The 57,671-nt window shown below is 45.8% G+C and carries 58 protein-coding genes and 1 riboswitch (2 of these 59 cut by a window edge); of the genes, 21 read left to right on the plus strand and 37 right to left on the minus strand.

The window, feature by feature from the left end; translation table 11 throughout:
• Window positions 1-302, plus strand: the final stretch of a protein-coding gene (locus ACFQU8_RS11875; RefSeq protein WP_382360363.1) for a lipoate--protein ligase family protein. Its footprint begins 550 nt before the window's first position; the window shows 302 of its 852 coding nt (coding positions 551-852); the start codon falls outside the window, past its left edge; its stop codon occupies window positions 300-302.
• A gap of 347 nt (window positions 303-649) precedes the next feature.
• Here the strand turns inward: ACFQU8_RS11875 and pta are convergent, their stop codons facing one another.
• The gene (pta, locus tag ACFQU8_RS11880) at window positions 650-1,618 is read right to left on the minus strand and encodes a phosphate acetyltransferase (RefSeq protein WP_382360366.1); all 969 of its coding nucleotides are present in this window, start codon (window positions 1,616-1,618) and stop codon (window positions 650-652) included.
• Window positions 1,619-1,870: 252 nt separating this feature from the next.
• Here pta and hemQ point away from each other — a divergent pair, with 252 nt between their 5' ends.
• From hemQ to ACFQU8_RS11895, 3 genes are all read left to right on the plus strand, one after another.
• Window positions 1,871-2,611: a hydrogen peroxide-dependent heme synthase gene (gene hemQ / locus ACFQU8_RS11885; protein WP_382360369.1), complete on the plus strand. Its 741-nt coding sequence runs from the start codon at window positions 1,871-1,873 to the stop codon at window positions 2,609-2,611.
• Between the two features lie 640 nt (window positions 2,612-3,251).
• The gene (gene gerQ, locus ACFQU8_RS11890; RefSeq protein WP_382360574.1) at window positions 3,252-3,743 is read left to right on the plus strand and encodes a spore coat protein GerQ; all 492 of its coding nucleotides are present in this window, start codon (window positions 3,252-3,254) and stop codon (window positions 3,741-3,743) included.
• Between the two features lie 147 nt (window positions 3,744-3,890).
• Window positions 3,891-4,142 carry a hypothetical protein gene (locus tag ACFQU8_RS11895; RefSeq protein ID WP_382360372.1) on the plus strand — a complete coding sequence of 84 codons (252 nt, stop codon included), beginning with the start codon at window positions 3,891-3,893 and terminating at the stop codon, window positions 4,140-4,142.
• 31 nt (window positions 4,143-4,173) lie between these two features.
• Here ACFQU8_RS11895 and ACFQU8_RS11900 read toward each other — a convergent pair whose 3' ends face one another.
• The 4 genes from ACFQU8_RS11900 to ACFQU8_RS11915 all read right to left on the minus strand — a co-directional run bounded on the left by ACFQU8_RS11900 (window position 4,174) and on the right by ACFQU8_RS11915 (window position 5,569).
• Window positions 4,174-4,542 carry a DUF423 domain-containing protein gene (locus ACFQU8_RS11900; protein WP_382360375.1) on the minus strand — a complete coding sequence of 123 codons (369 nt, stop codon included), beginning with the start codon at window positions 4,540-4,542 and terminating at the stop codon, window positions 4,174-4,176.
• A 29-nt stretch (window positions 4,543-4,571) separates the two neighbouring features.
• On the minus strand, window positions 4,572-4,877 hold the full coding sequence (locus ACFQU8_RS11905; protein ID WP_382360378.1) for a YwdI family protein: 306 nt from the start codon (window positions 4,875-4,877) through the stop codon (window positions 4,572-4,574).
• A gap of 129 nt (window positions 4,878-5,006) precedes the next feature.
• Window positions 5,007-5,135, minus strand: a complete 129-nt coding sequence (locus tag ACFQU8_RS11910; protein WP_382360381.1) for a hypothetical protein — start codon at window positions 5,133-5,135, stop codon at window positions 5,007-5,009.
• A gap of 125 nt (window positions 5,136-5,260) precedes the next feature.
• Entirely contained in the window at window positions 5,261-5,569 is a 309-nt protein-coding gene (locus ACFQU8_RS11915) for a phasin family protein (protein WP_382360384.1), read from the minus strand.
• A gap of 284 nt (window positions 5,570-5,853) precedes the next feature.
• Here ACFQU8_RS11915 and ACFQU8_RS11920 point away from each other — a divergent pair, with 284 nt between their 5' ends.
• Window positions 5,854-7,203 (plus strand): YjiH family protein, encoded by a 1,350-nt coding sequence (locus ACFQU8_RS11920; protein WP_382360387.1) that lies wholly within the window; start codon window positions 5,854-5,856, stop codon window positions 7,201-7,203.
• A gap of 123 nt (window positions 7,204-7,326) precedes the next feature.
• Here ACFQU8_RS11920 and ACFQU8_RS11925 read toward each other — a convergent pair whose 3' ends face one another.
• Entirely contained in the window at window positions 7,327-8,349 is a 1,023-nt protein-coding gene (locus ACFQU8_RS11925; RefSeq protein WP_382360390.1) for an acyltransferase family protein, read from the minus strand.
• 179 nt (window positions 8,350-8,528) lie between these two features.
• A complete protein-coding gene (gene ku / locus ACFQU8_RS11930; protein ID WP_382360393.1) occupies window positions 8,529-9,365 on the minus strand; it encodes a non-homologous end joining protein Ku in 837 nt (278 codons plus the stop codon).
• On the opposite strand from ku, the gene ACFQU8_RS11935 reads away from it, so the two are divergent.
• Both ACFQU8_RS11935 and ligD read left to right on the plus strand, forming a co-directional pair.
• Window positions 9,360-10,079, plus strand: coding sequence for an ATP-dependent DNA ligase (locus tag ACFQU8_RS11935; RefSeq protein ID WP_382360396.1), 720 nt, complete (start codon window positions 9,360-9,362; stop codon window positions 10,077-10,079). The genes ku and ACFQU8_RS11935 overlap by 6 nt on opposite strands.
• The gene (gene ligD / locus ACFQU8_RS11940) at window positions 10,076-11,254 is read left to right on the plus strand and encodes a DNA ligase D (protein ID WP_382360399.1); all 1,179 of its coding nucleotides are present in this window, start codon (window positions 10,076-10,078) and stop codon (window positions 11,252-11,254) included. Before ACFQU8_RS11935 ends, ligD begins: the two co-directional genes overlap by 4 nt.
• A 31-nt stretch (window positions 11,255-11,285) precedes the next feature.
• Here ligD and ACFQU8_RS11945 read toward each other — a convergent pair whose 3' ends face one another.
• The 5 genes from ACFQU8_RS11945 to ACFQU8_RS11965 all read right to left on the minus strand — a co-directional run bounded on the left by ACFQU8_RS11945 (window position 11,286) and on the right by ACFQU8_RS11965 (window position 13,740).
• Complete coding sequence (locus tag ACFQU8_RS11945; protein ID WP_382360402.1) at window positions 11,286-11,480, minus strand: hypothetical protein; 195 nt, start codon at window positions 11,478-11,480, stop codon at window positions 11,286-11,288.
• Between the two features lie 26 nt (window positions 11,481-11,506).
• Window positions 11,507-11,752 (minus strand): hypothetical protein, encoded by a 246-nt coding sequence (locus tag ACFQU8_RS11950; RefSeq protein WP_382360405.1) that lies wholly within the window; start codon window positions 11,750-11,752, stop codon window positions 11,507-11,509.
• Between the two features lie 327 nt (window positions 11,753-12,079).
• The gene (locus ACFQU8_RS11955; RefSeq protein WP_382360408.1) at window positions 12,080-12,520 is read right to left on the minus strand and encodes an OsmC family protein; all 441 of its coding nucleotides are present in this window, start codon (window positions 12,518-12,520) and stop codon (window positions 12,080-12,082) included.
• Window positions 12,521-12,582: 62 nt separating this feature from the next.
• Window positions 12,583-12,939 carry a DUF488 domain-containing protein gene (locus tag ACFQU8_RS11960; protein ID WP_382360411.1) on the minus strand — a complete coding sequence of 119 codons (357 nt, stop codon included), beginning with the start codon at window positions 12,937-12,939 and terminating at the stop codon, window positions 12,583-12,585.
• On the minus strand, window positions 12,940-13,740 hold the full coding sequence (locus ACFQU8_RS11965) for a TerC family protein (RefSeq protein WP_382360414.1): 801 nt from the start codon (window positions 13,738-13,740) through the stop codon (window positions 12,940-12,942).
• A 427-nt stretch (window positions 13,741-14,167) separates the two neighbouring features.
• Between ACFQU8_RS11965 and ACFQU8_RS11970 the strand changes: the two genes are divergently transcribed.
• Together ACFQU8_RS11970 and ACFQU8_RS11975 are read left to right on the plus strand one after the other, a co-directional pair.
• A complete protein-coding gene (locus ACFQU8_RS11970) occupies window positions 14,168-15,250 on the plus strand; it encodes an AI-2E family transporter (protein ID WP_382360577.1) in 1,083 nt (360 codons plus the stop codon).
• A gap of 81 nt (window positions 15,251-15,331) precedes the next feature.
• Complete coding sequence (locus ACFQU8_RS11975) at window positions 15,332-15,511, plus strand: SE1832 family protein (RefSeq protein WP_382360417.1); 180 nt, start codon at window positions 15,332-15,334, stop codon at window positions 15,509-15,511.
• A gap of 74 nt (window positions 15,512-15,585) precedes the next feature.
• Here ACFQU8_RS11975 and ACFQU8_RS11980 read toward each other — a convergent pair whose 3' ends face one another.
• Together ACFQU8_RS11980 and ACFQU8_RS11985 are read right to left on the minus strand one after the other, a co-directional pair.
• Complete coding sequence (locus tag ACFQU8_RS11980) at window positions 15,586-17,481, minus strand: cation:proton antiporter (protein WP_382360420.1); 1,896 nt, start codon at window positions 17,479-17,481, stop codon at window positions 15,586-15,588.
• 18 nt (window positions 17,482-17,499) lie between these two features.
• The gene (locus ACFQU8_RS11985; protein WP_382360423.1) at window positions 17,500-17,661 is read right to left on the minus strand and encodes a hypothetical protein; all 162 of its coding nucleotides are present in this window, start codon (window positions 17,659-17,661) and stop codon (window positions 17,500-17,502) included.
• 386 nt (window positions 17,662-18,047) lie between these two features.
• Here ACFQU8_RS11985 and brnQ point away from each other — a divergent pair, with 386 nt between their 5' ends.
• The 3 genes from brnQ to recQ all read left to right on the plus strand — a co-directional run bounded on the left by brnQ (window position 18,048) and on the right by recQ (window position 21,686).
• Window positions 18,048-19,346 carry a branched-chain amino acid transport system II carrier protein gene (gene brnQ / locus ACFQU8_RS11990; RefSeq protein ID WP_382360426.1) on the plus strand — a complete coding sequence of 433 codons (1,299 nt, stop codon included), beginning with the start codon at window positions 18,048-18,050 and terminating at the stop codon, window positions 19,344-19,346.
• 189 nt (window positions 19,347-19,535) lie between these two features.
• On the plus strand, window positions 19,536-19,682 hold the full coding sequence (locus tag ACFQU8_RS11995) for a hypothetical protein (protein WP_382360429.1): 147 nt from the start codon (window positions 19,536-19,538) through the stop codon (window positions 19,680-19,682).
• A gap of 12 nt (window positions 19,683-19,694) precedes the next feature.
• On the plus strand, window positions 19,695-21,686 hold the full coding sequence (gene recQ, locus ACFQU8_RS12000; protein ID WP_382360580.1) for a DNA helicase RecQ: 1,992 nt from the start codon (window positions 19,695-19,697) through the stop codon (window positions 21,684-21,686).
• A gap of 171 nt (window positions 21,687-21,857) precedes the next feature.
• Here recQ and ACFQU8_RS12005 read toward each other — a convergent pair whose 3' ends face one another.
• The 3 genes from ACFQU8_RS12005 to cls form a co-directional block, all read right to left on the minus strand.
• A complete protein-coding gene (locus ACFQU8_RS12005) occupies window positions 21,858-23,102 on the minus strand; it encodes an aminopeptidase (RefSeq protein ID WP_382360432.1) in 1,245 nt (414 codons plus the stop codon).
• A 144-nt stretch (window positions 23,103-23,246) separates the two neighbouring features.
• Complete coding sequence (locus tag ACFQU8_RS12010; RefSeq protein ID WP_382360435.1) at window positions 23,247-23,768, minus strand: acyl-CoA thioesterase; 522 nt, start codon at window positions 23,766-23,768, stop codon at window positions 23,247-23,249.
• 70 nt (window positions 23,769-23,838) lie between these two features.
• On the minus strand, window positions 23,839-25,281 hold the full coding sequence (gene cls, locus ACFQU8_RS12015) for a cardiolipin synthase (protein ID WP_382360438.1): 1,443 nt from the start codon (window positions 25,279-25,281) through the stop codon (window positions 23,839-23,841).
• Between the two features lie 320 nt (window positions 25,282-25,601).
• Window positions 25,602-25,721: riboswitch (SAM riboswitch) on the plus strand.
• Between the two features lie 120 nt (window positions 25,722-25,841).
• Between cls and ACFQU8_RS12020 the strand changes: the two genes are divergently transcribed.
• The 4 genes from ACFQU8_RS12020 (at window position 25,842) to ACFQU8_RS12035 (ending at window position 31,062) form a co-directional block, all read left to right on the plus strand.
• Entirely contained in the window at window positions 25,842-27,590 is a 1,749-nt protein-coding gene (locus ACFQU8_RS12020; RefSeq protein ID WP_382360441.1) for a PLP-dependent aspartate aminotransferase family protein, read from the plus strand.
• Window positions 27,591-27,810: 220 nt separating this feature from the next.
• Window positions 27,811-28,728, plus strand: coding sequence for a GDSL-type esterase/lipase family protein (locus ACFQU8_RS12025; RefSeq protein ID WP_382360444.1), 918 nt, complete (start codon window positions 27,811-27,813; stop codon window positions 28,726-28,728).
• A 12-nt stretch (window positions 28,729-28,740) separates the two neighbouring features.
• The gene (locus tag ACFQU8_RS12030) at window positions 28,741-29,370 is read left to right on the plus strand and encodes a YpmS family protein (protein ID WP_382360447.1); all 630 of its coding nucleotides are present in this window, start codon (window positions 28,741-28,743) and stop codon (window positions 29,368-29,370) included.
• Window positions 29,371-29,436: 66 nt separating this feature from the next.
• Window positions 29,437-31,062 carry an ABC-F family ATP-binding cassette domain-containing protein gene (locus ACFQU8_RS12035; protein ID WP_382360450.1) on the plus strand — a complete coding sequence of 542 codons (1,626 nt, stop codon included), beginning with the start codon at window positions 29,437-29,439 and terminating at the stop codon, window positions 31,060-31,062.
• A gap of 53 nt (window positions 31,063-31,115) precedes the next feature.
• On the opposite strand, the gene ACFQU8_RS12040 is transcribed toward ACFQU8_RS12035, so the two are convergent.
• Together ACFQU8_RS12040 and ACFQU8_RS12045 are read right to left on the minus strand one after the other, a co-directional pair.
• On the minus strand, window positions 31,116-32,054 hold the full coding sequence (locus tag ACFQU8_RS12040) for an NAD-dependent epimerase/dehydratase family protein (protein WP_382360453.1): 939 nt from the start codon (window positions 32,052-32,054) through the stop codon (window positions 31,116-31,118).
• 130 nt (window positions 32,055-32,184) lie between these two features.
• On the minus strand, window positions 32,185-33,375 hold the full coding sequence (locus tag ACFQU8_RS12045; protein ID WP_382360456.1) for a glycine C-acetyltransferase: 1,191 nt from the start codon (window positions 33,373-33,375) through the stop codon (window positions 32,185-32,187).
• Between the two features lie 222 nt (window positions 33,376-33,597).
• Between ACFQU8_RS12045 and ACFQU8_RS12050 the strand changes: the two genes are divergently transcribed.
• Complete coding sequence (locus ACFQU8_RS12050; protein ID WP_382360459.1) at window positions 33,598-33,753, plus strand: hypothetical protein; 156 nt, start codon at window positions 33,598-33,600, stop codon at window positions 33,751-33,753.
• A gap of 49 nt (window positions 33,754-33,802) precedes the next feature.
• Here the strand turns inward: ACFQU8_RS12050 and ACFQU8_RS12055 are convergent, their stop codons facing one another.
• From ACFQU8_RS12055 to ACFQU8_RS12105, 11 genes are all read right to left on the minus strand, one after another.
• The gene (locus tag ACFQU8_RS12055) at window positions 33,803-34,612 is read right to left on the minus strand and encodes a LysM peptidoglycan-binding and 3D domain-containing protein (RefSeq protein WP_382360462.1); all 810 of its coding nucleotides are present in this window, start codon (window positions 34,610-34,612) and stop codon (window positions 33,803-33,805) included.
• A 256-nt stretch (window positions 34,613-34,868) separates the two neighbouring features.
• Window positions 34,869-35,891 (minus strand): ABC transporter ATP-binding protein, encoded by a 1,023-nt coding sequence (locus tag ACFQU8_RS12060; protein ID WP_382360465.1) that lies wholly within the window; start codon window positions 35,889-35,891, stop codon window positions 34,869-34,871.
• On the minus strand, window positions 35,884-36,912 hold the full coding sequence (locus ACFQU8_RS12065; protein ID WP_382360468.1) for an ABC transporter ATP-binding protein: 1,029 nt from the start codon (window positions 36,910-36,912) through the stop codon (window positions 35,884-35,886). Before ACFQU8_RS12065 ends, ACFQU8_RS12060 begins: the two co-directional genes overlap by 8 nt.
• Window positions 36,913-36,926: 14 nt before the next feature.
• A complete protein-coding gene (locus ACFQU8_RS12070) occupies window positions 36,927-37,850 on the minus strand; it encodes an ABC transporter permease (protein WP_382360471.1) in 924 nt (307 codons plus the stop codon).
• On the minus strand, window positions 37,847-38,785 hold the full coding sequence (locus ACFQU8_RS12075; protein ID WP_382360474.1) for an ABC transporter permease: 939 nt from the start codon (window positions 38,783-38,785) through the stop codon (window positions 37,847-37,849). The genes ACFQU8_RS12070 and ACFQU8_RS12075 overlap by 4 nt, the downstream gene beginning before the upstream one ends.
• A gap of 86 nt (window positions 38,786-38,871) precedes the next feature.
• Window positions 38,872-40,578 (minus strand): peptide ABC transporter substrate-binding protein, encoded by a 1,707-nt coding sequence (locus tag ACFQU8_RS12080; protein ID WP_382360477.1) that lies wholly within the window; start codon window positions 40,576-40,578, stop codon window positions 38,872-38,874.
• Window positions 40,579-40,929: 351 nt separating this feature from the next.
• Window positions 40,930-41,865, minus strand: a complete 936-nt coding sequence (locus tag ACFQU8_RS12085; protein ID WP_382360480.1) for an ABC transporter ATP-binding protein — start codon at window positions 41,863-41,865, stop codon at window positions 40,930-40,932.
• A complete protein-coding gene (locus tag ACFQU8_RS12090) occupies window positions 41,865-42,905 on the minus strand; it encodes an ABC transporter ATP-binding protein (protein ID WP_382360483.1) in 1,041 nt (346 codons plus the stop codon). Before ACFQU8_RS12090 ends, ACFQU8_RS12085 begins: the two co-directional genes overlap by 1 nt.
• A gap of 20 nt (window positions 42,906-42,925) precedes the next feature.
• Window positions 42,926-44,083 carry an oligopeptide ABC transporter permease gene (opp3C, locus tag ACFQU8_RS12095; RefSeq protein ID WP_382360486.1) on the minus strand — a complete coding sequence of 386 codons (1,158 nt, stop codon included), beginning with the start codon at window positions 44,081-44,083 and terminating at the stop codon, window positions 42,926-42,928.
• Window positions 44,084-45,013, minus strand: coding sequence for an oligopeptide ABC transporter permease (gene opp3b / locus ACFQU8_RS12100; RefSeq protein WP_382360489.1), 930 nt, complete (start codon window positions 45,011-45,013; stop codon window positions 44,084-44,086).
• A gap of 138 nt (window positions 45,014-45,151) precedes the next feature.
• A complete protein-coding gene (locus ACFQU8_RS12105; protein WP_382360491.1) occupies window positions 45,152-46,828 on the minus strand; it encodes a peptide ABC transporter substrate-binding protein in 1,677 nt (558 codons plus the stop codon).
• A gap of 225 nt (window positions 46,829-47,053) precedes the next feature.
• Here ACFQU8_RS12105 and ACFQU8_RS12110 point away from each other — a divergent pair, with 225 nt between their 5' ends.
• Entirely contained in the window at window positions 47,054-47,419 is a 366-nt protein-coding gene (locus ACFQU8_RS12110; RefSeq protein ID WP_382360494.1) for a DUF3899 domain-containing protein, read from the plus strand.
• Between the two features lie 180 nt (window positions 47,420-47,599).
• Here the strand turns inward: ACFQU8_RS12110 and ACFQU8_RS12115 are convergent, their stop codons facing one another.
• Window positions 47,600-48,499 (minus strand): DUF1002 domain-containing protein, encoded by a 900-nt coding sequence (locus ACFQU8_RS12115; RefSeq protein WP_382360497.1) that lies wholly within the window; start codon window positions 48,497-48,499, stop codon window positions 47,600-47,602.
• Window positions 48,500-48,783: 284 nt separating this feature from the next.
• Between ACFQU8_RS12115 and ACFQU8_RS12120 the strand changes: the two genes are divergently transcribed.
• Together ACFQU8_RS12120 and ACFQU8_RS12125 are read left to right on the plus strand one after the other, a co-directional pair.
• Window positions 48,784-49,989 (plus strand): MFS transporter, encoded by a 1,206-nt coding sequence (locus ACFQU8_RS12120; protein WP_382360500.1) that lies wholly within the window; start codon window positions 48,784-48,786, stop codon window positions 49,987-49,989.
• A gap of 121 nt (window positions 49,990-50,110) precedes the next feature.
• The gene (locus tag ACFQU8_RS12125; RefSeq protein ID WP_382360503.1) at window positions 50,111-50,356 is read left to right on the plus strand and encodes a DUF1450 domain-containing protein; all 246 of its coding nucleotides are present in this window, start codon (window positions 50,111-50,113) and stop codon (window positions 50,354-50,356) included.
• A 24-nt stretch (window positions 50,357-50,380) separates the two neighbouring features.
• Here the strand turns inward: ACFQU8_RS12125 and ACFQU8_RS12130 are convergent, their stop codons facing one another.
• Window positions 50,381-50,761, minus strand: a complete 381-nt coding sequence (locus tag ACFQU8_RS12130; protein ID WP_382360506.1) for a RidA family protein — start codon at window positions 50,759-50,761, stop codon at window positions 50,381-50,383.
• Between the two features lie 55 nt (window positions 50,762-50,816).
• On the minus strand, window positions 50,817-51,434 hold the full coding sequence (locus tag ACFQU8_RS12135) for a lysozyme family protein (RefSeq protein WP_382360509.1): 618 nt from the start codon (window positions 51,432-51,434) through the stop codon (window positions 50,817-50,819).
• Window positions 51,435-51,623: 189 nt separating this feature from the next.
• Between ACFQU8_RS12135 and ACFQU8_RS12140 the strand changes: the two genes are divergently transcribed.
• Window positions 51,624-53,237, plus strand: a complete 1,614-nt coding sequence (locus ACFQU8_RS12140; RefSeq protein ID WP_382360512.1) for a long-chain fatty acid--CoA ligase — start codon at window positions 51,624-51,626, stop codon at window positions 53,235-53,237.
• A gap of 291 nt (window positions 53,238-53,528) precedes the next feature.
• On the opposite strand, the gene ACFQU8_RS12145 is transcribed toward ACFQU8_RS12140, so the two are convergent.
• From ACFQU8_RS12145 to ACFQU8_RS12160, 4 genes are all read right to left on the minus strand, one after another.
• Entirely contained in the window at window positions 53,529-54,563 is a 1,035-nt protein-coding gene (locus tag ACFQU8_RS12145; protein WP_382360515.1) for an NAD(P)H-dependent flavin oxidoreductase, read from the minus strand.
• Between the two features lie 72 nt (window positions 54,564-54,635).
• Window positions 54,636-56,822 (minus strand): TRAP transporter permease, encoded by a 2,187-nt coding sequence (locus ACFQU8_RS12150; RefSeq protein ID WP_382360518.1) that lies wholly within the window; start codon window positions 56,820-56,822, stop codon window positions 54,636-54,638.
• The gene (locus ACFQU8_RS12155; protein ID WP_382360521.1) at window positions 56,815-57,378 is read right to left on the minus strand and encodes a DUF1850 domain-containing protein; all 564 of its coding nucleotides are present in this window, start codon (window positions 57,376-57,378) and stop codon (window positions 56,815-56,817) included. The genes ACFQU8_RS12150 and ACFQU8_RS12155 overlap by 8 nt, the downstream gene beginning before the upstream one ends.
• A protein-coding gene (locus ACFQU8_RS12160) for a TAXI family TRAP transporter solute-binding subunit (protein WP_382360524.1) crosses the window boundary here: on the minus strand, window positions 57,378-57,671 show its 3' portion. The gene runs 741 nt beyond the window's last position; only the last 294 of its 1,035 coding nucleotides appear in the window; the start codon falls outside the window, past its right edge; its stop codon occupies window positions 57,378-57,380. Before ACFQU8_RS12160 ends, ACFQU8_RS12155 begins: the two co-directional genes overlap by 1 nt.

A 57,671-nucleotide genomic window follows, 5' to 3' on the forward strand; every position in this document is an offset into this window, starting at 1 on the left:
ATGTAGAAGGCAGCAGTCAGGAACGCGCGAAGCTTGTGCGGGATTTTTATGACGCGGCAGGAAAAGACGAAGCAACACGTTTTACCTACCCGGATATCGATCCTTCCGTGATGGCCTCATTGTCGCAGCTGCTCGGCAGGGATTTGCGCGTCGGCGACATTAAACGGCGCGTCCTGCATGTGTTAGACGAAGTGAGCGAACAGGTTGTAACAGATGATATTTCCGAAGAGGAGCTCACGCAGTTTGAGAAGCGGTATAAACAAATGATGAAGCGAAACGAAGACGTAGCGGCGATGCAGTGAGCCGCACTGATCCTTTGACTGAGCCGGATTGCTTCACCTCGCGCGATTCGGTGCTATGCTCGCGCGATATTTGCTGCTGCTCGCGCGATTTTCACCGCACCATGATCAATTCGATCCCCATTTAAAAGAGGCTGGGATAAAAGTACGAACCACTTGCGTGACTGAACCGCTCCGGAGAAAGACATCTTCTCCGCGGGCGGCTGGTGAGCCTCCGAAGCGCTGGCGCGCTCCGGGGTCTCACCTATCCTTTGCTCCCGCAGGAGTCTCCGTCTTTTCCTCCGCTGAATCGGAGCATCGTTCGACGCTTGAGGTATTCGCTTTCGTTTTGTCCCAGCCGCTCACCTTATTCATGCCTGGGCAGCCGTGATTAAAGCCAAATTGTAGACATCTTCGGCGCTGCAGCCGCGGGACAGATCATTAACGGGTTGATTCAGCCCCTGCAGAATCGGACCGACGGCATCGAATTCCCCAAGACGCTGCGCAATCTTGTAACCGATATTGCCGGCTTCGAGACTCGGAAAAACAAAGACATTGGCATCACCTTTGATCGTTGCATCAGGTGCTTTTTTGGAAGCCACACTCGGAACAAACGCGGCATCAAACTGGAATTCACCATCGATTACGAGCTCGGGGTCCTTAGCCTTAGCTGCCTCAAGTGCATCGACGACTTTTTCTGTTTCTTCGGATTGGGCAGAGCCTTTCGTAGAAAAGCTGAGCATAGCAACCCTTGGGTCAATTCCGAACAATTCGCCGGTCTTCGCACTTTCTACAGCAATTTCTGCTAAGTCCTGGCTGTCAAGACTTGTGTTAATCGCACAGTCGGCAAATACATATTTTTCATTCTGGCGCACCATGATAAATGCACCGGATGTCTTGTTCACGCCTGGTTTTGTTTTGATGATCTGCAGTGCTGGTCTGACCGTTTCAGCTGTCGAATGAACCGCACCGCTGACAAGGCCATCTGCTTTATTCAAATAAACGAGCATGGTACCGAAATAATTCGCGTCCAAAAGCATCTCCCGCGCTTCAGTATCGGTTACCTTACCCTTGCGGCGCTCGACAAACGCCTTAACCATCTCGTCAAATGCGGCATACGCACGCGGATTGATGATGCGGCATACAGACACATCGACATCAGCCGCCTGGGCCTTTTGCTGAATGGCCTGTTCGTCACCAAGCAAAACCGGTGTCACGATATTGGCAGCAGCGAGCTGGCTGGCGGCTGTCAGAATCCGTTCATCCTCACCCTCAGGAAAGACGATCGTTCGATCAGCATTCGTTAACTGGTCCGTTATCTGGTCAAAAAGCTGACTCATCTTACAACACCTCCATTTGCGATATTAAGTGACAAAGCGTGATCTGTAACTAGCTGTCACGTGATCGTCATCCATTATTGACAGAAGGATGACAAGCCTATCACGCCATGTTTATTACAGTCCAAATATGGTATAGTTAGCATATATCCAGACAGCCGGCTGCACGTCTTATCGTTGCTTGAACTTTGCGGCAGCTCGGCTGCACAAAGATTGAATCCCCTGCTATTTTAGCACAAAAAGGAGAGATTGTTTATGGCAGCTGAAGCAGTTACAACAATTGACGGCTGGTATGCACTTCACGACATGCGGACAATTGACTGGACGTCCTGGAAAAAGGCTTCTGCTGACGAGCGCCAGGAAGCTATCAATGAATTCAAAAGTCTGCTGACAAAATGGGAAGAAACAGAAGCTGCGGAAAAAGGCAGCCACGTGCTCTACCAGGTCGTTGGCCAAAAAGCGGACTTGATGTTCATGTTTCTGCGCCCAACAATGAATGAACTCACTGATCTTGAAACAGCGTTCAACAAATCTAAATTTGCTGAGTTCCTGCTCCCGGCCTATTCATACGTGTCCGTTATCGAAATGTCACAGTACAGCGGGACGAACTCACCTGAAGATCCCAAAGTACGGGAACGGCTCTATCCCATTTTGCCGAAATGGGAGCACATGTGCTTCTATCCGATGAATAAACGTCGATCAGGCAATGAAAACTGGTACGCGCTTGACTTCAAAGAGCGTGCACGACTGATGTATGAGCATTCGAAAACCGGTCGGCAGTATGCAGGTGTGATCAAACAGTTCATTACCGGTTCCATCGGATTCGATGACTGGGAGTGGGGCGTCACCCTGTTCGCTCATGACGCACTGCAGCTGAAAAAACTCGTTTATCAAATGCGCTTCGATGACGTAACCGCCCTTTATGGTGAATTCGGTGAATTTTTCGTCGGCAATCGTTTAACAAAAGATGCGATTGATACTTATTTAAGTGTTTAAAAAACCTGAATGTACCTTGTACGAGACCGGTGATAAGCTGGTCTCTTTTTTTGCTCAGAACTCCTCTTAGGATGCTGAACGCACGTCAGCCTACTTTTTCTGCACTTCTGTCATCATTTATGTCTGCCCCTCATATATATAGTTAGCGGAGCCGAACAAAAGCTGAAAGAAGTGGAGGGTTAGTTACTAAAACATTTGAAGTGCAGCAAACGCTTAAGGGTGATTCATTTAAAATAGAGGAGGTTTTTTGATGAGTGAGAAAGATAATAACAACAAGTATCAGACATCACAGTCCCATCAGACCTATCCGTCCAGCTCGAAGTCAACGCAGCCGGCACAGCCGAACTATTCCGCTCATTACCAGCAGCAAGCGCAGCAACCGCAATACCAGCAGCATTCTAAATATCAGCAGCATTCTAAATATCAGCAGCAGACGCCATCATACCAGCAATACCCGCAACACCAGCAACAAATGCCATCGTATCCGCAATATCCGCAGCAGATGACACCGTGCCAGCAATATCCTCAGTATCCGCAGCAAATGATGCCATACCAGCAGTATCCGCAATATCAGCAACAAATGCCGCAGTACCAGCAGTATTCTCAGTATCAGCAGCAAATGCCGCAGTACCAACAACAGATGCCTCAATATCAGCAGCAAATGCCGCAGTATCAGCAGTATTCTCAGTACCAGCAGCAAATGCCGCAGTACCAACAACAGATGCCTCAATATCAGCAGCAAATGCCGCAGTACCAACAACAGATGCCTCAATACCAGCAGCAATACCCACAGCAGCAGCAAACACCGGTGAGCCCGCCGCAGCAAAGTCAGGGTAATCAGATGCCAATGGAACAATCATACATCGAAAATATTTTACGTATGAACTATGGAAAAACAGCAACCGTATATATGACATTTGAAAACAATGAGGAATGGAACGCTAAAGTGTTCCGCGGACAGATTGAAGCGGCAGGACGTGACCATATCATTCTAAGTGACCAGGATACAGGGAAACGCTACTTACTGCTTATGGTCTATCTTGATTATGTCACATTTGATGAAGTGCTGAATTACCAATATCCTTACAGCAACCTTTCGCAAATGACGCCAGGCACCGCTAGGGAAACGTAACGAACGTATAGCAGCCGCGCCGGACTCAGCATGACGCCATAGAGCATAAGTCATTATAGCCGGTCTGGCGGTGATGGCCTGACATCAGGTGAAGCGCCCGCAGCTGAACGGGCGCTTTTAGATTTTGACCCGTAAAGGGGAATCAGTATGCGAAATCCATATGAAAATGACAGACGCATGGAAATGATAAGCTTGGCCCTTGCTGGGATCATTGGTCCCATTGCTATTTTCAAGGGCTACCCTGTTATGATCCTGTTCTGTTTATTTTTGCTGGCATTCAGCATCCTGAGTGAAGGCCTCTTCTACCTCCATATCAATAAAACCCCTGAAGGCATCAAACAATTCATTAAAGCCGGAGTGCTCGTGCTGCTGATAACGGCACTTTTCTTCCGGCTGTAAACATATCAACAATGGGGTGCCACTTCACCCTTTATAAATACTTCACGACCGCATACCCAAGCAGTGCCCAGGCGGCCAAAAAGGCGACACCGCCAATTGGTGTAACCATCGCAAACGTTTTGACCCCGGTGGTGGAATAAAGGTACAGGCTGCCGGAAAATAGAATGATACCTATTAAAAACAGCCAGCCAGCCCATAATAAGCCCATGCTTTGAATCTTAGCGAAAACGAGCCCTGTAACAAGCAGCGCCATCGTGTGAAACATTTGATAGTTTACCGCTTTTTCCCAAGTCGCCAGGGCCTTTTCCGATAAACGCCCTTCCAGCCCATGGGCGCCAAATGCACCGAGTGCCACAGCTATAAAGCCATTAATAGCACCAATAACAAGGAATAATTTCATCTTAACTCTCCTTTCGCGTCCGTTTTCATTTAAAAATCAAATAGAGAATCGCCATTCGCACCATCATGATCGTCGGGGGCAGTGGTACGCTGGGACTTGGATTCAGAGGATTGATTGCCCATCATCGCTTTCACCTCTGCCGTGTTCACATCGCGGCTGGATGCTGCAGGTGATGCGGATGAAGATGATTCAGGCGTCTCGTCCAGCAATAATTCCGAGAGCACCTGAATGCTTTCAAGGTGCTTTTTCATCGTTTTTTCATCAGCGATTGTCTGCTGAGCACTTGTTAACTCACGCTGGATTTTCTGCAGAATCGTTCTGGTTTCCACTGCCATGCTAACGTCTCCTTTTTGCCTTGATGACCACTTGTCCAATGCCATCCCAGTGTAACACACCTTTATTTACCACATACAAAAAGCCTTGGTTTGTGCCAAGACTTTCCGTTCACCCTCATCTATCACAGATTAATGCGACATCGTTTTTTCCGCTTTATAGCGTTTATAAACCCAGCACAGAAAAGCCGTTTCCTGATCATCGAGCCTTCGTCCAAGCTGCTCTTCCGTCTCTGTTCTAAACTGTGAAAAGCTTTCCATAACGCTTAGCACTCCCCCTGTGATGACGCTTAATTATTTACATTATACGTCCCGTCATCCAAGGAATCAAGAAAATCGTGCAAATTAGCAAAATCTGCGGATTATCGCCAAAATCCTCAGCCGCTTCAGTGTTCCTTATCAGTCTGCGTCTGCCGCTCTAAGTCAGCAAGGCGTGTCCGCAGTTCATTGACTTCTTCTTGCGTTGCGATCCCGAGATCTTTCGCCATATGCTGCGTCTGCTCAAACTGCTTGCTGCTCCATTCATCCGTTTTCGTTTCACCTTTATCAATAATGTCACGCATAAAACTTCTTGCCTGCTCCTGAGTCAGCTCATTTTTTTCCACCATTTCGTCCAGTTTATTAGTCACTTTTTCTTTGCCGGAGACAGCTGCTCCTAATCCAAGTAAAAAGCCCTTTTTTAAGAAATCGCTCATCGTCACCACTCCTTAGGCGTATTGATTTTAAACAAGCATACGATTGCAATGAATAAATCACCAGGCATCCGATCAGTACTCAGTGACGGATAATCCTTTACAGGTATTTTCCCGCTATTGTCTCCATTTAAACGTATGCTGTTAAACTTTCTACAAGAACCATACAGTCTGGGCTTTATGCTTCACAATTCAAAAAATGCCGAAAATCGTGTCATGTTTTGTCTAGTCAAGGGTCTTGTATTCGTTTATAATAGAAAAAAGACGAACATCGAGGAGGGGGAACAATGGGGAAGAACGCATATACGATAGGTGATCGCCTCCGATTTATTATTCCGTCATTACTTGGCGTGTTCATGTTTATAACACCGGTCAGCACTGAGGACGGGATGACTATTCCCATTGCTGTTCTCGCAAATTGGCTGCAGGATTGGCTGAGTGGCGAACTTTCGGCTATTATGATGGTGATTATTGTGCTGACGGCTGTTCTCACCGTTTTTGCAAGAATCATGGGGCCGAATGCCTTTGCGAGGACACCTTTCTTCCATAAACTGTTTTACGAAAGCCTGTTTTGGACAATCACACGGGTTGCTGCTGCTATCTTTGCGGTCATGGTGTATTTTCAGCTGGGGCCCGAAGCGATTTACGGTCCCGACACAGGTGGGAAATTGCTCGGTAGTTTGCTGCATACCCTGTTTGCCGTCTTTTTATTTGCCGGTTTGTTTTTACCGCTGCTGATGAATTACGGCCTTTTGGATTTCTTCGGCACCCTGATGACCAAGATTATGCGTCCACTGTTCAAACTGCCCGGCCGCTCCTCGATTGATGCGCTTGCATCATGGGTAGGCGACGGGACGATCGGCGTTTTGATGACAAGCAAGCAGTATGAAGATGGCCACTACACAAAACGCGAGGCAGCCGTTATCGGGACGACGTTTTCACTCGTATCGATTACATTTACACTGGTCGTCATCAGTGAAGTCGGCCTTGGTCACATGTTTGTGCCGTTTTATTTGACGGTCATTGCCGCCGGATTTGTCGCAGCCCTGATCATGCCGCGGATCCCGCCGCTGTCCTGGAAAGACGACACATATATTAATACGTCCTCAACAGGTATTAATGAACAAATTCCGGAAGGCTACAACAGCTTAACGTTTGGCTACAAAAAAGCGGTAGACAGAGCCCGTCAGGAAACAAGCATCTATCAGTTTTTTAAACAGGGCAGCCAGAATGTCCTGGATATGTGGATGGGGGTTGCCCCAATTGTCATGGCGTTCGGAATGATCGCTCTGGTTCTCGCGGAATATACACCTGTGTTCAGCTGGCTTGGCATGCCATTCATTCCGCTCTTGGAGTTAATGCAGGTGCCTTACGCCAAAGAAGCGTCCGAAACGATGTTAGTCGGGTTTACGGATATGTTCCTGCCCGCGGTTATCGGTGCCTCAATCAAAGCGGAAATCACCCGGTTTATTGTCGGCGCGCTGTCTGTCACACAATTAGTTTACTTGTCCGAAGTCGGCGGACTTTTGCTTGGCTCCAAAGTTCCGGTATCGATGAAGGATCTCGTAATTATCTTTTTGCTGCGGACCCTTATTACGCTGCCGATCATTACACTGATTGCACACATGATCTTTTAAATAACCCGCGGCCTCACAATGGTGGTAACCCAGCTTAGGTTATCGACTCTAAGGACTCCTGCGAGGAACAGAGACATAGATGAGACCCCAAGGCGGCTCACCAGTCCGCTGTTCCCCGTTGTCTCACGCACTGATACGTCTTCTTCGCCCATGGTGTTTTAATTTTTCTTTCAGGATGGAGACCTTTGCTTCAACAAACGGCTGCCAAATACTGCGCACCGGCCTGCTGGAGAGAGCGAAGACAATGAGCGCTGCCAGAACAGCCAGCCCCAGCACATCGACCAAATGATTCACAGCAAACAAATCCGCCTGCCGGAAAAACTGCACGAAAAAGCCATGCAATAAATAAACATAAATGGTTTGCGTCCCAAACACCGTCAGCGGATAGTGTTTCTGTGGCATCCACGCCAAAAAGCTTGCGGCCATCGCAAACGATGTGACATAGACAAGCAGTCTTGCGATAATACCATATTCCGGAAGTCCCAGACTGCTGTAGGACTTGGATGCGAGCAGCCAGCCTGTATTAAAATCCGGCGCATAGTAAATGCCAACTGCAACAGCAAGCATCACAATAACAGCAGCTGCTTTAAACTGGATATGTTTCAGCCATTCCAGCTGGTTTTGCGTCACCAAGTACCCCAGCAGGAAAAATGGGAAAAAGACAAACGTGCGTGAGAGGCTGAATGAATGTCCGATGTCGCCAAAGTAACCGACAATCAGCCCGATGCCAACCGTTATGGCCAGCCCCATAGCAGCAGGCACTCGTTTAAACGCGATCAAAAGCATATGCCAGCTGAATAAACTGAATAAAAACCATAAAGCCCAGTGCGGATAAAACATCTCAAATTCCCAGCCATCTTTGCCAATCAAAAAGTAATACCCTGTATAGATAACCTGGAAAATCAAGTAAGGCACCAGTAATTTTTTAGCTAATTTTATAATGTCACGGATGGATCCTGATCCTTTCGCAAAAAAACCGGCCAAAAATATGAATGCCGGCATGTGAAATGTATAAATCCAGAGATAAAGTGTGTTGACACCCGAGGATTCACTCGTGAATGGCTGAATAAGGTGGCCAAACACGACCAGAAAAATCAGGACCAGTCTGGCATTGTCAAAATACGGATTTCTTTCCCTTTTAGCCATTTTTCTCATCCCTTTACATGCAAAATTCCTATGATGTCACTCTCCACTATATCTCTTTTAACTTATTCTTACGACCGCTGAGCACTGATTTCATCAGGTTGTTAGCATTTGTAACTGGAATGATAAATTTGCTTTGATTTTGCCACGTCTGACATAAAAAAATCCGTTATAAACACAAGCTATTTCGCCATTTTTTTCTTTTCTTTAGGTGCAATTTTTCGTTTGGGCTGCGGCTCATCATCTTTTTGAGCACGTTCTACCGATTTCTCCAGAGCATCCATTAAGTTGGTGACATTATCCGGCTTGGCTTTATCTTCGGCTGTCGTGACCTCTTCCCCTTCTTTTTTCGCTTCGATCAGCTCCATGAGAGCCTCCCGATACGTATCATGATATTTGTCCGGATCAAATTCGGCCGAGAGCTCATCAACCAGCAACTTCGCTGTTTCCAATTCCTTAGCGTCATTATTGCTTTCAGCTGGCACGTTTGGCACATCCTTCACATCGCGGACTTCATCCGGATAATGGATCGTCTCCACCACAAGCGTGTTCTGATAAATCCGGATAACCGCCAGCTGTTCTTTGGAGCGGATCATGATCTTGGCAATGCCAATTTTACCGGAATCCTCGAGCGCTTCCCGCAGCAGACCATAGGATTTTGCCCCGCCCTCATTGGGCGACAGATAGTAGCTTTTCTCAAAATAGATCGGATCAATTTCTTCCATGTCAACAAAATCCATGATCTGCACAGCCTTATCGGCCTGCTCTTTCTTGAGTTCGGCCAGTTCGTCATCATCAAGCACGACAAATTTATTCTTGGCATATTCATAGGCTTTAACGATCTCATCATTGGTCACTTCACGATCACAATTCGGGCATACTTTCTCGTATTTAATCGGAGTTCGGCATTCTTTATGCAGATTACGCAGCCGAATATCTTTATTTTCCGTTGCCGCATGCATTTTCACCGGGATATTCACGAGTCCGAAACTGATGGTCCCTTTCCACATCGTATGCATAGCAAATCCTCCTTTGGGCGGTTAGTTTGGCTTCTGGAACGTGTATTTATCCAGCTTCAGGGCAAATTACCCATAGAGGTGTTTAACGTGACATTAATGCAGCCGATTATGTGTGAAACGATACCTTCCGGAGAGACCTGGGTTTACGAAGTGAAATATGATGGTTTCCGCTGTGTTTTGACCTGGACAAATGATTCAGTTCAGCTGACCAGCCGCAACGGAACTGATTTAAGTGGCAAATTCCCAGAGATTATTGACGCGTGCCGGTCCGAGCAATCGCACGTCCAATCGTATTTGCCTCTGGAACTGGACGGCGAACTAGCTATCTTAAATCACACATACCAGGCCAACTTTGCGCTAATACAGAAACGCAGCCGCTTGCAGGACACAGAAAAGATTAACGAACAGGCTGCCGCGCATCCAGCGAGCTTTATGGTGTTTGATCTTTTGGCGTCTGCCGGCAGTTCACGTCAAGGCCAGCCATTTGCCCAGCGTAAACACGAGCTGGCCCTGGTTTTTGGCAACACGAACCAGCTGGGAGAGCGTCTGCAATATATTGCTTGCACGACGGATGCGCATGCCCTGTGGCAGACTCTTGTGACGTCTAAGGGTGAGGGACTGGTCGCCAAACAGCGTGATAGCCTGTATCAGCCTGGGAAAAACATCATGATTGGTTTAAAATCAAAAATTGGCGAACCATTGCGGCATTTTTGACCCGTTTCAACCCGGAAAATGATTATGTCACCGCAGCTGTTTATAAAAATGGGGAAATTGTCGAACTGGGAAAAGTGAAACACGGACTGGATGAGGAAACATGGCGTACGCTAAAAGACGTATTCCGGACAAAGGGAAGACAGGTCGCTGAGGGCTATGAGCTCCCGCCGGCAGTCTGTGCGTCGATACATACATTGGATTTACTCAGCGGTGAGCTGCGAGAGCCGCATTTCCGCCGTCTCACACCGGAGAAATCAGCTTCCTCATGCACATGGCATCAGGCACAGCTCGATCTGGCTATGTTTCCAGAAGCAGTTGACGTCACGCATACCGCGAAAGCATTTTGGCCGCGTGCGGACCTGGCGAAAGGTGACTTGCTGGTGTATATGCGAAACATCGCGCCTTATATGCTGCCGTTTCTTCGTGAACGTCTGCTGACAATCATCCGTTGTCCGGACGGCGTTCAGGGTGAATCTTTTTTTCAAAAAAGCCGGCCTGACGACGCACCGGACTTTCTCAAAGGGATCACACACGATGGGGACAAACGTTTTGTCTGCAATACGACAGACGCGCTTATATGGCTCGCTAATCAGGGCGCGCTGGAATATCACATTCCATTTCAGACAGCGGATCAGGTTAAACCGCGTGAAATTGTATTTGATCTGGACCCGCCTGGACGTGAGCAATTTACCCTTGCCATCCAAGCAGCGCGTTTATTAAAGCAGGTATTGGATGATCTGCAGCTTGTGTCGTTTTTGAAAACATCGGGCGGGAAAGGCTTGCAGGTGCATATTCCTCTGCCGTCTGACAGTTTGACTTATGAGGAGACAGGTGTTCTGACGCAGGCGGTGGCCTGGACGCTGGAAAACAGCTATCCGGATTTATTTACAACAGAGCGGTTAAAGGCTAAGCGTGGCGGGCGGCTGTATATCGATTACCTGCAGCACGCGGAAGGCAAAACCATCGTTGCGCCCTACTCACCGAGAAAACGCGAAGATGCCACAGTTGCCGCGCCTCTTTTCTGGGAGGAGCTCACAGATGATTTGAGACCTGATGAGTTCCAGATTGATAATGCAGTTGAACGCGTACAAACCATTGGCTGTCCGTTTGCAGGATACTTTGCAGCAGGTGACGCACAGGTGCTGGCTAACGTTTTAAGTCTGATCAGGAAGTAGACGTTATCAGTGCGATTTTCCTGAATGGCAGCTAACGTCCCTTGGTCTGATCGTCTCCTGCAAACAATTTATCACCAATCATATAGCCGGCGCACGCTGCCAGCGCACCGATAATGATAGATATGAATTTACTCGTATCCGGAAAGAAAAACGCCATTATAAACGCAGCAATTCCAGCCGCAAGACCCGCTAATAAAGCCCGGTCAATCGTTTTGATATTCAGCATCATGCACCTCTCAATCAGAAGAAGATTTAAAAAGGAAGCTCCTCTTCATTAGATAATTCGACTAAATTGGGATAAACACCTAAATAAATCAGAATGAACAGAATAAGCAGCAGCAAGACAGGTGCTATAAAAGCATACAATGCGTTTTTCTTCCGGGAACGCTGTGTCACGTATTGCTTCTCACCACAATATGGACAAACCATACCCGTATCCAGTGTGAAAGACTTTTTAAATGTCTGCCCCCCACGTCCAGCTGGATCCGCAGTTGTCACAAACAGGCATGCTCAGCCCTCCTATCATTCCGATCCTTCAACTCCTTTCATCGTAACATAATAAGCACGGCCACATTAATATTTCAGACAAAAATACCACAGCACACTAAAAAAGCCTGAGACTGCCTCCCAAGCTAATTATCTGAATTTAGTCACTAAATAAAGCGAAGGGAAAATGCGAAGACTCCTGGGGGAGCAAAGGCATAGGCAAGACCCCGCAGGCCGACAGGCCGAGGAGGCTTGCCAGCTGCCCCCGGAAAGCCCAGCATTTTCCCGCAGCGGTCATGTGCTCATGTCTGCTAAACACTGTGAACGCTGCATTGAGTCTTATTGAATCGTCGGCTGCAGTTCGATAGCGACATTGCCCTTGATGGCACGGGAAATCATACAGCTTGATTCAGCTTTTTCAACCAGTTTATGCAGCTTCTGGTAATCCGCATCGCCGGCACCATCCTTGAGGGCTGCATAAGGTCTGTGAATAATTTTGTCATACGTCATGACACCATTGGTAACGTCGACAATGCCTTCTGAATCCAGCGACATCTCTTTAAGCGGGAGCTCCGCGCGTTCAATCATCGCTGCCAGTGTAATAACGTAACACGTCGCAGCAGCCCCCAAAAGCATCTCATCCGGATTCGTCCCGACGCCAGGTCCATCCATCTCCGGCGGAATCGAAATGGAGGTCTTCAGGTTGCCGGCATCAATCTGACCCGTACTGTCTCGCCCGCCCGGCCAGTCTGCCTGCAAATGAAAATGATGCTGTGCCATACAATCACCTCAGGTTAAAATATTGCGGCCAGTGCCGCAAGAGCTGCTCCGTTATCGTCCTGTTAAGACTTGTCCAACAGCTCCTTGAGCACTCTGGCCTGATTATGTTCCTCATCCTTGGAGGCAAACAGCAAAGTCAGCTGTTTCGTCCCATCAGCCAGGTCTTTCAGCTGCTCCCACGCTTCATGCTGACTTCCTTCCTTCAGTTCATTCTCATAGCGCTCTTTAAATGTCATGTATTTTTCCGGATCATGCCCGAACCATTGGCGCAATTCTTTGGACGGCCCAATACTTTTTAGCCAATGATCCAGCTGCGCTTTATCTTTGGCCACGCCTCTTGGCCAGACCCGGTCAACCAAAACACGAAGACCATCATCCTGCTCTGCCTGATCATAAATACGTTTTAGCCTTACAGCCATCTAGTCATCACCCCTTTGTTCAGAAAAGGTCTGCTGCGGCGGTTCTGACGTCTTCTGCCCCGAAGAGAACCAGCCGATAACGGCAGTCGCAACCAGCACCGTATAAAAGATAAGCTTCCAGACTGCTGACTGCGGAAATGCGTGCGGTATCAGCCCAATCTCCTCATGAGCCAGCACCAGCACCGATAACTTCACACCAACCCAGCCTACAATCACAAATGCGGCAATTTCCAGACCAGGCCGTTTGTTTAACAAATCCACAAACAGGTTCGCGGCAAACCGCATAATAATCAGACCAATCATCCCGCCGGCGAACACAACGGCAAATTGTGCCCCGTCAAGACTGCCGATCTGCGGCCATGAGGTCTCCGGCAAAGCCACCGCAAGAGCCACAGCAGCCAAAATCGAATCGACAGCAAATGCCAGATCCGCAAACTCAATTTTAACAACCGTCAGCCAAAAACCACTCCCATTTTTGGCCGGTTTGACGTCCGTTTCATCAGTACCTGCACGACCTGTCCATACATCATATAAATTTTTGCCGGAAATAACAAGCAGATAGATAGCACCCAAGGCTTGTATCTCCCAGACATCGACAAGAAACGAAATAATATACAAGGAACCAAACCGCAGGACAAATGCCCCGGCAAGTCCGTAGAACAAAGCCTTTTTCCGATCTTTTGGCGAAAGGTGCTTAACCATAATGGCCAGAACCAATGCGTTATCAGCAGCAAGCAGCCCTTCCAGACCAATCAGGACAACCAGGACCCATAAATACTCGATCACTAATGACGTTTCCACTGATTTTCCCCCTCGTGGTATGGTTGGGGGCGGGACCCATTGCCGGCTGCCAAAACCCATAAAAAATAGCCCCGCCCATAGGCAAGGACCAAAAAAAGACCCTTACCAGCATGGTAAAGGTCTCGCTAACAACGTTCGTTGCCAATCAAGCCGGAGATAGACGATCTCGTATTGACGACTTGTATTGTGCAGCTACTCCCCTTCAGAAACAATTCTTATTACATTCTATTAAACCGTCTATTGCACAATTTGTCAACCAGTCGCAGCCAGAAATTCTGCCCGCTTTTCCCGTATTATGTCTCGATAGACACTGGCAACAATGTTTAAATGAATCGTTTGTCGGCTAACCTGACAAAATACCTTTCTATTAAGTGCCCGAGCCGTTACAATAGACATTGACATAAATTAACAGAGAGATGTGATTATCATGATCAACAAACGCTGGTTCCAAGCATTAATCGTCCTGATTCTTGGTTTCCTGCTTTTATTATTAGTATCAGCCGCTGATTTTATTTTCGAACCCATTTTTACATATGTCGGCGCTGTCGCTCTGCCGGTGATCGGAGCAGGTCTCCTATTTTATATAACCCGGCCGGTCATGCATTTATTGGAAAAAATGAAACTAAACCGTATCGTTGCAATATTGCTTGTCTTTGTATTGCTGCTGCTCCTGCTGTATATCGTTGCACGCTATCTTATGCCTATTCTCCAAACCCAGTTCAATAATCTGGTCAATAACATACCAGCCATGGTTGCGGCCGTTCAGGATCTCGTCAATTATGTACAAGCAAACCAGAACGTCATTCCTCCGGGGATAAACGATACCATTGATAACGTGACATCAAACCTGCAAACCTATATCGAGTCAGCGATGTCATTCATTTTTGGCTTTATCAGTGAGTTTATCGGCATTCTATTTGCCGTTGTTCTGATTCCTTTTTTCCTGTTTTTCATGCTGAAAGACGGCGAGAAATTTGTCCCGTTTATCACACAGTTTCTTAAAAAGAAGAAGGCAGCTAATCTGCGTGCACTGTTGCATAAGATTGATGAAACATTAACGTCCTATATTATGGGGCAATTAGTTGTTGCCTTTTGTATAGGTGTTATGCTGTATATCGGCTATGTGCTGATCGGTCTTAAGTATGCTCTGACACTGGCTCTGTTCGGGATGATTCTCAGTGTCATCCCATTTCTCGGGGCCTATATCGGGGTTGTCCCTGGCATGCTTGTCGGGCTTTTTCAGGACCCGCTCATGCCAATTTGGGTAGCGCTTGTCATGCTTGTTGCCCAGCAAATTGAAAGCAACCTGATATCGCCGAATGTCATCGGCAAAGTGCTGCACCTGCACCCATTAACCGTTATTACACTCGTGCTGGCTGCAGGCAGTATTGCTGGACTGCTCGGGATGCTGTTTGTCATTCCTGTCTATACAGTGGCCAAGACAATCATCAGTCATTTCTACGAGACTTATCAGGATGAGCATGAGGATGAAGACGCTGCTCTCTTGTGATGCCGCAGCGACCATAAATCTTGAGGCATCCTTGTTTTCACACGCCATTTTCAGTAAACTAAAGAGCAGGGAGTGATCAGTGTGACCAAAGGACAAATCGAAGCGGAATTAGCCGAGCTGAAATCGGATTATGCAAGAATTCAGGGTGACGTGGAAAAAGCAACCTCATTTGGTGTGGACACATCAACCGGTGAGAACAAGTTGATTGAAATTGAGGAACGCGTCGCCAAGCTGAACCAGCAATTGGAGCAGCTGGATTAAAAAGAACCAGGGGAAGCCAATGAAGGCTCACCCTGGTTCTTTTTAATAGGTTCATTAAGATCCGGCCCTGCTAGCTAACTGCTTTGATCAACGCCACCACGCTCGCCGTTTGGCTGGCTTTTGCCGTTGCCATTGTTCCGCTGATTTTCCAGGCGTTTTTTAATTTTGTTGATCTCCTTAACCGGCGGTGTCAGGCTGACAAGAACGTCGCCGACTTCCGGTGTAATCCGTGTTTCCTCTGAAAAATAGCGCACCCGGCCTGATCGTTTGATCACGTACAGTCTTATGGTCTCTTCAGCTTTATCCTGCAAATATTGCTTATAGTTGTACCGGCTTGTAAGTGTCGTTTGCCGTAAAATATAATTTTCCCGGATTCTCTGGTTTAAGTCCTCCAGTGTCAGCTCCTGTTTAAACAGGAAGCGTCCGCCGACTTTTCTGACCATATCGCCTGTGTCGTTCATATTCCGGCGGTAAGGCCTGACTTTAAACACGTTCGTCCGCCCGTACTCCGGCATGAACGTTGTACAGAGAAGCGCATTATAAGCATCATACTCCGAAGCAGCAATCAGATAATCATAAGGGATTGTATCCAAATTGTATTCAGTCTGCTCCGATAACATCTCCCCGTGATAAAAGGGAACGCCTGCTTCACGGGCCTTTCGCAGATTTTTCCACGATGAATCGACCACCATAACGGGGGATTTTGCCTTCTGCAGTGATTTAGCCAGGTTCACTGTGAAACTGTTGCTGCCCACAATCAGTGTACCGGGTCTGCCTTCCTTCGACAGATTCAGCTTCTTGGCAAGCCAGCCAATTGAGAAACCATTGGCAACAACCGTCGAAAACACAAGCGCAAACGTGATCGTCGTAATCAGCGACGCATCAGCGTAGCCCGCCTGACTTAAAATCGACGCAAAGTAGCTGGAAACGGTCAGAGCCACAATCCCCCTCGGTGCAACCCACCCCAGCAATAGTTTTTCATTCAGGGAGAGGACTGTTCCAATCGTCGACAGAAAAATAGACAATGGCCTGACGATAAACATCATTAATAAAACATAACCCAAAATACTCGGATCAAATACTTCCAGCAGTGTATCCAGCTGCAGTGAAGCCGTCACCATAATAAAAATGGCCGAAATGAGCAGTAACGAAATATTTTCCTTAAAATGGCGCATGTCGTCAATTGAGCTGATGTTCATGTTGGCAAGTGTAACGCCCATGGCTGTCACCGCAAGCAGCCCTGTTTCGTGCGCGATTTCATCGGCAAATGTGAAACAGGCAATGACAATAATAAAGACAGCAGGTGATTTGAGAAATTCCGGGATATAGCCAACTTCAAACATCCAGCCTATCCCCAGACCACATGCCCAGCCCATTACAGCCGCAAATACAGACGCCGCTAAAAATATGAGCAAGGCTGAACCGTCGGGATTGCTGGCTGTTAAAAAGGCAATGATTTCAAATGCAAAAACGGCTAGAAGGGCGCCGAGCGGATCGACAATGATCCCTTCCCATTTCAGAATCTTCGCCGGACGCGGCTGCAATTTGGACTGACGCAGAAGCGGCATAATGACTGTCGGGCCTGTCACAATAAACAACGCGCCGATAACAAATGCGGCAGCCCAGCTTAAACCAATGACATAATGCGCCGTCAGTGATCCAAGGACCCAGCCCAGAAACACACCAATGGTGGCAATGCGAAAAACGGGACGGCCCAGACCCCGGATTTCCTTAAAACTTAAGTTCAAACTGCCTTCAAATAAAATGATCGCAACAGCTACGGATATAATCGGGTTATACAGTTCACCAAAATCTTTTTCCGGATTCATAAATCCCAGAATCGGTCCGGCAAGCAGCCCCACGATCGACATAACAACAATAGCCGGCATCCGGTACCGCCAGGCTATCCATTGCGAACCTACTCCTAAAAGACCGATCAGCATAACTTCAAATAAAAGAGATGGCAGCATACGCTTCCCCCCTTTAAATCATTTATCGTTCATATGCCACATATACCAATCCAGTGTTGTATATGCAGGTACAAGCATTTGGTACACAAAAGAGAAAAATTTTCGATGCCTGGACGTGTCTGGCACCGGTGCGGCAACTGGAAGCTGCTGCTCAGCCCGGCTTCTCTTGATAGAATACAAGTTGCATCGAAATTGTCAGAGGTGCGTAGCAACACCTGCATGACGGCATGGCAGAGGACTAAAAAAACACATAGTAATGGGCAGCCCGCTCCCCTTTATCGCTCACACTATAACGCAATACCATGAGCACAGGATTGTTGCTGCCCGTTCATTTCTAAGTGATAAGGTCATTCTAAATGTGCTGAATCTAATTGTAAACAATTTAATTTTAAAACCGGCATAACAATTATAACCCGAACAAACGTAAATGTTTAAAATAAATTGACATATTTCGTCACGTTTTGTTAAACTACGTTTGCTCTAATCCCATTTCTAAATATTTTAAACTTTAATTTTCTTACAATTTACCTTTTTTTGTTAATAACCAGCGAGAGGAGTACGCCTTTATGAAAAAAGATACACTCATCATCGGTTTTATGCTGTTTGCTTTATTTTTTGGTGCTGGCAATTTGATCTACCCGCCTACCTTAGGCATTGAAGCAGGGACATCTTTCTGGCCTGCCATCATCGGTTTTATTTTAACCGGAGTCGGCCTGCCGGTAGTGGCGGTTGCTGCGGTTTCCTTTGTCAGCAATGATGCCAGGGAACTGGCCGATCACGTACATCCGCTGTTCGGTCTGATCTTTACAACAGTCGTTTATCTGGCAATCGGCCCGTTTTTCGGAATTCCGCGTGCCTCAACTGTCGCATTTGAAATGACGGTTGAGCCATTTACGGCTGGGACAAGCGGTTTGCTGTTCATATTCACGACCATTTTCTTTATAGCAGTTCTTCTTGTCAGCATGAATCCGTCGAAACTTGTCGATCGGATTGGCCAATGGCTGACACCAATCTTGCTGCTTGCCCTGATCGTAATCTGCATTGGTGGATTTCTGCTTTTGGATCAGACAGCAGCAGGACCGCCGAGTGCAGACTATGCAACTGCTCCCTTTTTCAACGGATTTGCGGAAGGCTATCTGACGATGGATGCCATTGCGGCCCTTGCTTTTGGGATTATCGTTGTGAATGCATTTAAAGACCGCGGCATCTCCACCCGAAAAGGTCTGATGAAAGCGACTCTTAAGACTGGCTCTGTTGCAGGCATCGCCCTTGCAGTCGTTTACACATCCATTGGCTGGATCGGCACCAGAATGGGTGATGCGGGTGACTTCACCAATGGCGGGGACATTCTATCAAGTGCCGCAGAAGGCATCTTTGGCAGTTTCGGTGCTCTGATACTCGGTCTGATCGTCGCTCTTGCCTGTTTTTCGACATCAGTCGGTCTTGTCGTCGCCTGCGGGCAATTCTTTAATAAGCTGACAGGCATTTCGTACCGCTGGATTATCAGCGTTATCACCATTGGCAGCTATGTGATTGCCAATCAGGGCCTGAACACCATTGTCGGTGTATCGGTACCGGTGCTTACGTTTATTTATCCAATTGCCATCGTGCTGATTATCCTGACGTTTTTGCACAAGTTTTTCGGCGGCTACAGAACAGTTTATCGCGGTGCCATTCTGCTGACAGCGATTGCTGCTCTCTATGATGGGCTCAATGAATTTGGCGTTAACATGCCCGAGATTGCGGCCATTATGGAAAAACTGCCCTTCTCCTCCATTGGTCTTGGCTGGCTGTTCCCGGCCATTATTGGCGGCTTGATTGGCTATATCTTTAAAAATAAAACGAAAGCGTCCCACGCACGTTAAGGCTGGTGACTGACAGCCCGCAATACAGCTTGTGACGGTGCTGGATCAGCTGAGTGCGGTGTTTTTCTAATAGGCACTGCCATAAACGGTATGTTAAGCTGGAGAACAGATTATGTGTGGGCTTTCGGCAGACTGAATTGCGCCCGGATCAGTCTGCCGGGCAAACCTCCCAGAGGGGGCATTGACGTTTTGACAAAACAACCTGACTATCTATTAAAAACCTACTTTGGCTATGATACATTCCGAAACGGCCAAAAACAGACAATTGATTCCATTATCACTAACCACAACACATTAGCCGTGATGCCGACGGGCGGAGGCAAATCTCTCTGCTAACAAATCCCTGGACTGGCACATGAGGGCACCGCCATTATTATATCGCCGCTCATTTCCCTAATGAAGGACCAGGTCGATGCATTACAGGCTCAGGGCATCGCGGCAACCTATATAAACAGCTCCCTGTCTGCCAGCGAACAGAAGACGCGCCTTGCTGATATTGAAGCTGGCAGATACAAATTTGTATACGCCGCACCCGAACGATTTGAGTCTGGGCGCTTCATGGCCGCCATAAAACAGATTCCGATCGCGCTGGTTGCGTTTGATGAAGCCCACTGCATTTCCGAGTGGGGACATGATTTCCGTCCCAGTTACCGGTCGATTATACCGAATTTGCAGCAACTCCCCAACATTCCAGTCACCACAGCCTTAACGGCAACGGCGACAAGCGATGTTATCGCCGATATCCAGACATTATTACAGATTGACAGCGAACACGTTATCAAAACGGGATTTGAACGCGACAATCTGGCGTTTCATATCGTTAAGGGAAAGAATAAACCAACGTATGTTCAGTCATTTCTGACGGAGCATCCCGAAGAGTCCGGTATCATTTACACAGCCACACGCAAACAGGCCGATACACTGAAAGACCAATTGGAAAAACGCGGGTTCTCAGTTGCTAAATACCATGCCGGCCTGACAGAAGATGAACGCAAACAAGCACAAGCTGCCTTTATCCATGATGACAAGACCATCATGATTGCCACCAACGCATTTGGTATGGGCATTGATAAACCCGATGTACGTTTCATCATTCATTACGCCATGCCGATGACGATTGAGGCCTACTATCAGGAAGCAGGCAGAGCAGGCCGTGATGGCGATCACAGCGATTGTATTCTATTATTTTCCCCGCAGGATGTGCAGCTGCAAAAGTTTTTAATTGAACAATCCGTGCTCGACGATGAGAAAAAACAGCACGAATACCAAAAGCTGCAGGCGATGATTAACTATTGTCATACACAAGGATGCCTGACCGATTATATCCTTGATTATTTTCATGACGAGGTGTCCGGCGGAAAAAACTGCGGACGCTGCAGCAACTGCCGTCAGCTGCAGGAGCGCGTCGACATCACAGAAGAAGCGCAAATGATTCTATCCTGCGTTAAACGCATGGATGAGCGTTTTGGCATAAGCATGACGGCCAAAGTGCTGAAGGGGTCCCGCGACAACCGGATCCGCCAATTCGGCTTAACGAAACTCTCCACCTTTGGCATTCTGTCCGCTTATACCGAAAAAGCCATTGCGGAAAGGATTCAATTCCTGGTCGCTGAACGTTTACTGGCCACCCGTGACGGCAAATACCCGACATTGCAATTAAATCAGTATTCGGTTGATGTGCTGACAGGAAAACATCCGGTCTTCATGTATACCGCGCCTATTCCCGAACGCGAACAGGCTGATTATCAGGAGGATTTGTTTGCCTCATTACGAAACCTGCGGCGGACAATGGCGGACGAGCAAGGCGTTCCCCCGTACGTGCTGTTTAACGATGCAACGCTCAAAGAGATAAGCCGCTATTTACCAGAAACGAAAGAGGCTATGCTGACAATTAAGGGTGTCGGCGATAAGAAATATGAACAATACGGAGAAGCATTTCTGGAAGCCGTTCAAGCGTGGCTTAAGACGCATCCCGACGTGAAAAAACCTGTCAGAGTGACGAGCCATCAGCCGTCGCCGCCCAAACAGGAAAAGCAGGCTGACGAGCGGCCAAGTCACGTGATCAGCTATACGATGTTTCAGTCGGGTAAATCTATTCAGGAAATTGCGCTCATCCGGGACATGACATCCCAGACGGTTGAAAGTCACCTGTTCAAGGCCTTTAAAGATGGCCATCCCATTGCCTGGGAGATATTTTTCAACACCGATGCAGAAGCGGCCATTTTAACTGCCCGCCATAATACTGACGAGCCAAAACTGAAACCATTAAAAGAAATGCTTTCAGATACCTATGACTATACAACGATTAAAGCCGTTCTGGTTAAAAATGGTTTTATGTAAGCAGGTTGTATGTCCACAATCGTTAAAAGTCATTAAAAAAGGGCTGGGACGAGTGTTTTGTCAAACACAAGTCCAAACAGCCCAAATAAATGGCTCATCCGACTAACCGCTCCTAAAATAGACGCCGCTTTCCGCAGGCGGCTGGTGAGCCTCCTCAGCAGCCGGAGCCGCTTACTTGCCGGTAACGTCTATGGCCCATGTTCCGTTGCGAAAAACAGCCTCAGTCGTGCCGTCTTCCAGAACGCCATCAATATCCAGCTGATCTGAGCCGATCATAAAGTCCACATGGCTTAAACTGTCATTCACACCATGCTGATCAAGCTCCTCGTTCGTCATGCCGGAGCCACCTTCCAAATTGGTCGGATAGGCTTTGCCAAGCGCAATATGACAGGATGCATTCTCATCAAACAGCGTATTGTAAAAAATCAGGCCTGACTGGGATACCGGTGATTCATCCGGTACGAGTGCAACTTCACCCAAACGGCGCGAGCCCTCATCGGTATCAAGCAAATGCTTCAGGGTCTCTTCACCCTGTTCTGCCTGGAAATCAACAACTTTGCCGTCTTTAAAGGTCAGGCTGAACCCGTCAATCACATTGCCGCCATAATTAAGCGGCTTCGTATTGGAAACCGTGCCGTTCACGGCATATTTATGGGGCATCGTGAAGACTTCCTCAGTCGGCATATTTGGATTAAAGGTTGTCCCCTGCTCCGATACAGCTGATCCGCCTTTCCACAGGTGACCTTTTGGCAAGGCAATTTCGAAATCTGTTCCCGGTGCCTTGTAGATAAGTTTCTGATATTGCTTCCGGTTCAGAATCTCCCGGGCTGTCTCCAGCGTTTGATTATGCTCCCGCCAAGCTGCTACGGGATCGTCCTTGTCAACCCGGACAATCGAGACAATGGCATCCCAAAGACTTGCGACTGCTTCCTCACGGGATTTACCCGGAAATACCTTTTGTGCCCAGTCCCCCGTTGGAATGGCGATGATTGACCACGTAATCCGGTCATTCATCGTATATTGGCGGAAGTTTTGCATGGCTTCAGCAGATGCTTTATTTGCCATTGCCACACGCGCTGAATCAATTCCTTTCAGCAGATCCGGATCGGTGGCCTTAATGGACAGCACTGCGGCGCCATCTTCAGCAAATGATTCCTGCATGTCAACCTTCCAGTCCGGAACATGACCGATCACTTCATCCGGAGCATTTTCATACTTCAGACGTGTCAGCTCGTCATCGGCCCAGTTAATATGTACATTCTTCGCGCCCATCTCATAGGCTTTCCGGGCGACAATACGTGTAAAATCCGACCCTTCAATCGGTGCATTGATCATGAGTGCCTGATTCTGCTGCAGATTAACACCGGTTCTCAGCGCCAGATCCGCGTATTTTTCCATTGTTTCACGAGCGACCATATGATTACCTCCAAACAAATTGATATCACTATTATTATGTCATAAATAATGTTATTTACCAAATAATCTAACTGTTCGCAAATTATATCGTTTCTCTGGCCTGATTAACCACAACACCAGTAATATGGCGTTGTGACGGCCTGATCAGGCGTTGCCATTCCACGGATAATCGGTGCCAAAGTCAGCTGCAACCGCTTTGGAATGCGAACGGCGCTTTTTCCGCTCTTCCGCACGTTCCGGTGCCCCTTCGTGCAATTGCTTTTCCTGAGCGGATTCCGGATAGACAACTGGTACCTGCGCCGGCTTGCCATCATCTTCAATCGCAACATACGTCAGAAATGCGGTCGTGCACACCTCACGCTCACCTGTTAACAAATCTTCCTTCACGGTTTTAGCAAACACTTCCATTGACGTGTGGTGTGTCCATGTAACAAATGCCTCCACGCATACGGAATCCGTTTCTTTAACCGGTGCCAGAAAATCAACCGAATCAGTTGATGCCGTTACAACAGGTTTGCGTGCGTGTCTGACAGCCGATATGGCTGCAACGTCATCAATATGCGCCATTAGCTTACCGCCAAATAATGTACCATGGTTATTCGTGTCCGGCGGCAGCACGTGTGATGTTTTAACAGCTAATGAATTTTTGCATGGTTTTGACTCCATAATGTTGCCTCCAATTCTTCTTGTTTCATAAGTATTCTCCCCCATTGTAGCACGATTATAGCGCTAATACTTATAAAACGGGGGAGAGCAAACGGGCTATGGACTCTTTAAACCGAATGCCAAGCGAGCGGTTCTGGTACAGTGTTCGGGTCATTTGGGTTGAGCGCGCCATATCCCGGTAAAAAGCATCCAATAATTCCTGAGACACGCCCTGATTATACATAAAAGCGTTCACCTCGAAATTCAGGCGAAAACTGCGCACATCAATATTGGCTGTGCCGACTGATGCAATTTTGCCATCAACAATCAATGTTTTCGCGTGCAGAAAACCATTTTGATAAATATAAACCTGTGCCCCTGCATTCAACAGATCTCCGATATAAGAGAATGTAGCCCAGTATACAAATGGGTGATCAGGCTTATTTGGAATCATAAGTTTGACATTAACCCCCGACAGGGTTGCAATCCTGAGTGCATCCTGCAGACTGTCATCAGGAATAAAGTAGGGCGTCTGGATGCAGATATACTCTTTTGCCGACATGATCATTTTAATATAGCCGTTTTTAATTTGCTCCCAGTCTGAATCAGGCCCGCTTGAAACAATCTGCATCCCGATGTCACCACCAGCCTTAGGCGTGAAATAGCGCTCATCATACATGATATGATTGCGCGAAGCCTGGTTCCAGTCCAGAATGAACCGGGTCTGCATATTCTCAACTGCATTGCCGACGACCCGCAGATGCGTGTCCCGCCAAAAGCCGAACCTGCGATTATAACCGAGGTATTCATCACCGATGTTAAACCCGCCAATATAACCGATTGCACCATCAATGATAGCCAGTTTGCGGTGGTTGCGGTAATTAATTTTTAAATTGACTTTAGGGATTTTCGGCGGAAAAAAAGATTCAATCATGACCCCCTCTTGTTTCAGTCGCCGCAAGAAGTTCCGGTTAATTTTCCGTGACCCCATATCATCGTAAAGAACGCGCACTTCCAGCCCTTGCCGCGCCTTTCGGATAAGTATTTTGGCTGTCCGCTCACCAAGCCAGTCATTGCGGAGAATATAATACTGCAGATGAATATGATCCGTCGCCTGTTCCATGTCCTGCATAAGGGTCTGAAATTTTTTCGCGCCATCTGTAAAGATCTTAACATCATTATTTTGTGTCAAAATCGCATCATCATTGCGCAGATGCAAATAATACAGATCTTTATAATCAGCCAACGCATCATTTTTAAAATGGAACGTGCCGTTTTCCAGTGCTCGCAGCTGTTTTTGGACAGCAAATTTCACCCCTAGTCTGGCTTTGGTATCCCATGTAAAGATATGCTGGCCACTGATCCGTCTGCCGAAAATTAAATATAAAATAAATCCAAGTATCGGAATGAACAAAAGGACCATTAGCCAGGCCCATGTTGTGGACGCATCTTTTCGTTCCAGAAAGATAACCGTAAAAGCCAGGGCAATGTTCAAAACAAGGATCAAGCCTAGAAAGAATGATATAATGTTCACTTGTTAAAACCCCTCTTCAGCATATGGCCACTATCCATAATATAGCATAATTTTCCTTCATACGTTAGAGCCAAGCTGGATGTGCTGTTAATTTGCCCTTTTGTCATAAACCGTATAACCTCTTAGCCAGATACTAGGTGAAAGTCTCTGGAATAACTTTATAAAACTGCCTGATTAAGCACCATTTCACCTCCCAGCTGAGATACATATAGTTGACATCTCTCACTAAATGATATACCCAGCGATAAAATTTTAAAAACAACTTGACGAACGCCCACCAGGTCATCTATAATATTCAGTTAATTAATAAAAATTAAAATCTCTTATTGCGAGCGGTGGAGGGACCAGGCCCAATGAAACCCGGCAACCATCAAGTCCGGCGATATGACTTTGAAAGGTGCTAAATCCTGCAGACTAGAGCAGATTCTGACAGATAAGAGAAGGATTAGCGCTATGTCAGCCTCCTTCTTTTCTGAAGGAGGTTTTCTTTTCCTGGTTAACGGAATGATGATGCCAATTGGCTAAGAAAGCCCGCAATCATTTTCAAAGGAGGAATTCCAATGACACCATTCAACCTGTACAGTCAAGAGACTCAATTACTTCACGGAGGGCAGAAACCCGATCCAGAAACAGGGGCGCGAGCGGTCCCGATTCATCAGACAACATCCTATGTTTTTGACGACACGGAGCACGCACACAATCTCTTCGGCCTGACCGAAGAGGGTAATATCTACTCACGTATGATGAACCCCACCGTCGATGCTTTCGAGCAGCGAATGGCTCTTTTGGAGGATGGCTCAGCAGCTGTTGCCGTTGCTTCCGGCATGGCTGCCATTACACTGTCGATTTTAAACCTGGCCAGCAGTGGTGATGAGATTATCGCCGACAGCAGTCTGTACGGCGGGACACACAACTTGTTCGCCAATACCCTGCCCAGATACGGCATCCATGTCACATTTGTCGATGGAACCGATCCAGCCGCTTTCGAAAAAGCCATCACCGCCAATACAAAAGCCTTTTTCGGCGAAATTATTACCAATCCAGGCCTGAACATATTGGATGTGGAGACCATTGCCGCGATAGCACACCGAAACGGGATCCCGCTTATCATTGATAATACATTCGCTACACCTTACGGGACGCGGCCTATCAGCTGGGGTGCTGATGTTGTCGTCCATTCAGCCACTAAATGGATTGGCGGTCACGGCACGGCAATTGCAGGTGTCGTTATCGATGGCGGACGTTTTCAATGGGATAATGGCAACTTCCCCGAATTCACAGAACCAGATGACAGCTATAATGGTCTGCGTTATGCCGATCTAAGTCCGGCAGCGTTTGCCATGAAATTGCGTGTCCAGCTATTACGTGATATTGGTGCCTGTTTGAGCCCGCAAAATGCTTTTTTATTGCTGCAGGGCCTGGAAACACTGCACTTGAGGGTCGAACGTCATAACGCAAATGCTGCTGTTGTAGCAGATTTTCTGAACAGCCACCCAGCCGTTGAATGGGTAAATTACCCAGGACATCCGGGGCACCCCTCGCATCAATTGGCCAATAAATATTTAGACAGTGGTTACGGCTCTATCATTACATTTGGCGTTGAAGGGGGACGAAAAGTCGGCCAGGAGCTAATTGACAATGTGACGCTCTGGTCCCATGTTGCCAACGTAGGCGATGCGAAGTCGCTGATCATTCACCCGGCCTCAACCACTCACCAGCAGTTAAGTACAGATGAACTGACGCAAAGCGGTGTAACGGAAGAATTAGTTCGCTTGTCAGTTGGCCTTGAAGCAACACAGGATATTTTGGCTGATCTGGATCAGGCCATTGCGAAAGCCTCCGGGCGGCCAGCTGCCATCCAGCCAACCGAAGATGACGCGATCAGATGGCTGCTTCACTCACCTTTCGACCGGACAAATGGGACAGTACGGCCTAAAACCATCGCCGTTTTTGGACTGAACTCAGGGGATGATCGTTTTGCTGAAGATGTCAGCCAGCTGAAACAATCCGGCTTTCAGATTGTCCCGATTGGTACAGAGGACAGCGGCACCTCTGAAAGCTTAGACGCTTCCCCTTACCAGGTGGATGCCATCCTGACGAATCAGCACACACTGCCGCCAGAAATAACTGAACAGGCCATCGAGCAGAAAACAGCGATACTCTGGACGGAACAGCCAGCCGCCCATTACGATCAATCGCTTGAACGGGCACGCACATCCGGTCTTACGGTCATTTCCGGCAGACGGGCATATGAGGAGGCTTATCGGCTGCGGCATCATAATCCCGCCGAAGAAATGGTACACACCTGAGTGCTCACACGAGACTATGATTTTAAAATTCGCCTTCAGTTCGAGGGCGAATTTTAATGTTTAAACCTGTTTTTTATAGGGCTGATACAAGCGTGAATATGCTATAATAGAAGAGAACATAAAGATGAAAAATGCTAAAAGCTATAGCTTGCAAAGTAAAGGGTTGCCATTCTACGATGAAACGTGCTGATTACGTGACAAAGGACGACAGGTGTAAAACATGACAAAAAAGTATGTGCTGACGATAGCAGGCGTCTTGCTTGTGGCTCTTGCTGGTTTTTTAATTTTTTCTGAATCATCAAGCCCAGATCAACAGACGAATGATCAGGCGAGCCAGCAGCATAAAGATGATGCTGCTAATGAGCAAACGAATCATGACAGCGACAGGCAGGCAAACGCTGCTTCCCAGAAAGACGTGCCTATAAACAAGGAATCGGAAGAACCCGCCACTGGACTCAAGGAATTTTTAAATGACACCATCAAGCGGACACTGGATTTATTTAAAGATAAGAAAACATACGTAACCGCTGTTGGCGACTCACTGACCCAGGGTGTCGGTGATGATGTTGTGGATGGCGGTTATGTGGGGATTTTAGACAATCAAATTAATAAAAATAAAAACATCATGTCGTTTGCCAACTTCGGCAAACGCGGCAATCGCTCAGACCAGTTGCTGGAGCGCCTCAGCCAGCCTAAAATCACGGATTCAATTAAACATGCCGATATGGTGCTGGTGACAATCGGTGCTAATGATATTATGCAGGTTGTTAAAGAAAACGTAACCGACTTGCACATAGAGCAGTTTAAGCCGGCTAAACAAGCGTACAAACACCGGCTGCAACGCATTTTCAATAACATTCATGATCTAAATCAAGACGCCGCCATTTATTTAATAGGTATTTATAATCCGTTTGAGCATTATTTTGACTCTATTGATGAACTTGACATGATCGTTGATGACTGGAATGAAACAGGACAGAATATAACGGAAGAATACGATCAGGCAGCATTTATTCCGATTGACGACCTGTTCGCATCCGGAAATACTGATCTATTCGCCGATGATAATTTCCATCCCAGCCATGAGGGTTATCAGCGGATGGCCAAACGGGTACTGAATCATATAATTGACGACTAAGGGGGGTGTGCCGTGTCAAAACAAAAAGTGCATAAATGGAGACGCTGGTTTTTTCTGCTGCTTGGGGTAAACGTTCTGGCCCTTGCGTGTATTGCCATTCTAATCTTCTGGCCAGTATCTGAAACGGAAGAGCCCGATCCGGCTGATCACCATACCCAGCTCCGTTCGGAATTCGTTGTGCGTACAACGAAACAAAATTTAGATCAACTGATTAACGCCTATTTGGAAAAACTTTTAAAAGGCGATGGTCACCAATATCACGTCTCACTGGATAAAGATGTTGAGCTGGCCGGTGAACTGCCCGTATTTTCCACTACTGTTCCGCTATCGGTGCACCTTGAACCAATTGTGCAGAAAAATGGTGATATTACGCTTAAACAGAAATCAATTTCAATTGGGAAACTGGCACTGCCGAACAAGAAGATCATGGAATACCTGGAAAAGTACTTGCCAATGCCGGAGTGGGTAACGGTTAATCCTGCCGAAGAAGAAATTTATGTCGCGGTAACCGATATGGACATCAAAAGCAACTTCCATATAAGCGTTAAGCAAATTGATCTGGAAGCTGACAATATTGCCTTTAATATTGAAGTGCCCTACCGCTCTCTGGGAATTAAACAGGCAGCTTACAACGCGCAATGAACGTTGACGAAACATATGAAATAACTTAAGCTGACAGTAATGAAAAGAATTGGAGGACGTTAATGCATGATATCGGTTAATAATGTGAGTTTGCGATATGCGGATAAAAAATTGTTTGAAGAGGTCAATCTGAAGTTCACACCCGGCAACTGCTACGGTGTCATCGGTGCGAACGGAACAGGCAAGTCCACGTTTTTGCGTGTTCTGTCCGGTGATGAGGACCCGCAGTCTGGAACTGTCTCGACAGGACCCGATGAGCGGATTGCCGTCTTAAAACAGGATCACTTTGCTTATGAAGACTACAATGTTATGGAAACCGTGATTATGGGACATGAGCGGTTATACGAGGTTAAACAGGAAAAAGACGCCCTCTACATGAAGCCGGACTTTTCGGAAGACGATGGCATCCGTGCTGCCGAGCTGGAAGGCGAATTTGCTGAAATGAACGGCTGGGAGGCAGAAGCCGACGCAGCCGTTCTATTGAAAGGACTTGGTCTTGAGGAGTCCTATCATTCAGCACAGATGGCGGATTTGTCGGAAGCCCAGAAAGTTAAAGTATTGCTGGCACAAGCACTCTTTGGAAATCCGGATATTTTACTTCTGGACGAACCAACGAACGGTCTGGACATTCACGCCATTCAGTGGCTGGAAGAATTCCTGATTCAATCCGAAAACACCGTGATTGTCGTATCGCATGACCGCCACTTCCTTAATAAGGTATGCACACACATCGCGGATGTTGACTATGGCAAAATTGAAATCTATGTCGGCAACTATGACTTCTGGTATGAATCAAGCCAACTGGCGAAAAAAATGGCACAGGAAGAAAATAAAAAGAAAGAAGAAAAGATTAAAGACCTTAAAGCGTTTATCGAGCGCTTTAGTGCTAACCGGTCGAAATCAAGACAAGCCACATCCCGGAAAAAGATGCTCGACAGCATCACACTGGATGATATTAAACCATCATCACGGCGGTATCCCTATATTAACTTTACACCCGACCGGGAAATTGGCAATGACCTGTTATTTGTCGAAGGCTTAACGAAAACGATTAACGGCCGAAAAGTACTGGATAATGTCAGTTTCACCCTGGGCAAAGATGATAAAGTTGCGTTTATCGGCAAAGATGATGTCGCCAACACAACACTATTTGAGATAATTATGGGCAATATGGAACCGGATGCCGGTACGTATAAGTGGGGCATAACAACATCGCAGTCCTATTTCCCTAAAGATAATGCTGCCTATTTTGACGGCAATGATCTCCCGCTTGTTGAGTGGCTGCGGCAATATTCACCAGAAGATGAAACAGAAACCTTTTTACGGGGATTTCTCGGCCGCATGCTGTTTTCAGGCGATCAGGCACTGAAAAAAGCGAATGTCTTATCCGGCGGTGAGCGGGTTCGCTGTATGCTGTCGAAAATGATGCTTTCAGGTGCTAATGTGCTGGTACTCGATGAACCAACCAACCACCTTGACCTGGAATCAATCACGTCATTGAATAATGGGCTGAAGCGATTTAAAGGATCAGTGCTATTCACATCACATGACCACGAATTTATCGAGACAATCGCTAACCGGCTCATTGAAATTACACCTCAGGGCATTATTGATAGAGAAATGTCCTATGATGAGTATGTGGCCGATAAAGATCTGCAGGAAAAAGTTGAAGCCATGTATGAGGCCGTTTAAGAACCATCAATTCATTAAAAAACGTTCCCTGAACATTTCAGGGAACGTTTTTTTCAATCCTGTTTGGTCCGGAGTTTAGCCAGCATATCAGCAGTCATGCGGTCAATATCATAATCAGCTTTGAAACCCCATTCAGCTTCGGCAGCCGATGAATCCAATTGATCCGGCCAGCTTTCAGCAATTTCTTGCCGCGCTGGATCAACGTCATACGCCAATTCAAAATCCGGAATCTGCTTTTGAATGGATCTTGCAAAATCCTCTGGCGCGGCGGAAATCGCAGAAATATTATAAGCATTGCGGTGCAGCAGTTTAGCCGGATCAGCTTCCATCAGCTTCATGATCGCGTTCAGCGCATCCGGCATATACATCATATCCATATATGTCCCTTGTGCGATATAAGACGTATAACGCTTATGACTCAGGGCCTTATGGTAAATGTCAACTGCATAATCAGTTGTCCCGCCACCAGGCGGTGTGCCATGCGAAATCAACCCAGGGTACCGCACACCCCGTGTGTCAACACCATAATGCTCATAGTAGTAGTTGCACAGCAATTCGCCGGCTACTTTATTAACACCATACATCGTCGTCGGACGCATAATCGTTTCCTGCGGCGTCTTTTGCTTAGGCGTTGTCGGTCCGAAAGCACCAATCGAGCTCGGCGTGAAAAATTGCAGATTTAATTTGCGCGCTACTTCCAGGGCATTTAAAAGGCCGCCCATGTTCAGGTTCCAGGCAAATTTCGGCTGTTCTTCTGCTTTAGCCGACAACAAGGCCGCCAAATGCATAATGGTGTCTACATGATGCTTATTAGCAGCTTCATAGATGGCTTTTTCATCGGTGACATCGACCATTTCAAATGGCCCCTCGTCTGTTTCACTTTGTCTCAGATCTGAGGCGATAACGTTTGATGTACCATAATGTTGGCGTAGTGTTCTGACCAGTTCTGAACCAATTTGGCCCATTGCACCAGTCACTAAGATCTTTTTCATGTTTTTTCCTCCAGCTGTTTGGTCTCCTCATGCCGCGGTAGATTACGGGGCATATGTCACTGGTCATAACAGAATCCCGGAAAGGTTAGACAGCATCCCGGGATTCCGGCTTTATCATTGACTGAAAATATTAAATGATTTCCAGTTCCTTGCCAATTTTTTCATAGGCAGTCAGTGCTTCATCCAGCATAGCCTGCGTATGGGCGGCCGTTGGCATATTGCGCACGCGCCCTTTTCCTTGTGGTACTGTTGGGAAGACAATGGCTTTCGCATAAATGCCTTCTTCATTCAGGCGCTTACTGAAGGCTTGCGTTGCTTTTTCATCACCAATAATACATGGCGTGATTGGTGTCTCACTGCTTCCAGTGTCGAACCCGAGCTGTTTTAATCCACTCTTCAAGTAATCACTGTTCGCCCACAACTTTTCATTCAAATCGGATGATGTCATCAGAATCTCAACCGCCTTTGTACTGGCAGCAGCATCAGCTGGTGACACAGCTGTGGAGAACAGGAACGGACGGGAGCGAACTTTCAGCCAGTCGATCAGTTCGGATTTGCCGGCAACATAGCCGCCGATAACGCCAATTGCCTTGGACAGAGTCCCCATCTGAAAATCAACTTTATCCTGCAATCCAAAATGTTTCACGGTTCCAGCACCTTTGCCGAGTACGCCGGATCCGTGCGCGTCATCTACATAGGTGATCAGATCAAACTCCTCAGCAATCCCAACAATTTCCGGCAGCTTCGCAATATCACCGTCCATAGAAAAGACACCATCCGTAACAACCATAATTTTATTATAAGCACCGGACTCAACCGCTTCACGTGCCTTTTCACGCAGGTCGTCCATATCAGAATGATTAAAGGCGATAATTTTTGCTTTAGACTGCCGGCAGCCATCAATAATTGATGCATGGTTCAATGCATCAGACAGTATCGCATCATGTTTATCCATGACAGCTGGAATCGCTGCAATATTAGCATTAAAACCAGACTGATAGGAAATAACCGCTTCTGTTCCTTTAAATTCAGCCAGTTTCTTCTCCAGCTCCAGGTGCAGATCCAGTGTACCGTTAATCGTACGGACAGCTCCAGCGCCGGCACCATGTGAATCAACAGCCTCTTTGGCAGCTTTCTTTAACCGGTCATCGGTAGCCAGACCTAAGTAGTTATTAGACGACAAGTTAATCATTTGTTTGCCATCAATTTCAACCGTTGGCCCATTGGCTCCCTCTAATGGGTCGATTTCATTGTACAGACCACGTTCCTTTAAATCAGCAATGTTGTCCTGTAAGAACGATTGTAATCGATTGCTAGTCATTTATGGTTTCCTCCTCATGTGTAAGCATTGTTTCCGTTTCCAGTCATTAGCTTATCATATTCCTAAGACAAGTTTAACACATCAGGCTGCACTTTGGTATGTCACCTGTTATGAGGCCATCTAAATAATTCCATAATTTACCTGTTATGATTATTCGTATTTTGCTGACTAGTTTACTATAATAAAAGCAGGCAAATCGATAAGGAGAGGAATACCCCTTTTATGAAGCAGGTTTTACTATCATTATTTTTCATTATGATTCTCGGATTTGGTATTACCGGTTATTCGCAAACGCTGGACGATGATGAGGGTAAGGCAGATGACAATGGGAACATGGCAGAACAAGACAGCCAGACAGTTATAACAGATAAAATGTAAAAAGAGGGGCACCGATTTAGGTGCTCCCTCTGCATTCAGTGTATTTCAATTAATTAAGAATCGTTACATTAACGTTTTGAACGCCCCAGTTATTGGCTTTACTTTCAGAAGCAACGTGGACATCAATTTTGTTGCCGTTAATAGCGCCACCCGTATCTGCAGCTGTGGCACGGCCATAGCCTTCAACATAAACCTCTGTTCCTAAGGGAATAACATCTGGATCAACAGCTATGACTTTTTTATTCGGATTGGCATTCAAATTAACACCCGTTGCCGTAATACCTGAGCAGCCGTCACAGTCAGCGGTGTAGGCTGTTGCTGTTACCGAAACGGTTTTACCGTCGGGTTTATTCTGTGATGATTTCTGATTACTCTGTGATGATTTCTGATTATCTTTTGTTTTGTCTGATTTACTTGCTTGCGCCTGCTCAGTTTCATTTGTCTGAGCGGATGCATTTTGATTTGTGCTGGCTGACTTGACTTCCTCATCCTGATTCACAGCAGTGCCATTGATATGAAGACCCTGCCCAATCTGAATAATGTCAGAATCAAGATCATTCCATTCTTTCAGATCAGCAACCGTTACATCAAATTCATGGCTGATGGCGTATAATGTGTCACCTTTCTCAACCGTATAAGTCTCGTTATCTTCATTGATATTCAGAGTCTGTTTAGGCTGGATAATCGTTGTTTTAAGATCATTTATGTCGACGAGTTCATTCACAGTTGTATCGTGATCCTGGGCGATGCCCCAAAGGTTGTCTCCTTTTTCAACATCGTAGTCTGCTGCAGAAGCAGTTGTCATTGTCGCGCCTGCTAATATGACGCCTGTAGCGATTGAAGCTACCATTTTTTTCATTGGTAGTCCCTCCTTTGAATTTGCATTGCCTATATTAACACACGGCCATGGGGTGTGCAGTTACAGGTCAATTAAGAGTCTGTTACAAGGGTTGCCAAATGAATGCTAAAATATTACATGAATCATAGATTGATTGTAAAAGTCCCAAAAACATTTCAGTTCGATCTCAAAACAGCCATTATGTAAGCTATATGACACAAAAAGATGAGCTTTTCCATCATAGGAAAAGCTCATCTTTTTTAATACCGGCTGTTTTTTATGAGGTTACTTGTGCTGTTTGCCGTGCTTTATACTCATCATTGTACTTGTCATTGTATAGGTGACAAGCAACCCAATGATCCTCTGTATATTCCTGCCATTCGGGTTCAACGTTTGCACAGACATCCATAGCGAGCGGACACCTGGTGCGAAAGCGACACCCGCTTGGGGGATCAGTTGGACTGGGAACATCACCTTCAATAACAATTTGTTCCCGTGACCGTTCAACTTCCGGATCAGAAACAGGAATGGCACTTAAAAGCGCCTGTGTATACGGGTGTAATGGCCTATGATACAAATCATCACTTGACGCTACTTCTGCCATATTTCCCAAATACATAACCCCTACCCGGTCACTGATATGTTTGACCATTGAAAGATCATGAGCAATGAATAAATAGGTTAGGCCGCGTTCCTCTTGCAATTTCTTAAGTAAATTAACGACCTGAGCCTGAATCGATACGTCCAATGCTGAGATCGGTTCATCCGCTACAATAAATTCAGGATCAACCGCTAAAGCTCGAGCAATACCGATACGCTGACGCTGGCCTCCGCTAAACTCATGGGGATAGCGATTGCCGTGCTGTTGATTCAAACCCACCGTTTCTAATAATGCGTTAACACGGTTCAATCGTTCCTTTTTTGTACTAACCAGCCCATGAATGTCAATGCCTTCCGCAACAATATCTTTTACAGTCATTCTAGGGCTTAAAGATGCATACGGGTCCTGAAAAATCATCTGCATACTTCGATTGAAATCCTTGAGTTCCCTCTTGGACTTTTTTCCATGAACATTCTGCCCCTGAAAATCAACTTCTCCACTGCTGGCTTCATATAATCTCATAATAGTGCGGCCGGCCGTTGATTTCCCGCAGCCCGATTCACCTACAAGTCCAAATGTCTCTCCCTTATAAATACTGAAGGAAATACCATCTACCGCTTTAAGCACTATTTTTTTATCAACTTGAAAGTGCTTTTTCAAATCTTTTATTTCAAGCAGTTTTTCACGTTGTTCAGCCATTACTTTTCAAGCCTCCTGCCACAGCGGATTCAGGCGGTTCGACGTCTGGCGCTCGCTCATCCAGTAACCAGCATGCTGTTTTTTGCGTATCTGACAGCTCAGTATACTCAGGCATATGATTTTTGCAAACCTTCATCGCATAGGGACAGCGTGCTGCAAAAGGACAGCCCTTGGGCGGATCTAACAAATCCGGAGGTGATCCTGGAATAGCATGAAGCTCTTTATTGTCGTCCTCCAGCTTAGGCATAGATTCCAGCAGTCCCCACGTATAGGGATGCCGCGCGTTATAGAAAATCTCATCAACAGATCCCGTCTCAACAATTTTCCCGCCGTACATGACCGCTACACGATTAGCCGAATTGGCTACAACGCCCAAATCATGTGTAATTAAAATGATCGCTGTGCCCATCTGCTTTTTTAAATCATCCATTAAAGATAAAATCTGGGCTTGTATCGTTACATCCAACGCTGTAGTCGGCTCATCAGCAATCAGTACTTCAGGCGTACACGCCAATGCTATAGCTATCATGGCTCGCTGACGCATCCCACCTGAATACTCATGGGGATATTGGTTAATTCGTGCTTCCGCATTAGGCAAACCAACCAATTTTAACAATTCAATCCCACGTTTATGGGCTTGTTTTTTTGACATGTTCTGGTGTTTAATTAAACTTTCTGAAATTTGTTTTCCAACCGTCATAATTGGATTCAGTGACGTCATGGGATCCTGGAATATCATACTTATTTCCTGACCGCGAACAGATTCCATTTGTTTTTCGGACTTTTGGATAAGATCTTCGCCATTAAATTCAATGGTACCATCCGTGAACTTTCCCGGCGGCATCTGTACCAGGCGCATCAATGATTGTGCCGTGACACTTTTACCGGAACCTGATTCACCGACAATGGCCAGCGTTTCCTTTTCATTCAATGTGAAATTAACATCTCGAACGGCCTTAACATCACCGCCGAATGTCGTAAACGAAACTGAAAGATGGTTAACATCAAGAAGTTTTTTCATTATTTGTCCTCCCATTAGCTACGTTCCTTTGGGTCCAAAGCGTCACGCATTCCATCGCCAATAACGTTAAATGCGAGCATCGTTAATACGATAAAGAATGACGGAAAAAACAACTGATATGGCTGGAATTGCAAATAAGGCAAAGCATCATTGGACATCGTGCCCCAACTTGCGAGTGGAGCCGGAACGCCCAGCCCTAAGTAGCTTAAAAATGCTTCCGTAAAAATAGCATTAGGGATTGTCAATGTTAGAGTTACAAGGATAGGGCCCATCGTATTAGGCACCAGATGCCTGAACAGCACCCTAATTTTCCCAGCTCCGAGCGACTGTGCTGCCATAACATACTCTTCATTGCTCAGTTGCATAACCTGTCCTCGCACAATTCGTGCCATGTTAATCCAGCCTGTGATAGTCATCGCTAAAATGATCGTCCATAAGCCCTGTGGCAGAACAACCATTAGCAAAATAACAACAAGGAGATAGGGGACACCATACAGAATATCAGCAATGCGCATCATATATTCATCAATCTTGCCTCCAAAAAAGCCAGCAACTGCTCCCCAAATAACACCGATTATCAGATCCAAAAATGCAGCGGACAGTCCAATAAACAAGGAAATTTTGGCACCGTACCAATTGCGTGCAAATATGTCTCTTCCTAATTGGTCCGTCCCAAACCAGTGCTCACCAGATGGAGGCTTATTAGAATTAATCAAGTCGTTCGAATAATAATTGTATCCAGAAATTGGTCCGCCAAACAGGGATAATATTCCGAGCAAAACAATAATGACAACGCCGAACAATGCCAGTTTGTTTTGCTTAAACCTGCGCCAGGCATCTTTCCAGAAAGACGTTGTTTCACTCGCAATTTTTTCGGCTTCTGCCTCATCATATTCAATAGGTTCGAAGTCAGAAGAATTCAGATCAGGTTGTGTCAACTTTTGCTTCCCCCTTTACTGCCAATTTTCATACGGGGGTCAATTAGTCCGTATATCAGATCTACTAATAATATAGAAACTAATAAAAGAATACTAAAGAAAACAGTCGTTCCCATAATAACAGTATAATCCCTGTTGGTTATGCTTTGAACAAATTCGTTACCAAGTCCCGGTATCGCAAAAATCTTCTCAATAACAAAACTTCCAGTTAAAACAGCTACAACTAAAGGCCCCATATAAGACACGACCGGCATAATCGCATTACGAAGAGCATGTTTATAGGTCACCACGCGATCACTAAGCCCCTTAGACTTACCTGTTTTGATATAGTCGGCATTCAGCACTTCCAGCATACTTGAACGCATTAATCGTGCGATAAATGCGAGTGGCGTTGTCGCAAGCGCTACTGCCGGGAGTATGGTATGCCAAAAAGACTCAAATCGCGCAACTGGAAGCGCATCTAATTGAATGGCAAATACAAACTGCAGAAGAGTTGCCGCAATAAAATTTGGTACCGAAATACCCAAAACAGCAATCACCATTGCCGTATAATCACCAAATTTATTATGTTTCAGTGCAGCAACAACACCAAGGAGGACACCTACAGCCAGCGCAATAAAAATAGCCTCCATCCCTAATACTAAAGAATAGGGAAAACTGCGATTAATAATATCGTTTACAGATTGGGCAGGATATTTAAATGATGGACCAAAATCCCACGTTGCGATATCCGTCAAATAATCAAAATATTGCATGTAGAGTGGTTCATCTAATCCATATTGCGCATTTAATTGCTCTTCAATCTCAGGAGGCACATCTCTTTCAGATGCGAATGGACCGCCTGGAGCAGTCTGCATTAATAAGAAAGTAACCGAAACAATAATAAAAAGGGATATAACAATGAAGCCTAAACGTTTTAGTAAATATTTTGCCAAATCACCACACCCCATATTTCCATAAGTCAGGTTGATAAGAACAGGGGAGCAAACAAGCTATCGCTCCCCTATTTACTTAAATGACACTAATGTTCGGCAATATAACCCCACTTGAACTGGATAGTCCCCAAGTTTCCGACTGTAACGTCTTTGACGAAATCTTTATGCGCATAAACATTTGTGTAGAAGTAAACGGGTGCAAGTGGCATTTCATCCATAAAGAGCTGTTCCGCCTCACGAAGCAATTCTTTACGTACCCCTTCATCTTTTTCCTTTCTTGCCTCTTGCAGCAAGCTGGCATACTCATCATCTTCCCAGTTGGTATAGTTGTTGCCGCCAACTGTTTCAAAGATTTCCAGGAAGTTGATTGGATCAAGGAAGTCAGCAATCCAGCCCATACGGCCAACCTGATAGTTGCCTTCAGTCATAGAATCGAGATAAACATTCCATTCTTCATTATTCAATTCTACTTCTGCCCCGAGATTTTCTCGCCACATATCCTGCGCAGCTTTTGCTATGGCAGCGTGCGCTTCGTCGGTATTATAGGAAAGTTTAATCTTCGGCAGTTCATCAAGACCCATTTCTTCCAGTCCTTTATCAAGGTATTCTTTTGCTTTTTCAACATTATTATCGTCAAAGTATCCTTCTTCATTTTCTTCCCAAATAGCTGTTGGCACCAAAGCCATGCCAGGTTCTTGTTCACCTTTTGTAATGTTTTTGACGATGGCTTGACGATTGATGGACAATGCAAATGCCTTACGAATATTCTTATTGGTAAACGGTTCTTTCTCTGTGTTAAATGAATAGTAATACGTGCCCGCCTTTGGAGAGATTTCCAGATTGCCTTCCTGTTTCATTTGCGGGATGGCTGCTAAAGGTACCGCATCCAGCGGTGATCCGAGCCAATCTAATTCGCCTTCGTCATACATTTGTTTTGATGTGTTTTCATCGTTAACCATCTCCATCGTAATCGTTTCTAAATTCACATTTTCCGCATCCCAGTAGTCAGGATTCTTCTTTAAAACAACCTGGTTCTTATGCTTCCATTCATCTAATAGAAATGGACCATTTGTTACATAGTCTTCACCTGCATCAGCAGCCCAGTCTTCATTGCTTTCTGCTACATTTTGATTAATTGGATAAAACGTATAGAATGCTGTCAGCTCTAAAAAGTAGGGTGTAGGTTCTTCAAGTTCCACTTCGAGTGTCTCATCATCTACTGCTGTAATGCCGACATCATCTAAGGATTTGTCACCTTTCTTGGCTGCCTCAGCGCCTTTTATGGGGTATAGCTGATAGGCATAATCAGTATCCGGACTATCAGGATTCAATACCCACTTCCATGAATCAGCGAATGTTTGGGCTGTAATTGGGTCACCATTGGACCATTCAGCATCTTCGCGAATGGTAAAGGTATAGGTTTTCTTATCATCTGAAACATCAATTTCACTAGCCATTGCCTTTTGTGGTTCCCCGTCCGGACCAATGCGTGTCAGCCCTTCAAATATCTGACTCAGAACAGCATTCGAAGTTGTATCCGTTGCTTTTCCTGGATGCAATGATGGAGGCTCCGTCTTGATATTGACTGTCAGTGACTGATCGTCTGCCATTCCATCCGAATCACTGTCAGCTTCACCTTCTTCGCCCCCATTATCTGCTTCACCTTCATCGGATTCGTCCGTACTGCCCTCTGCAGATTCACCACCATCTTCTGAATCATTGCCACAAGCTGCCATAAAAAGTGCCATAACAAACATAAATGCAATAAGTAACTGCCATTTACCCCTTCTCATCAGTTCTTGACCCTCCTAATTTTGTAATATTAGCAATATTTATGTTTTACTAAATCACCTCCTGGTTTTGTTTCCTGAGTTATTGTTTCTAATAGTACTATTTTTCTGATAAATTGTAAAGTCTTTAAGCTGAAAAAAAGTAGACATGGATCGCCAAAGGAGAAAAAGAAAGTCGAAAATGAATAGGATTTGCGTTCATGGCGGTGAATTTGATGAAGTATACCACCATGAACACCTATCCAACTATAGATGGGGAATGTTCAAAGTTAAAAAAGACTAAGACAGACGTATCCTGTCAAACCAAAACCCGAACAATCAAAATGAACGCTTGCGTGACCAAACAGCTATTAGTTATTTAGCAGTCACTTGCTCTTTATATTCTTCAAATTCCTTCGTCGTACAGAGAACCCAGTGCTCTGGTTTAACCTCACGCAATCTTGGTTCCTCACTTGTATCATGATCAAACGGATCATAGGCTGTACGTCTGCGATGGCGTTCGTAAGCTGGATCCGGAAGTGGAATAGCTGACAATAACGATTTTGTATAAGGATGCAGTGGATGGTGATATACCTCGTCACTGCTAGCGAGTTCCACCATATGACCGAAGTACATCACGCCAATACGATCGCTGATATATTTCACCATCGACAGATCATGTGCGATAAATAAATATGTCAATTCCTGATCACGCTGCAGCCTTTGCAGCAAATTGACAACCTGTGCCTGAATGGAAACATCCAATGCAGATATCGGTTCATCAGCAATAATAAATTCTGGTTCAACAGCCAGCGCTCGGGCAATTCCGATACGCTGCTTCTGACCGCCACTGAATTCATGCGGAAAACGGGTTGCATGCTCTTTATTCAGCCCAACAGTCTCCAGCAGGGATTCGACGCGCTGCTTCCGCTCTGTTTCATCGCTGGCCAGATTATGAATATCAATGCCCTCAGCTATGATATCCATAACTGTCATTTTAGGGTTCAGAGATGATGACGGATCCTGAAAAATCATTTGCATTTTGCGATTCAATTCCAGCAATTGCTGTTTTGATTTTTTCTCATGGACATTTTCGCTATTAAATAATACGTCACCTTCAGTCGCATCATGCAATCGGATAATAGTCCGGCCTGTTGTTGACTTACCACACCCGGACTCACCAACAAGCCCGAATGTTTCACCCTTTTTAATATTAAACGAAATATCATCAACGGCTTTAGTAACCGTTTTTGATCCAGCTTTAAAATGTTTCTTTAAATTTTTGACTTCCAATACGTTTTCTTGTTCCATTAATCATCACCACCCATTGATGCAAATCCTTGCATACGACGTTGAATAGCCTCCGGCGGGTCAATTTTTGGCGCATATTCATGCAGCAGCCACGTAGCGGCGTAATGTGTATCGGATACCTGAAACATGGGCGGCTCCATTTGTTTATCGATTTCCAGAGCGAACTCATTTCTTGGGGCAAAAGCATCACCTTCAGGAGGATTCAGCATATCCGGCGGACTTCCTGGAATCGCATACAGCTCCCCGTCATTATCGCTTGTGGGCATTGATCCTAACAAGCCCCATGTGTATGGATGTTTGGGATTATAAAAAATATCCTCAGATGTACCGATTTCGACAATTTTCCCAGCATACATAACCGCTACTCGATCAGCTACATTGGCAACAACACCAAGATCGTGTGTAATAAAGATAATGGCACTGTCCATTTCCTGCTGAATATCCTTCATCAACTCAAGAATTTGCGCTTGAATGGTTACATCCAGTGCAGTTGTCGGTTCATCAGCAATCAGGATTTTTGGACTGCAGGCAAGTGCCATGGCCACAACAACACGCTGGCGCATGCCGCCGGAAAATTGGTGCGGATAATGACCTAATCGTGTTTCAGGCTGCGGAATGCCAACCAGTTCCAACAATTCAATTGTTTTAGCCTTTGCCTGTGACTTATTCAGTTTCCGATGTTTCATCAGACCTTCTGCAATTTGTTTTCCGATTTTCATGGTCGGGTTCAGCGAATTCATTGGGTCCTGGAACACCGTGGAAATATCTTTTCCGCGCAGCTTCTGCATTTGTTTATTCGTATAATTTGTAATGTCGTTGCCTTCAAAGCTGATATTTCCTGCTTTAATATAACCTTGTGGCTTTGGCAATAGCTGGGTAATAGCCTTGGTGGTTACCGACTTCCCTGAACCCGATTCACCAACAATCGCCAGTGTTTCGCCTCTTTCTAAATTAAAACTAATCCCTCTAACCGCTTGAATTTCTCCACTGTAAGTTTTAAAAGATACATGTAAATTGTCGACATTCAATAATTCACTCATGGGCTGAAGCACCTTCCTCATTATTTGTGCATTTTCGGATCAAACGCATCACGAAGTCCGTCACCAATCAGGTTAAACGAAATCATAATAGCTGAAATCAAGATAGCCGGATACAGAACCATAAATGGATACAGTCTCAGCACTTTAAACCCGCCATTGATCAAAGAACCAAGAGACGCATCAGGCGGTACAATGCCAAGTCCAATGAAGCTAAGGAAAGACTCAAAGAAAATAGCATCTGGAATCGAGAACATCATATTAATAATGACAATACCAATGATGTTTGGCAGCAGATGTTTGCTTAAAATCTTGCGGTTTGACTGGCCCAGTGTCCTGGCTGCCATAACGTATTCTTCGTTTTTCTGCTTAAGAACTTCACCCCTTACAATACGCGCCATGCTTGTCCAGCCGGTTAATGTGAGGGCTAAGACAATTGACATAATGCCCGGCTCAAGCAGGACTAAGAGCAGGAACATGACCACGAGCTTAGGAATCCCGATAAATATTTCAAGGATACGCTGTAGTATATTGTCTACTCTGCCGCCAAAATAGCCGGAGATAGCACCATAAGCAACACCAATCAAAAGATCAATTGCAGCAGCGACAAAAGCAATAATTAAGGACACTCTGCTTCCCAGCCACAGTCTGGTCCACTGGTCACGGCCCAGCCGGTCCGTACCAAGCCAGAAGTATTCACTCTGCATATCTTTTGCTTGATAAATATGATAAGAAGCTGAAACTTCAGCAGAGTCCGCGCTTCCATCTCCTTTTGACAATACATTGATATCAACAAAGTCTTCATCATTGTTGTACCGGGTCACAGCCTTTTGTGAAGCTTCCTCGACATCATCACCTTTAAACTCAGATTCTAATGTTCCATCCATGCCTAGAATAGGCATATCCTCAATAACCGGGACACGCGGCGGCATTTTAGCACGTGATAAATCCTGGTCATCCAGTCCAAATTCATTAATATGAGGTCCCAGTATACTCATAAGAATAATAATAGCCATAAGTATCATACTTACAACGGCTAGCTTATTTTTAAAGAATGTCCGCCTTGCATCCTGAAAAAAGGAGCGGCTAGGTTTTGTTATATCTTCACTTGTATCTTCCTGCCGTTCAAGGGGAACAAACAATTCTTTCTGTACTTCATCTTTGTCTCGATTCGTTGCCATTTAACTCTCTCCCCCTGTCAGCCGGATTCGCGGATCAATGATGACATAAAGAATATCCGTAATAAGGACGATAGCGGTGAACAAGAACGCAAACAGAAGTGTTGTACCCATGATTGTCGGATAATCAAGCACCTCAATAGAACTTACAAATTGCTCACCTATCCCTGGAACAGCAAAAATCTTCTCAATAACCAGTGTCCCAGTCATTAACGATACAGCCATAGGACCTATAACAGTTATGATGGGTATAAGTGAGTTGCGCAGACCATGTCTAAAGATAATGGACGGCTCATTGATACCTTTTGCTCGCGCTGTTGTAATATAATCAGAACCGAGAACATCCAGCATTTCAGTTCTGGTAAAACGTGCAGCCGTTGCCAAAGGAAAAATAGCTAACGCAATTGTAGGTAAAATCGTATGCTGATAACTGCCCCATAAGGCTACGGGGAACAGGTCCCATTCATTTGCTAAAAACCATTGCAGCAAGCCTGCAAAAATAAAGGATGGAATCGAGGTCCCTAACACAGCAACAATAGTCGATAAATAATCCAGCCAGCCATTATGGTAGATGGCAGCGATCAAACCAAGCAAAATGCCGGCTACAGTTCCAAAAACAAGTGCCTGTCCACCCAGTATCATTGACGGTCCCATCCGATTTTTTAATATATCTGTTACCGGCGTATTATCAAAGTGAAAAGATACACCCAAGTCGCCCTGTACAAGGCCCGTCATATAGTCTATATACTGAACTGGTATCGGATCATTGAGTCCATACTTTTCCATGACTATTTCCTGTTGCGACTCCGACAGCTTACCCTCTGCCTTCAGCGGACTTCCAGGAAGTAATTTCATGAGAAAGAATGTTAGAGTAGCAATGATAAACAGTGTAATAATCATAAAAACAAGCCGGCGTAATATGTAGCGAGCCATGCATGTGCCTCCTGATTCTGCATTTTTTAACTATTTTGTATTATCAAAATCTTTTAATACAGGATAGAAGAGAGTACATGCTTTAAAAGCACATACTCCCTTCAATAGTCACATTCTTATTACTGGCATTAAGTCAGGTTATTCTTTTGATTCGTCAAGACTTGCCCATTTATACTCAAATTTAGGACCAAAGAGGTTAACATAGACATCCTGGATTTTCGGACGAATCAATTTAGCTTTTGTCCGCTGATAAAGTGGGGCAACAGCACCCTCATCCGCCAGAATCTTTTCTGCTTCCTTGAAGTTATCATAACGTGCCTCTGGATCCTGAGCCAGCTCATCTGTCGTTTCATTAAGCAGTTTATCGTATTTATCATTGGAGAAGCCCATATGATTATTTTCGCCATCAGTAAGCCACAAGTTCAAGAATGTGTATGGGTCTAAATAATCAGCTCCCCATAAGAACGTCTGCAACTGATAATCCATTTTCTTATCAAGGTCTAAACGCTGTTCAAACGGTACTGACTTAAGCGTTACCTCCAGTCCCGGGAGATGCTCCGACAGTTGATTGATCATATACTCATCACTTGTCTTAGCGGTTTCAGTGTCACCACCGAGTAATTCAAGCTCAACAGAGTCTTTGCCGATTTCCTCGAGACCTTCTTTCCAAAGTTTTTTGGCTTTTTCAGGATTATATGTTACCAGATCACCATTTGCTTCACGGAAATCCTCACCATCAGGCGTGTTTGCCAGGCCTTTAGGTACATATCCAGTTGAAACAACCGATCCGTTATTCAGGATTTGATTGACCAAATCTTCTTTATTGATTGCCATCGATATGGCACGGCGCATCTTCTTATTTGCCAGGGCTTCACTTTGTGTCTGATTCATCTTCAGATAAGAGAGCGTTGATTCAGGCACGGTCTCATAATCATCATGTGTTTTATATTTATCGACGAGATCCGAGGATAGTGAAGCTCGATCAATTTTCCCTGATTCATAAAGATCGACTGACGTTTGCGGGTCTTTGACAACTTTGTAAGTCAGTTTATCCATTTCTACTGTATCCGCATCCCAGTAGTCTTTATTTTTATGAAGTTCCCAGGAGTCCGACGTGCTTTCCCATTTTTCCAAGGTAAAAGGTCCATTAAATAACAATGTATCACTGCTGGTTGCAAAATCGTCACCTTGCTTTTCAACAAAATCCTTATTCAATGGAAAATATGTCGGGAATGCTGCGAGTGACTCAAAGTATGGAACCGGATGCTCTAAGGTGACTTTCAGCGTATAATCATCAGGTGCTTCGACACCCAATTCCTCAAGGTCAGCTTCACCTTCATTGACAGCTGTCGCATTTTTAACAACATCACCCATCATATAGGGGCCATACTCAGAACCTGTTTCAGGGTCCACCGCACGGCGCCATGAATACACGAAATCCCCTGCTGTAACAGGGTCACCGTTTGACCATTTGGCATCTTCACGAAGGTTAAAAGTCCATGTTAAACCATCATCACTTACTTCGTGATCTGTTGCAATTCCGGGTGCGGCCTCCCCATCTTTCATACGATAAAGGCCTTCCATTGTAGCACCTGTAAATTGTATACCGTATTCATCCGTCGTCATGTTGGGATCCATCTCCGGAATCGAATCACTTTTCGTAAGATGAAGAACGTCTTCACCACCGGATTCTGCCTCTGCTTCGTCACCGCTGTCACCATCTGATGACTCAGAATCATCTCCTCCTGAGCATGCCGCCAAGAATATTCCAAGAAATAAAGCTAAAGCCATAAGCCATGCCTTTTTAAACGTCATCTCTATATGCCCCCTTTTTAAGCCCTTCTAAGTATAAGCAATAACTGCTTGTAAATAATAATACTATTTTTCTAACAAATTTGTAAAGAGTTATTTATTAAAAAATTATATTTATTGTTTTAATTCATAAAAACACTAAAATCCCGCCTATTTATTTATGTAATTCGTTTCTGGAACTATGCTATAATGACCCATGAAATCAGAAGGAAAGCAGGACGTTCGTATATGCTAAAAAGAAACGTGCCATTTTTCGCTATAAATATGTTTATTATTTCTCTATTGGTCTATTGGACTTCCCCGGGATTTACGCTGCGCCAATTTCTAAATACGACATTTTACGTTTCGATGGTCTATCTGCTTATTTCGCTAGCAGCATACACGATCAAAGGAGGGTTCTATGACGGTATAGCATTTGGCCTTCGCCGGTCCCGCCATGTCATTTCCAAGCATAAAGAATCACAAGACGAATCGCGCGAAAAACCACGTCCATCCGAAAAAATTAATCACATCTTCTATAAGGCTATGTGGTTTCAGTGTTTGTCGCTGCTTGGGGTGCTCGTTAGCTTATTAATTATCTACAACGGCAGCTAACGTTGATGGAAATCGACTATGACTGACACCTCAAAAACCCAGCTTTTATCTATCATAGCTCATTATACAAATCAGCCGATATATTAAACGGACCCAATCACTTCAATTGGGCCCGCAGTCTGATTCAGTCGTCTTGTGGATTGATAAGATTTGCTATGTCCCAGTCTCTAACATCGTCACTCAATAAAGTGCCGCCCCAAAGAAGCCCGTAATTTTATCAAGCATATTGCTGAAGAAAGTCTGCACACGATTCCAGAATCCATCATCATTGACCAGATCCTTAACCTTATTAGCAATATCGCCAAGCTGATCTTCAATCTTATCGAAATCAATATTCAGATCACGCATTTTATTAATTAAGTCAATCAACAGTTGCCGGTCCTCGTCGCTCAGCGAGATTTCCAGATCATCCAGTTTCTGATCAACAATCTCCTGGACTTCCTCTTTCGTTGCTGGATTCTTATCAGCGATTTCCTGTTTAATATCTGTCAGCAACTCGGTTACTTTTTCCTTGTTCATCCCTTCCTTGTCTGCCAGATCAGTTGCAACATCCAGCTCATCATTGGCCAGCTCCATGCGCTCCTTATCAAGCTCTTCACCTTTCGCATCGTATGCCTTATAAATGCCAGTGAGCGCCGATGTCCCCGTCACTTGTGCTGGAGATGCTACATCGACGCTTGCATTTTCCACACCAGCTGTCAGAAGCGCATTAGCATACATTTCATTGGAAACCTCCGTAATATTCTCCGGCGTCACAATATTGATATCAATCCCCTTACCCTCGTCTTCACGGGTTATCTTAACCGACGAAAACATATTCGAATTTGGATTGCCATCAATATAATTCGCAATGTCCTCACCTGTTACTGTGTACGCCTCCACAGCCTCAGGGTCCTTGATTTCCAGAAGTTTCGTTGTGTTCTGCTTTTGAGCGTCAGACAGAGCATCACCATATACGACAATGGGAGCATCAGATTTTTCCGTATTGTCATTCTCGGCTGCCTGGACAGGGGCAGTAAACGTGACAGCGAAACAGGCCAGTATCAGAAACGTCAATGCTGATTTCAGGAATCGTGACATCGTTACCAATCGCTCCTTTTGCAAATAAGTTTATTTGTCTATAGTTAAGCTTTATTATAACGTTTTAGACGTCAATTTAATAGCCTTTCGTTCCGTCAATAAATGCAATGGTCTGGCTGAATGACCTCAAGACAGATACTCATTAAGACGTTTATACAGAACCATAAGCATTAAGCTTTCAATTTTTCTAATTTTTGTATATATTTGCATTAGCGAAATAATTAGGAAGGAAGGGACCGACAATTGCTGAAGACACGAAGCATGTTAAACGAAATGTAGCTATTATGTGGGTTGCCAATTTCTTTGTTGGCGGCAGTCTTACCATGGTCCTGCCCTTTATGTCCTTATATATCGAGGAATTTGGAAATTTCTCAGAGGCCTATGTGCAAAACTGGTCAGGGCTGGTATTTGGCGTCACATTTGGCACGGCATTCCTGTTCTCACCGATATGGGGACGTATTGGTGATAAATTTGGACGGAGGAAAATATTGATCCTGTCTGCACTCGGTATGGGATTGTCCGTTTTACTGATGGGATATGCTGACTCAGTCTGGGAACTCTTTTTCCTGCGAATGTTTATGGGCATTTTCACGGGGTTCGTCCCCATGTCACAGGCACTCATATCAACCCAGACACCCAAAGCGATTGCTGGACGAGTGCTCGGGACACTCCAGACGGGCAGTGTCACCGGCAATCTGATGGGGCCGCTGCTGGGTGGTGTTCTGGCTGATGCTTTCGGCTATTCGGCGACATTTAAATGGGTTTCGCTGACAATTTTTCTGTCCGGCCTGCTCGTATTGTTAGGGGTGCGGGAAGTACTGTACAGTGGTGACGATGAGGAAGAAACAACCTCTTACACGAGCAAACAGGTGCTGCTGCATATTGCTGGCCACCCTGTTTTGCTGGCCGTCATGCTAATCTCAGCACTTGTGCAGATTGCCCACTTCAGCATACAGCCTATCCTGTCGCTATATGTAGCAGCCATTCATGGCCCAAACAGCATCGCCTTCTTTTCTGGTATGGCTTTTTCTGCAGCAGGTCTGGGCAATTTGCTGATGGCCCGGCGCTGGGGACGCTTAGGTGACCGGATCGGCTATATTAAGATATTAATTTTCCTGTTATTCCTTGCCGGCATTGTTTATTTCCCTGGTGCATTTGTCACCAGTATCTGGCAGCTCATGATTTTGCGGTTCTTCCTGGGTATTGCCATCGGCGGTATTATCCCCGTCCGGATTGCCTATCTAAGGCAAGAAGCGCCACTTTCCATGCAAGGCGAAGTACTTGGTTATAACACGAGTCTCAGGTTCCTGGGCAACCTCATCGGGCCAGCTTTTGGCGGGATGCTGTCCGGATTTTTTGGCTTTTCAGCTGTGTTTTTCGTCACCAGTGCGCTTTTAGTGGCAAGTGGTGTGATTATGCTGCTCACATGGCGTAAACAACAGGGCGGCGGGAAAAACCGAAAACGCACCCAGCCAGTGTCGACCCACTAAGGCTAACCCGCTCCTCTGTGTTGCCCCACTGGCTTTCGTCTAAGCAGAAAATGTGATATGTTAAATGGCACTATGTTAGACTTAAAACTATAGCAATTTTATTAGAAAGTAAGTGATAGCTATGGGCGCAATTGTTGTTGAGATCTGTGACGCAAATGTGATCACTTCTTTAGATATAGAAGGCATTATCGAAAAGGAATTTCCTGAGGTAGCCGTTTTAAACAATGAATGCTTAGCTTTTTGCGGCTTATGCAGGGTCCGTCCCTATGCTATGGTGAACAATCGCCGTGTTCACGGCAACACACCTGAGGAATGTTTAGATAATATACGTCAAGCCATCAAAGAAGAACTGGCCGTTTATCAATAATAACGGCCAGTTTTTTTATAAGCCTCAGGCGTTCGTATAGACGATCGCTTCAATCTCGATGAGTGCACCCTTCGGCAGCTGGCTCACTTCAAATGCAGCCCGCGCCGGATAGGGCTCTGTTAAGTAACTGCCGTAGATATCATTAACTGTTGCAAAATGATCCATCGATGCCAGATAGATCGTGAACTTCACCACTTGGGAAAAGAACGCATCAGCTTCCGTTAAAATCGCCTGCAGATTATGCATCACCTGGTGTGTCTGATTTTCAATTCCCTCAGCCAGAGCGCCTGTCTCTGGATTGAGCCCGATCTGACCGGAAATATACACAACACCGTTTACTTTAACCGCCTGTGAGTACGGTCCAATCGAAGCAGGTGCTTTATCAGTCTGAATCGCTTGTCGCATCATCATTCCTCCCTAGTCATTATAAGGCAAGCATATCATCACCCTGCTGGCAAAACTACTTTTTCGCCACCGATTCGGTATAGGTCATCACATCACGCGCGTAATAAATATCACCATAGCAGGCTTCAATCTTCGCTGTCCCTCTGCGTGAGCAGCGGTAGTTCGACTGGTTATCGGCATCTGCATACATTTCCTGAGAAAAGTCAACCGCCGCTTCTTGTGTAAATGTTCCTGAGTGGGCATTCACATAATCGATGAAGCCCTGGCCAAAGTTATACGACTGAACAGCTAGCTTGAGGTCCCCATCGGCTTTATCCAGCGCCTCAGCAAAATAATGCACGCCCTGTTGAACAGATTTCTCCGGATCATCAATACAGCCACGTGAACCGCAAAGGCTTTCCGAGGACTGCATCGGATCATCACCACGGCCGCCGGATTCCTGCATCATCATCGCCATCAGAACATTAATATGTTCCGCAACACCATACTTGTTTGCATATTTTCTAATCAGCGGCTGATAATCCAGCACTTGATTACTGACAGTCGTTGTGTTCCAATTAATCTCATCAGGCTGCCAATCGGTGGCCATAATCACAAAAAGAAATGCTAACCCACCGAGCACCAGCGCAGATATTACAAGCCTTTTCATTTTTCGTTTTAGTGTTCGTTTCATCATATCCCTCTATCTCGTGCTGTGCTAAACGGCCTATCACGTCATTCAGCCAATCGCAAATCTATCTCTCTGCTATTATAGCATGGACAGTCTCTATCTGCTAAATACAATATGTTCAATTTTTGCATAATTAAAATAATATGGTATTATGATGATAACGTCATACCACACTTAAAGGAGATGAGTATCATGATGCAAACACCACTCACCGTTGGCTCAATGCTTGAACACGCGGAAAAATTTTTTGCTAAAAAAGAAGTCATATCACAGACACATGATCAGCTGCATCGACTGACTTATGCTGATGTTGGCGAAAGAACGCGTCGCCTGATGAGTGCCCTGAATCAGCTTGGCATCGAAAAGGGGGACCGTGTCGGGACACTTGCCTGGAATCACCACCGACATTTGGAAATCTATTTTGCTGCGCCAGGAATGAATGCTGTGCTCCATACGATTAATATTCGCTTATCGCCAGAGCACATCGCCTACATTATTAACCATGCAGAAGATCAAATTTTATTTATTGATGAAGATGTACTTCCTTTGATTGAATCGATCCAGGATCAGCTCAAAACCGTCAAAGCATTTGTTGTCATGACCGATAAAGATACGTTGCCCGAATCCAGTCTCACCCCTTTTTATTCTTATGAAAAATTACTTGAGATCGGCGATCCACAGCAGGCTTTTGTAACAGATATGGATGAAAATGATCCAGCCGGCATGTGCTACACATCTGCAACAACTGGCAAACCTAAGGGTGTTATGTACTCTCATCGCGGCATTGTACTGCACACCATGGCACTGGGACTTGCCAACACGGCTGCTGTATCGGAGTCGGACGTGTTAATGCCCGTCGTGCCGCAATTCCATGTCAACGCCTGGGGGATGCCATTTGCCGGCACCTGGTTCGGATCAACGCTCGTCATGCCGGGTCCGCATTTCACCGCAAAACGGCTTGCTGACTTTATTGAACGTTACCGTGTGACCGTTACGGCAGGTGTACCGACCATCTGGATCGGACTTCTGCGTGAACTGGAACAGGGAAGCTATGATACATCAAGCTTACGCGGTGTTCTCTGCGGTGGCGCTGCAGCTCCAAAAGGACTGATTCAGGCATTTGAACAGAAACTGGGTGTTCCATTTGCCCATGCGTATGGCGCAACTGAAACAACTCCGCTTGTTACGTATTCCCGGCTGAAAAGCTATCAGCAAAACTTGAGTGAGGAGGATAAAATTAACGAACGTGCTAAACAGGGAGCTCTGGTACCAGGAATTGAAATGAAAGTGATCGGCAGTAACGGTGAGGCAGCCTGGAATGGTGAGGATATGGGTGAACTGTTGCTGCGCGGCCCGTGGATTGCCAGTGAATATTATAAGGATGACAGAACAGAGGAAGCTTTTCACGATGGCTGGTTTCACACCGGTGATGTCATAACAGTCGATGAAGAAGGCAACATTCAAATAGTTGACCGCACGAAGGATTTGATTAAGAGCGGTGGCGAATGGATTTCTTCAGTCGAACTTGAAAACGCTATCATGGCGCATGATAAGGTGGCTGAGGCAAGCGTTGTTGGAATGCCTGATGCGGAATGGCAGGAACGTCCGATTGCTTGTGTCGTCCTGCAAGAGGATTTAAACGAAACCGTCAGCAAGGATGAGCTGCTCCAATTTATTCGACCGAAATTTGCCAAATGGTCATTGCCGGATGACGTCCTGTTCTTTGATGAAATTCCGAAGACATCCGTCGGCAAATTTATGAAGCGGCAGCTGCGCGATCATGTGAAGGACCATTATAAGGTCTAATACTAATAGGTAAAAAGAGGCTGGGATAAAAAGAGTGATCATATGAACATTCGATCAGACTTGATATCAACATGAACGGGAGCCTATTCGAGATAATCGATATAAGGAGGGAAAAAACGGACCAGCGGGAGCAAGGGATAGGTGAGACCCCAGAGCGTGCCAGCTTGATGAGGCTCACCAGCCGCCCGCGGAGAAGATATCTATTTCCGGAGTGGTTTACCCACACACGTTGGTTAAGCGGTCACTATGACCCGTTCTTTTATTCCAGTTTTATTAAGGTGCATAAACGTCCTATACAAGTGACTGGACGATCTCTGCCGCGCGCTCTTCTTGTCTGATCGCTCCAACACCCTGGCCGGCCCATAACGACTGCATATCCGGGATTCCTTTTGTTTTACCGACAGAACGAATCGGTTTGGTCAGCTGGTTTTGGATAGGGAATGGCAATGGTGCTATACCGCTTGCCTCCACTTCATCGACAAACTGGTTGCGAATCGCACGTGCAGGCCTCCCGGAAAAGACTTTCGTGATCACTGTATCATGCGTATCCGCCCGAATCAGTGCCTGGCGATAGGCGGTGTTGGTTCCAGCCTCTGCGGCCATTAAAAACCGTGTGCCAATTTGCACAGCGGAAGCCCCCATCGTTAACAGAGCCTCAACCTGGCTCTTATGATAAATGCCTCCTGCAGCAATAACCGGCACATTCACGGTATTAAGCAATTCCTGCAGCAGGACATGCAAGCTGATTTGACTGCCAAATGAATACGTATTTACATCAAATGTTCCCCGGTGACCACCTGCTTCAACACCTTGTGCAACAATGGCATCATAGCCCGCTTCTTCCAGTTCAGAGGCTTCACCGAGTGTCGTCGCCATCCCGATCAGCACCACATCATGCCTTTTTAGCCGGGCAATCATCTCCGGCGGCAATACACCAAAAGCTGTTGTGACAATCGGAATCGCTTCCTCAATGATCACATCTATTTTTTCCGCCAAATAGTCCTGTATTTTAACAGATCGTTCGCCAGGCGCAATACCCAGCGTTTTCCGATACGTCTCCAAAAATGTCTGCATTGCGCCGGCATCATCAGACCAGGCCTCCAAATTAACCGCAAATACATTGACGGCAAATGGCTTGTTCGTAAGTTCTTTCGTTGAATGAATTATGTTTTTTAAATCAGGGCCGTTCATATAGCCTGCACCAATCGTGCCCAGCGCTCCTGTCTCAGCCACCGCTGCAACCATTTCCGGGGTTGTGATTCCGCCAGCCATCCCGGCTTGAACAACAGGTTTATCGATTTCACACATGTCTAGAAAGTTCTGCATGTTACTACCTCCTTTTCATTAAACATGAAGAGGCTATTCTACAGAAATAATCTGCATAATAGCCCCTATTCATTATTGAACACTGTTTTCCGCCGTCTCCATTCGCGAATCATTATCGTGACGATTCTTCTTCCACCACTGATAAACGACAATAACCGCGAATAAGCCTACTCCGGCTAAATCTGTCCAGAGACTGTTGTTGAGCAGAACAACGGCCGCTGCCACCGCCAAAATACGTTCCAGCCAGCCGAATTTTGTAAACAGATAGCTCTGAATAAAGGTTGACCACGCAAGAATACCGATAAAGGCTGTTGTAATGCTTAGCAGGATTTGCAGCCATGTTGCGGTATCATCCTGTAAAATCAGTATCGGATTCAGCACAAAGGCAAATGGCAGCAAAAGTGCCCCCATATCAAATTTAAATCCCTGCACACCAGTTTTCAACGGATCTGACTTGGCAATGCCTGATGTCGCATAGGCCGGCAAATTAATTGGCGGCGTATCGTCAGCCAGAATACCAAAGTAAAAGACGAAGAGATGTGCTGCCAATACAGGAATGTCCAGCTGAACCAGCGCCGGTGCCATCACGGCAGCAAGCACAATATACGTAGCCGTTGTCGGAAGGCCGAGCCCCATGACAATACAGGCTACCATGGTGAACAGAAGAACAAGAAACACCTGATTATTAGCTAAATCAAGAATCAGACCGGAAAAGATTGGCCCCAATCCGGTCATCGTCACGACACCAGTTAAGATGCCGGCAGTTGCACAGGCAATTACCACACTCAAGGCATTTTTCGCCCCAAGCTCCAAAGCCGTGAAAAATTCTTTCCAGCCAAATTTTATACGTGCCTCGCCGGCACCTGCCTTTTTACCTAGAACATACCAGATCAGCGCAAACACCAGACTGCCAATCGATACATACGTAATATACTCGTTCAGGCCGAACAATAGATGCGCGGCATACGCTATACCCGTGAACAGCAAGGCAACAAGAAAGCCGGAACCAAAACTTTTTTGCAAACGATAGGAAAATAAAGCAATCGTAATCGTCCCGACAATCGCCATAAATGACGCAAGAATCGGTGTCAAACGTAAAATCAGCAAGGTAATAATAGCAGCAATCGGCAACAGTAAATAACCGCGACCGGCAAAAATAGTCAATGGTGATGTCAATTCTTTTCTGGGAATGCCCACAAGGTTATGTTTGCTTGCCTCCAGATGGACCATGAACAAAATCGCCGTATAACTGAGCAATGCTGGAATGGCAGCCGATTTAACAATGTCCAGATACGGAACACCAGTGAAATCCGCCATGATGAAAGCAGCGGCTCCCATAACAGGCGGCAGCAGCTGTCCACTGGAGGACGCAGCCACCTCAATGCCACCAGCGACTTTAGGTCTGAATCCGGTCTGCTTCATAAGTGGAATAGTAAATGTACCAGTTGTGACTGCATTAGCCACTGAGCTGCCGGAAATGGACCCCATTAAACCGGATGATATGACAGATGCCTTAGCTGGCCCACCTTTTAATGACCCAACAGCCGACATAGCCAGATCGATAAACATTTTCCCTGCTCCGGTTACTTCTAAAAAAGCCCCAAATAAAATAAAAATAAAAACATACTGCGCTGAAACCGTCAGCGGTGTTCCGAAAATCCCTTCATTAGATAAAAACATAAACTCAGCAATTTCACGTAATGAAAAGCCAAAATGGTTCAGCGCATCAGGCAAGACCGCCCGTGCACCGAGAAAATCCGGCAAGTATGTATCTCCGAGCCATGCATAAAGCATGAAGACGGTTGCTAAAATGACAAGGGGCTTGCCGACGACACGTCGTGTAGCCTCCAAAACGAGCAGCAAAGCTATAAAAGACATGGTGGTATCCAGCATATTCGGATCGCCGACCTTGCCGACCAGTTGATCGGAAACCATCATGATATAAACGCCGGTTGAGATCCCAAGGATGGCTAGAACCAGATCGTACCAGGGAATTTTTCTTTGGCCAAGATTCTTCTTATGCGGGTAGATTAAAAATATAAGAGCTAAAGCAAACGCCAGATGCATAGCATTCTGCTGCATATGCGGCAGCATCTTTATACCAGCTGTATATAACTGAAACAACGAAAAAACGACGGCTACCACCAGCACAATGGCTGCCATCCAGCCAAACAGCGTCCGATCACTGCCTTGAAGCTCATCCAGATCGTTATCCGTGTCGTCCTGATTGGCGGCTTGATCTAAGTTTGGATTAGCCATAAGACTCCCCTTCCTGTCCTGCTGCGAATAAGCGTTGCCATAAATAGGTCATTCTTGTTTCTTTTTCAATTTTAAGTGAAAATGTCCTGCCCTCAAAGGGCTGACGCGATATCTGCCACGTCTCGCCATCGATCGTCAGTTCCTGTTCCGCAATACTGACGGGGTGAAAAAGAACATCATCGAACGGCTTATCAATGTCATCAATCACATAATAGCCATCCTCCAGCCTGTCTGTAGCTCCAGGCGGTGACTGTGTTGCAATACCGGCCCCGAAGCTGCAGTTCCAGCTTTCCATAAGCACCATCTTGTACTGGTCATCTATTTCATATTTCTCGATAATTGGACATTTCTCAACGGAATGAATGTAGCGGGATGACCACTGTGTATCTGTGTTGACACGTTGAGCCAATAAGACATCCCCGTTGTCTGCCTCCCCTAGCATGACATGTACAGAAGACAGCAGAACAAAACCGCCGATAAGCAGAAAAATACCAAAAAGCAGCCCGGCAAGCCTGCGTCCACGCAGGCTGTGCCGTTTTCGTGCTGACTCATACATTAGTCCGCGGAAATGCCTTCCTCATCATAGTACTTTTCCGCACCGGGATGGAGATCAATGGACATGCCATTCCGTGCTCCATCTAATGTAATATCCGTTCCGCGATCATGGGCTGCTTCAAGTTCATCACGGTTTTCAAACAGAGCTTTTGTCATATTATAAACAGTGTCCTCCGGCAGTTCACTGTCCACGACCATAATGGCCATGACCGCTACCGTATTAATATCTTCTTCCTGACCGTAGTCCGCATATGTGTCACCGGAAATCGTCCGCTCCGTATAATACGAGTATTT

Origin of the sequence: Lentibacillus kimchii, assembly GCF_042666895.1 — a bacterium.
In the GTDB taxonomy this organism is placed as follows: domain Bacteria; phylum Bacillota; class Bacilli; order Bacillales; family Amphibacillaceae; genus Lentibacillus; species Lentibacillus kimchii.

Bases quoted from the DNA above. Each gene is read 5' to 3' on its own strand.
- ACFQU8_RS12140 (WP_382360512.1), top strand. From the start codon at position 51,624: ATGATGCAAACACCACTCACCGTTGGCTCAATGCTTGAACACGCGGAA.
- ACFQU8_RS12060 (WP_382360465.1), bottom strand. From the start codon at position 35,891: ATGGCTGAACAACGTGAAAAACTGCTTGAAATAAAAGATTTGAAAAAG.
- ACFQU8_RS12150 (WP_382360518.1), bottom strand. From the start codon at position 56,822: ATGGCTAATCCAAACTTAGATCAAGCCGCCAATCAGGACGACACGGAT.
- ACFQU8_RS12005 (WP_382360432.1), bottom strand. From the start codon at position 23,102: ATGGTCGCTCGTGAAACAATGGAAAAATACGCGGATCTGGCGCTGAGA.
- pta (WP_382360366.1), bottom strand. From the start codon at position 1,618: ATGAGTCAGCTTTTTGACCAGATAACGGACCAGTTAACGAATGCTGAT.
- opp3C (WP_382360486.1), bottom strand. From the start codon at position 44,083: ATGGCAACGAATCGAGACAAAGATGAAGTACAGAAAGAATTGTTTGTT.
- ACFQU8_RS12135 (WP_382360509.1), bottom strand. From the start codon at position 51,434: ATGAAACGAACACTAAAACGAAAAATGAAAAGGCTTGTAATATCTGCG.
- ACFQU8_RS11980 (WP_382360420.1), bottom strand. From the start codon at position 17,481: ATGCTGCCATCTCTTTTATTTGAAGTTATGCTGATCGGTCTTTTAGGA.
- ACFQU8_RS11955 (WP_382360408.1), bottom strand. From the start codon at position 12,520: ATGGCACAGCATCATTTTCATTTGCAGGCAGACTGGCCGGGCGGGCGA.
- ACFQU8_RS11905 (WP_382360378.1), bottom strand. From the start codon at position 4,877: ATGGCAGTGGAAACCAGAACGATTCTGCAGAAAATCCAGCGTGAGTTA.
- ACFQU8_RS11945 (WP_382360402.1), bottom strand. From the start codon at position 11,480: ATGCTGAATATCAAAACGATTGACCGGGCTTTATTAGCGGGTCTTGCG.
- ACFQU8_RS11910 (WP_382360381.1), bottom strand. From the start codon at position 5,135: ATGGAAAGCTTTTCACAGTTTAGAACAGAGACGGAAGAGCAGCTTGGA.
- ACFQU8_RS11920 (WP_382360387.1), top strand. From the start codon at position 5,854: ATGGGGAAGAACGCATATACGATAGGTGATCGCCTCCGATTTATTATT.
- ACFQU8_RS12130 (WP_382360506.1), bottom strand. From the start codon at position 50,761: ATGCGACAAGCGATTCAGACTGATAAAGCACCTGCTTCGATTGGACCG.
- ACFQU8_RS12145 (WP_382360515.1), bottom strand. From the start codon at position 54,563: ATGCAGAACTTTCTAGACATGTGTGAAATCGATAAACCTGTTGTTCAA.
- ACFQU8_RS12040 (WP_382360453.1), bottom strand. From the start codon at position 32,054: ATGAAAAAGATCTTAGTGACTGGTGCAATGGGCCAAATTGGTTCAGAA.
- ACFQU8_RS12115 (WP_382360497.1), bottom strand. From the start codon at position 48,499: ATGTCACGATTCCTGAAATCAGCATTGACGTTTCTGATACTGGCCTGT.
- ACFQU8_RS11960 (WP_382360411.1), bottom strand. From the start codon at position 12,939: ATGGCTGTAAGGCTAAAACGTATTTATGATCAGGCAGAGCAGGATGAT.
- ACFQU8_RS12125 (WP_382360503.1), top strand. From the start codon at position 50,111: ATGGGCGCAATTGTTGTTGAGATCTGTGACGCAAATGTGATCACTTCT.
- ACFQU8_RS12065 (WP_382360468.1), bottom strand. From the start codon at position 36,912: ATGAAAAAACTTCTTGATGTTAACCATCTTTCAGTTTCGTTTACGACA.
- ACFQU8_RS12085 (WP_382360480.1), bottom strand. From the start codon at position 41,865: ATGGAACAAGAAAACGTATTGGAAGTCAAAAATTTAAAGAAACATTTT.
- ACFQU8_RS11925 (WP_382360390.1), bottom strand. From the start codon at position 8,349: ATGGCTAAAAGGGAAAGAAATCCGTATTTTGACAATGCCAGACTGGTC.
- ACFQU8_RS12120 (WP_382360500.1), top strand. From the start codon at position 48,784: ATGTGGGTTGCCAATTTCTTTGTTGGCGGCAGTCTTACCATGGTCCTG.
- ACFQU8_RS12105 (WP_382360491.1), bottom strand. From the start codon at position 46,828: ATGACGTTTAAAAAGGCATGGCTTATGGCTTTAGCTTTATTTCTTGGA.
- ACFQU8_RS12090 (WP_382360483.1), bottom strand. From the start codon at position 42,905: ATGAGTGAATTATTGAATGTCGACAATTTACATGTATCTTTTAAAACT.
- ACFQU8_RS12080 (WP_382360477.1), bottom strand. From the start codon at position 40,578: ATGAGAAGGGGTAAATGGCAGTTACTTATTGCATTTATGTTTGTTATG.
- ACFQU8_RS11970 (WP_382360577.1), top strand. From the start codon at position 14,168: ATGATCAACAAACGCTGGTTCCAAGCATTAATCGTCCTGATTCTTGGT.
- ACFQU8_RS12035 (WP_382360450.1), top strand. From the start codon at position 29,437: ATGATATCGGTTAATAATGTGAGTTTGCGATATGCGGATAAAAAATTG.
- brnQ (WP_382360426.1), top strand. From the start codon at position 18,048: ATGAAAAAAGATACACTCATCATCGGTTTTATGCTGTTTGCTTTATTT.
- ACFQU8_RS12045 (WP_382360456.1), bottom strand. From the start codon at position 33,375: ATGACTAGCAATCGATTACAATCGTTCTTACAGGACAACATTGCTGAT.
- ACFQU8_RS12010 (WP_382360435.1), bottom strand. From the start codon at position 23,768: ATGGAGTCAAAACCATGCAAAAATTCATTAGCTGTTAAAACATCACAC.
- hemQ (WP_382360369.1), top strand. From the start codon at position 1,871: ATGGCAGCTGAAGCAGTTACAACAATTGACGGCTGGTATGCACTTCAC.
- ku (WP_382360393.1), bottom strand. From the start codon at position 9,365: ATGCATACGATGTGGAAAGGGACCATCAGTTTCGGACTCGTGAATATC.
- opp3b (WP_382360489.1), bottom strand. From the start codon at position 45,013: ATGGCTCGCTACATATTACGCCGGCTTGTTTTTATGATTATTACACTG.
- ACFQU8_RS12155 (WP_382360521.1), bottom strand. From the start codon at position 57,378: ATGTATGAGTCAGCACGAAAACGGCACAGCCTGCGTGGACGCAGGCTT.
- ACFQU8_RS12025 (WP_382360444.1), top strand. From the start codon at position 27,811: ATGACAAAAAAGTATGTGCTGACGATAGCAGGCGTCTTGCTTGTGGCT.
- gerQ (WP_382360574.1), top strand. From the start codon at position 3,252: ATGCCTCAATATCAGCAGCAAATGCCGCAGTATCAGCAGTATTCTCAG.
- ACFQU8_RS12020 (WP_382360441.1), top strand. From the start codon at position 25,842: ATGACACCATTCAACCTGTACAGTCAAGAGACTCAATTACTTCACGGA.
- ACFQU8_RS11895 (WP_382360372.1), top strand. From the start codon at position 3,891: ATGCGAAATCCATATGAAAATGACAGACGCATGGAAATGATAAGCTTG.
- ACFQU8_RS11900 (WP_382360375.1), bottom strand. From the start codon at position 4,542: ATGAAATTATTCCTTGTTATTGGTGCTATTAATGGCTTTATAGCTGTG.
- ACFQU8_RS12110 (WP_382360494.1), top strand. From the start codon at position 47,054: ATGCTAAAAAGAAACGTGCCATTTTTCGCTATAAATATGTTTATTATT.
- ACFQU8_RS11915 (WP_382360384.1), bottom strand. From the start codon at position 5,569: ATGAGCGATTTCTTAAAAAAGGGCTTTTTACTTGGATTAGGAGCAGCT.
- ACFQU8_RS12050 (WP_382360459.1), top strand. From the start codon at position 33,598: ATGAAGCAGGTTTTACTATCATTATTTTTCATTATGATTCTCGGATTT.
- ACFQU8_RS12055 (WP_382360462.1), bottom strand. From the start codon at position 34,612: ATGAAAAAAATGGTAGCTTCAATCGCTACAGGCGTCATATTAGCAGGC.
- ACFQU8_RS11935 (WP_382360396.1), top strand. From the start codon at position 9,360: ATGCATAGCAAATCCTCCTTTGGGCGGTTAGTTTGGCTTCTGGAACGT.